Below are 47457 nucleotides of genomic sequence, written 5' to 3'. Positions count from 1 at the left end.
CCTTTTAAAACCTTGAGTATTTTATCGTAATTTGCTTGAAAGTTGTGCATATGAATTATAGTGTCGTAACTACAATTTACTGCCTTTTAGCAGTTTGCGCAACTTTTTCTAAATGCACAACGGGTATAATATAACTAACATTATACTTATAGTTACTATATATGATTCTAGGTTTCCTTTCATAGTTAATCAAACAATGTTTTATTCTTTATTTTGGGTAACATATAATCCATCAATGCCAAAATCATCAATACTGTAGTAAGGATTCTATATTCTGTAGTAATTAAATGATACAACCTTAATATAGCACCAATATACAATACAGATACCCACGCTAGTTTTATGTAGTCTAATCGTTTTTTAATTGGTTTTTTAAGGAAATGCACCAAATAAGATATGACTATACCAATACACCCAACCACTAATAAAGAATTTCCATAGGGCCAGTGCATAATCATAAAAGCTCCACCTATAAACATAAATGCAAATAATCCCATTACTATACGTGAATACTTTGTTTTAAGAAATGTACCATTAGACAATAATAAAAACATGCCAGGCACTTCTATCAGCCAGAGACCTATACGCAACAAAAAATCACTATTTTCTACCATAGTGAATGAAGACAAAAACAATCCGATAAGCGTCATAAGAACTCCCAGAATGATTAGTATGGTTAGGGTTTGGTTGGATGGCATAATTTATTTACTATTTTTTCCAGTTAACAGTTTTAAATCAGGAATGCGATCCGAATGTTTAACTTTCTCATCAAGCTCAATAAGTTGATTTTTAGAAATGGTATACCATATTTTCTTATATGGTTTTCTATTTTTAGATTTTAAAAAATCGTGAATTAGCGTACCAGGACCATTATATATAATTTCTAATTCTCCATCAGATTCTATATGCACTGCAATGTAATGCTCTAAATCTTTACCAAAAGGATAACTAAAGTTATATTTCATACTGGCTTTTATCTGCACTTTTCTACCTGATGACACATGAACTCCATCATAGGTATGATTGTTTTTGCCATGAAGTTCTATACCAAATCTTTCCGAGACCAGGGCCTCTCCAATATCTCCTACCAATCTACCATCTAATGAAAAATCAAGTTTACCATTATATTGATCTTTTAAGGATTTTGTTATTTCTAATAGTTGTTTTATTTCTTTCATTTACTATTACGGTTCATTATTATGCTTCAATACACCTTCTGTTTTCTTTTATAAAATCGATAATCTGTGTTGTACAACCATCTACCATCTTTTTTAGGAGATCTTCCTTTATCATTTTTTTAAGAATGGAATCATTTGATAAATAAATAGTTTGATTCTCAAAACTAAGCTTTCGATGATGAGGCCAGTATATGTTTAATCTATCAAATTCTTTATCTGATTCAGAAAGGTTAGCACCTTGCCCTGCAAATAATCCAACATACAAAACTCCATTTCCATTGCCTTTACCGCTAAAGCTTTCTATACCAAACCATTTTTTAGATACTTTAGAATCATCATGTTCTAACCATATAGCAGCATGTACCTGGGTAATATCTTTTTTGGACTCTAATGTAAATCCTTTTAGATCGGTATCTCCGTCTATAATTTTGGATTGTAGCTCTTCTAGCAGAGCTTTTCTAAACTTTTGTTTTAAATCATTGGTAACTTTATGATATTTGGTTGAAATATAAGAAGCTTCTTCTAAATGCTGCATGACCAATGCATTTAATTCCTTGTCCTCTTCGTTGTTCAAAGTATGGGTGATTTTTTGGATTAGTATTTTGTATTGTTTGATACTCTCTCTTACAATAGGTTGATCATATGCCAGTGCCTGACAATCCTCTAACCAATCTAATATATCATTTTGATAACTTATAGTTATATAATGCTTACCTTTTACCAAATTTCCTTTACTTTTTTCAGAAGGCTCATCTCCAAATTTGGTTAGATATATTACAGTATTTCTATCAGACTTATAATTATAGTAACGAACTATCTGCTTATCCTGATCACCTGCATCAATCTTGTTTTCTATAGAAATAGTTTGGTTTGTACCATCCCTTAATAAAATATCAATCCTACCCCCTATTGTTTGATCTTTATTGATTGGACCTATATAATATTCGACAATAGCTGTAGCACTTTTGGTATCAAAATTCGCTTGGTGATTTAACCTTTTTAAAAAACTATCCAGAAATACGGTTTCCATCATATGTGAACCTGCAGGATTTAATAATTCTGCAATAAAAGCAGAATGCGTACGCACTTCATTTGTTTGTAACCCCAGAATATCAAACACATTAAAGGTTTCTCCTTTTGCTTTGGCCAACTGATCTTGATATGCTATCAGACCTTTAACTCTCTTTAGTAAATTGCTGTAGTTAGGTATATTGTTTGCTATCATATAAAGGGAATAATCATTGTGTTTTAGATTTATTCATCTAATTTCATTTTTAATTCTTCTATGATATCTTTTTTCATCTTACTTAGCGGTCTCTTATGAAAATTAGATTCATTATAATGAACTCCAAACGCTAATCTATAAAGCTCTTCAATTGAAGTTTTTTGACCAGTTTTATTAAGCATTTTCTTTAATTTTAAAAGATAACTTATAGAATATAGTTTTTTAATTCTAACTAAATCATGGATTTCATCCCTATGAGTTTTGTATATTTCTTCTAATTTAAATGCCTTAATTGTATTATCCTCCTTAGAATCTTTAATTCTTTTGATAGAAAAATTATATCTGCCATATTTTTTTATCCAGTAGCTGAATTTATAGTCTATATTATCGTCGACATAAGGATGCAAAAAATCATCAAGATTCATTATTGTTGTTCCTTTAACACTACTATTGCATACATGACAAGAAGGAATTAGGTTGTAAAAAGATAACGCAAGAATTGGATAATTTTCTTTTGGAAACCAATGATCAAATTCGGGTCTTATGGTTTTATTTGGATTCTTAACTGTTTTGGTATATAACCTATTACAATAAGTGCACGTTTGAACGCATAAGGCTTGAGCTAAATCATAAGCAGAATAAGTACTTCTCTTCCTGTCAAAACCTCCTTTATACTTAAATATTTTACCTACTATGATTGTTAAATTATTATATTTATTGACAATCTCTTTTTGTCCTTGAGTTCTATCTTTATTTTTGATTTGTTTTAATAGCACATACCTATTCCAATCTTCTATAGAGTAATCAGGTAAAGCTTCAAATAAATCCATATGATGTTTTTCTAAATTAATAGGTAGATCAGTCAATATTTTGTTTATTCTTAAATCATCTAAAAAACCTTTCAGTTCACATGTTGATAGTTTATTAACCCTTTTTTTAATCAAGGTAAAAGATTTTTCTTGATGAACTTTTTTAGCTTTTAAAATATGTGGAGAATATGGATCTAAATAAATCATGAGTTCTTTTTCAATAAATTTCGTAGGTAAGAAGTTTCCTTTTTAATCATTTCTTCAATAAAATCATCATCCACTTCAATTTCACTAATCATTTCAACTAGTTTATTTCGTAAAACAGGTTCTTCGATTAGTGAAATAATCTGCTTTATATTTTCAAGTTCTTGTTCCTTATAATTTCTTTTGTTGTCTTTATGCCAATTAATCCAGTTAATTATCTTATTAATTTTGTTTTTAGCAAAATTACCGATAGGATGTTCCGCCAAAAAAAAAGAATCCTCCAATAAGTCAGTTATATTAGCTCCAAAAGACAGTGACGGTCTTTTTGGATCGGTAAATGACAATATTGTTCTTTCCTCATTATCTGATTTATGTAAATATGTTATATTATAATTGGGTATATCACTCAAGCTTAAAGGATCATGTGTGCTTATAATTACTTGCACTTTTGCCTCTAGTTCTTTAAAAAAAGATTTACAAAATTGAATAATAGATGATATGTAAGTAATTTTCCATTTAGGGTGATAGCCCAGATCTGCTTCATCTAAAAACAAAAGATAATATTCTGCTTTTGGAATAACTGGGGTATTTAAAATTTTACGATCAAAAAAATCAAATATTCTACTAAATAAATTTAGCATTGCTGTTTCACCTGAACTTAAAGACCTATTTGAAAACTCAAAATTCACAAACTGCTGTAAACGACTAAGATCGATGTATAATCCAGAATCTTTTTCTTGTCTATAATACTTAGGAAGTGCATTCAATAAATCCTGATTTAGTCTTAATAATCGATTTAATGAACCTTCTTGAAAATATAATGATTTTGTATCCCAACCTATTACAGAAAGATCCATTGACAATTCAGGCCCATCTATATAATTGAATAAAAATGATAACAAGTTGAGAATTTCCTGATCTGGTAGATTCTTTCCTGTACCTTTAGAATAATAGTAATTTTTTAACCAATATTGAAGCTTTTGATAAGCATCTAAATCTGAAGTTTCTGATAAAACATTTAGCTTATTATCATTTTTAAAAAAACCTTCTTCTAAATATGTATTATTAACCTCCATTAAATTAATCAACAAACAAAAAGCTCCTTCTAAGATTAGATTTTTCATTTGTCTTTTATTCAGTTCATATCTATCTTCTTCTGAGTTAACATATCTATCAAAATCTTGATATTCTTTTTTTATTAGATTGTATAATTCATTCAAAAAAGGTCTAAAGTTCTCAGGAGTATTGTTAAATTCTATTTCAAATATGTTGCTAACTGTTGTCGAATTTATTATAGTTCTAATCTTATGATTAGTAAAGTTTACCCTAAAGAATTTATCGCTTAGTAGCCCATATCTTTCGCGAATACCGTCTGCATATTTAGACTTTTGAAATTTTATAAATCGCTCTTGATTTTTTCTTTTTAGTTGATCTGAAACATCAATATCATTACCACCCACCAGCATATTTCCCATATAAGCTAAATCTTCTGCTAAATATCTATCCGCACTTATATCAATACCAAATGCCGGTTTTTTATTATCCAAATAAGGTGAATAATAAATTGTATCTGTATTTATGGTATACTTGTCTATAGAATTTATTCCATTCAAATAAATGGGAAGATTAAAACTGTAATTTTTCAAATAGACTTTTGCTTCCTTATCTTCCCAAATTGTAAAACCAGAGCCTTTACCTTGCAGGGTAGCTATTAAGTCGTATATCAATGTAGTTTTCCCACAACCGTTGGTTCCAACAATAGCTGAGATATTGGTGATGAATCCTTCATCATCAAAAAAATCTTCAATAAAATTTTTAGTTTCTTCTGATTTAATCTTGGTCTTACCGTCTTTAACTATTATATCATATCTGTAGAATCCACCAAAATTAATTGTTTTACCACCTTTTTCAAGATCTTGGTCTTCCATAAAAACCGCCGCTAATCTCATATGTTATAGTTTACTAACTACCCCACCATCCCTTCTATAAAGGTCTGTATGTAGTTTTTCATTTTGTTAATGATGCGTTCACCGATTTCTCGGGCTTTAAGAACGCTGGGCCTGTTATCCAGGCATTTGAACACTTCTTCACGTATCGGTTCTTTACCGCTATAAACATATGCATTGATCAATGCCTGGAACTGCAATTGATCCAGATTTTCTTCTTCGCATAATTTGCCTAGAGCAAGTACTTTTTCTTGATTCCAGAATTTCTGAAATTCGTCTTCGATACGATCGATATGATCTATTAGGGGTAATTGTTGTGATATGAACTTTTCTATAAGTTCGCGTTTACTGCGTAGTGTGACCTCTGCTGTAAGGAGGTCCATAATATTTTTCTTTTGCTTGGCTGCGGCCTGAGCATTTTTCTCTTCTTTTATTTTTGCAATTAGCTTTAAAATATAGGCTACATTAATAATATCCCGATGCACTAATTCTAGTTCAAAATCTACATCCTCTAGTATGGATGTTTTTTGCATTTCGTGATCTCCTCGTACCTGATCTCTTAAATCCAAATATTTGCCCAAATAATTGTAAAATGTTTGCTTTGTCATCGCCAGATCTTCCCAACTGAATTCGACAAAAGATTCTAATACATTCTTAAGACGCATTAGTTTACGAAAAGCCTGCACAAATGATAATTGGTCATCCTCGTTAACCAAATTATCTACCATTTTGTAGGTAGGTGCAATCTTTAATAACTCAATGACAGCTTCATTAAAATCATTAACAATTTTATCATAATCTGGTAGTATGATTTCTTCTTTGGCTTCTTTATTAGAAAACAATAAAATAGCTTCATCGGTAGCTTCTTTAAGATTTCTAAAGCATACAATATTTCCTTGAGACTTTTTCTCGTTTAAGATACGATTGGTGCGAGAGTATGCCTGTATCAATCCGTGATACCGTAGATTCTTATCCACATAGAGGGTGTTCACCTTTTTAGCATCAAAACCGGTAAGCATCATATTTACTATAATGACAATATCCAATCGATCTTTATCCTTAAAGTTTTCCTTTTCGCGTTCTTTGAGACGTTTGCTAATATCCTTAAAGTAATTCTCGAACTGTTTACCATCCTTTGTAGAAAAACTAGTCCTATACATCTGGTTATAATCTGCAATGAACTCATCTAATTTTTCTCTGCTATGGCTAGTTTTATATACAAGTGCGGGTTCTGCAGCCTGAGATAATTGTTCATCTGGTAATGCTCCTATAGCTTCTAAATCCGTTTCATTAGCACCATAACTGTAAATAGTAGCGATACGTAAATTATGTAATCCTTCCTCCTTTTTCTTTTTAAATAGCTCGTAATAGGTAATCAAGGTATCAATACTACTTACTGCAAGCATAGCAGAAAACTCCCTGTTAGTCGTTTTGGTGTTATGATATTGTATAATATAATCTACTATCTTCTCTATTCGTTTAGGGGAGTCCAGCACTTCTCGTGTATCGATATCTTCTACATCGATATCGATCAGCGTATTTCCTTTTTGTTTATAGCGACCGATATATTCAATACCAAATCGCAGTACATTCTGATCTCGTATGGCATCGGTGATTACATATTTATGCAAACATTTGTCAAAAAGATCTTTGGTCGTTCTTTTTCCCAGATCATTTTTTTGTGCATTGTCTACAAATATGGGAGTCCCTGTAAACCCAAAAAGCTGACTGTTGCCAAAGAAATCAGTAATGGTTTGATGCGTAGTCCCAAACTGGCTGCGGTGGCACTCATCAAAGATGAAAACAATGCGCTTATTTCTTAGGTTCGTCATTTTTGATGTGTACCTATTGGAAGAAATTGCGTTGTTTAATTTTTGGATCGTGGTTAAAATCAGTGGACTATTAGGATCTACAAATTGATCGACCAAAGACTGCGTATTATTGGTGACATCTACACTATCTTTTTTAAAGCTGTTAAACTCCTTCATCGTTTGGTAATCCAGATCTTTACGATCTACTACAAACACCACTTTGTGTACCTCTGGAAGATCCATAATGATCTGACTTGCTTTAAAAGAAGTCAACGTTTTACCAGAACCAGTCGTATGCCATATATAGCCATTATCTGTTGATGTTTGTACCTGATGGATCATTGCTTCGGTCGCATAAAACTGATATGGGCGCAAAGCCATCAATATCTTATAGGTTTCATTATGCACTATGTATTGCCCAATCATTTTGCCCAGATGTGCAGTATCCAAAAACGAATGTGCAAAATCTACTAATTCTGTTATGTTTTTATTGTTTACATCTGCCCAGAAAAAAGTTTGCTTATAGGTTAAAGCTGCTAATGGATTATTGGCATAATACTTTGTATTCCCTCCATTACTTATCACAAATAGCTGCACGTATTGAAACAATCCCTTATTCACCCAAAAACTCTGTCGTTTATAACGACATATCTGTTTGAAGGCTTCTTTAAGCTCTATGCCTCTCTTTTTGAGTTCTATCTGTATAACAGGAAACCCATTGATCAGAATCGTTACATCATAGCGGTTTTTATAGGTGCCTTCTTGAGCGATTTGGTTGGATACCTGGTATCGATTTTTGGAGTTATCCTCTACAAAGAAAAAACGAATATACAGAGATTCTCCATCATCCCGAGTTAGTTGAAAACGACTTCGTAGGGTTTTTGACTTTTCAAAAATGGTCCCTTTTGCTAAGTGATTAAGGATGGTATCAAACTCTTTATCAGAGAAGGTGGTATTATTTACCTTTTCTAGTTGTTTTTTTAGATTAGACAACAAGCTATCCTCATCTTTGATCAACACCTGCTCATACCCTTGCCTTGCAAGCTGTTTGATGAGGTTGTTTTCTAAGATCGCTTCTGATTGGGTAGTCATATTGTTGGTTATAGGCTTTACGATGTATTAGTTATACAAACATTTGTTGTAGGAGTCCTTTTTTAAATTGTTGCGTACTTTCTATTTGTTCTACAGTCTTATCTATTTTATTATCGATAGCAGATAGAAAATCCGCTATTTTTTGTTGTTCTTCCTTACAAGGTAATTCAAATGAAATTTTTGATAAATTCTTTTTAGAAATACCAAGAACTGAAATCCCTTGAGCTATTCTCATAATTTGTTTTCTTATATAATCCGTTTGGAATAAATAACATTTAAACCCAACTATTGTGGAATTTTCAAAATCTCTACCTAAGAATGTATGTAATCCGGCTACAATTTTTTGATTATTCGTATTTATAATTTCAATAGCTTTCCCTATATCATTATAATCCTCTGAGGCATCAGCTATAACGACATCTCCTAATATGCATAGTTTCTCATCAGATATTTTACTTAAAGAAATATTAGAATTTATAAAAGGAACCTCTTCACTACTTAAATGAAAATTTGACTTGAATTTGGTATGTATATCTCCATAATGAATATTATAAACCTCTCCTTCTTCATAATTAAGATCATTGCGAGAAAACGAATTTGTAGAAATAAACGTCAATACATCACCTAATTGTTTCTCCTCCCAATCCTGATAATCACTCCTATCATCTTCCCTCCCTTCGACTTCGCTCAGGGCAGGTTTAAATCGTATCTTCTGGGAGAAAATCTGCTGCATCGCTCCTTTTTTGTATTGCTCTAGCAGTTCTTTTTTACGTTGTAATTGTTGGATCTTGGTGTCTACTGTACTTAAAAATGATGCTATTTTTTGTTGTTCAGGGAGGGATGGGATATTTAGCTTAAAATTTAAAAGATCTTTTACTGTTATGTTTGATTGGTTAGCATTTCCTCTAGCAATGCCTTTAATAAAATACTGATATCTTTTTGAATTAATAATCCCCTGAAGAAAGCCGTTATCAAAAGAGTCTATGTTTTCAAACTTCAACATATTCTGATTTAATAACCCCTGATTATTTTCATAAATGAAAATACCCCTCCCCACTGCCGATTCAATCATCTCTGGTTTTGATCCAACAGTGGTTATTATGATATTATTTTTATGTAAAAGATATTTTCCATGACTTTTAGAAAATACAGTATCAACAAAAACTTTATCTATATCCTTCTTAATAGAGTTAACTCCTAAATCTGATACTCTAACTATTCTGACTCCTTCACTTTTATAATCATCAGATTTAAAAGCAAAACCTTTTGTATAGTTTGTAACATTACCAAGTAAATTTGAAATCCACCCCTCATTAAATTCAGGAAACCTTAATTTAGGAACCAACTTTGTTTCTTTTTTTTGTATCACAGCTACTTCCATATATTAAAAAGGAGTTTCGATTCCTAATTCTTTGCAATAGCCGGCAATTTCTTTGTCGGTGGCTTCGAGAGCCTCTGCCACCTGGCGTAGTTCTTGGGATACAAGAGTTAGATCTATAGCTTCTTCTTCTTCAAAAGTATCTACATAGCGTGGGATGTTTAGGTTGTAATCGTTTTCTTGTATTTCATTACGAGTAGCGATATAGCTGTATTTGTCCACTTCGGCTTCTCCTTCTGCACCGTTGTTATACTGCTTATACGTATTTATAATTTTATCAATATCTTCTTCTCGTAAGATGTTTTGTGTTTTTACTTTTTCAAAATGTTGGCTGCTATCTATAAATAGTACCTTGTCACTTTGTTTTCGTTTCTTTTTTAATACCAAAATACAGGTGGGGATCGAGGTACCATAAAATATATTGGCTGGTAATCCTATTACTGCATCCAGATAATTACGATCTTCAATCAAATACTTTCGTATATGGCCTTCCGCTGCTCCTCTAAATAATACTCCGTGTGGCAATACACAGGCCATGGTGCCATTATCATCTAACTGGTGGATCATATGCTGTACAAAGGCAAAATCTGCCTTGGTTTTTGGCGCTAGTTTACCATAGGACGAAAAACGATCATCACTCATAAATAATGGGCTGGCACTCCACTTGGCAGAAAAGGGTGGATTTGCTACAATCGCTTCAAACTTTTGATCAATATGTTTTGGAGAAGGATTGGTTAAGGTATCTTCATTATAGATATCAAATCGTTTATAATGTACATTGTGCATGATCATATTCATACGGCACAAGTTATAGGTGGTAGGATTACTCTCTTGCCCATAAAACCCTCCTACTTCTTTTACTTCTTTTGCTACTCGTAACAATAAAGACCCTGATCCACAAGTAGGGTCATACACACTTTTTATTTTTGTTTTATCTGCTACTACGAGCTTTGCTAGTATTTTAGATACTTGTTGTGGCGTATAGAATTCCCCAGCTGTTTTACCAGCACCAGAGGCAAACTTACCGATCAGATATTCATAAGCATCTCCTAACAAATCATTCTGAGTATCTTCTAGTTCAAAACTAATTTCTTCAAGATGCGTCAGTACTTTTACAATGAGTTCATTTTTAGCTTCTTCAGATTTCCCTAGTTTACTACTGGTAAGATCCAGATCTTCAAACAGATTACCAAAGTCTTCTTCGCTTTCGCTACCCATGGTACTTTGTTCGATATTTCTGAGTACTTTTTGTAGATCTCCCAGAATAAAAGCTCCTTTGCCTTCAGTATTTCCGCGTCTGGCTAGTTCACTAAATAATTCTGAGGGTTTTAAAAAATACCCAAGTGCATCAATAGCTTCATCTTTGATAGCTTCGAGATAAGATTCTGCTTCTTTATGATCTTCAATAGATCCATATTCCAGTCCATCAGGTTGTAAAATCTCATTGGCATACAATTCCATTTTACGACTTAGGTATTTATAGAAGATAAATCCTAATATATAATCTCTAAAATCATCAGCATCCATCTTTCCTCTAAGCTCATTCGCTATTTTCCAGAGTTGCTGTTCTAGATGTTGTTTCTTTTGGTCTTCTGACATAATTCTTACTGTAGTATAATCTAATTTGGGGTGGGGTGAGTAAACGTTGTGGTGAAGATAGTAATATTTCCCTTACTGTAAAACCAAAAACCCACAAACCAAAACTGTTTGTGGGTCTTCTTTTGGTAATACTATAATTGATGACTCTCTCTTGATCGAGTATACAAAGAGCTCTCTCTTTTATTACAATTTTTTACTAATATTTATTGGCAACCCAACTTTAAAACCGAACCGCAAATCTTTATCATCTCCGTTAGGTGATTTGTTAAGATCTTGCCTATCCATAAACAATTGTAACGTTAAAATATTCTTTTCTTCGTCTTTTGATTTTAAGTTCAATAATAAACCTAATCTACCAGGATAACTCTCAAGGTCGCTAACTCCTGACTCTTCAGAAAACATCATATTATCATATCCAACATTTACAAAAGCCCCTAAATTCTTCCAAGCTAAATAGAATTCAGCACTATAACTTTGTTTAAAACCATATGTATAACTACTATCCCCTACATATCCCTTTTTGCTACTAGCTATAGTAACAGGATTACCGTCAATAATATCTCCCGTAGGAGTATTCAAAGTGATTGTCTGTTGTGTAAATTCATCTATATTAGAACTTCTCGAAAACGAAGTTAATCCTCTGGCTACAAAATAACTTTGATTTTTCCATTGTTTAACAACATTAAATGATCCAGATATACCATAAAGATCTCCTGTAATATCATTGAAAAAGTCATCAAAACTTCCACCATCAGAAGGCTCATATAATGTGGTACTTTCCCTTTGATAAAATGCTGAAACTCCAAAAAATGGTATTAATTTAGAATTCCATGACTTATTAGTGATTTCAATCTCTTTTTTCTGTGCTATGCTAATAACACTATCCAATTTTGTGGTTGCTTTTTCATAATCTTGAATTAATTTAAGCACATTTATTCCATCGGTTAAAGTTTGATCTATTTCTATTGTATCTTTTTTAGGATTTTTTACTACTAAATTTCTATCACTACCCCTCTCTTTTACAGTATAAACTGACATATCAGTACTTTCCCTATGTATAGAATATTTTGGATCATCTACATCAATTTCATATACTTTTATTAGTTTTTCTTTCATTTTATCATAACTCAATGAAGTATCGACGGGCAAATTATGTGCTAGCATTTCTTCACGTAAATCCTTATATCTATAGAAATATTTAGTTAGAGAATCTTGTAAAAAAAGATTCTTCTTAATAAAAGCCCTTTGAATAGCAACATCTTTTGAACCATTATACTTCCTACTTGATTTTCCTATTCCTGAATAGAAATTGACCGTGAATTTAGATTTTTTGCTTCCATCATTTTCGTCAAAAAAATAAACTCCATTATCCACAGAAAAATCTCCATCTACCGTAAAAAAACCGAAATTAAAACTCTTTAAATACCCACTAGCCTTGATTAATGACTTTTCCTCTTTAAGCTCAAATAACAGACCTTGTTGTGGTGTGTTATCTCCCAGAACCAAAAAGTTAAGATCCTGAAATACAAGTTTATTAAAAGCTCCTGGAGATACAAGGTTATTACTTTTATCATTAATTTGAGAATTCACTAATGAGGAATACAACAGCATTAAAAAGATACTCAACGTAATTTTCTTCATGATTTATTATTTAGAGTTATTTATAAAGTGTGAAAAATAAACAACTGCATTGTGCAAAACCATACCCAGTGGCAAGTATTTTTTTAATTAAGTAGCGAATTAATTTTTATGTATTTGATATGAAACAGGTAGTAATATCCCCTTTTCAATTGACCATAAAAACACCCCCAATAGTTGTATCCAACTATTGGGGGTGTTTGATTAATATATTTCCAGGGGCTCTGAATTCGACCCTTCGAGTAACCTCACCCTTCGACTTCGCTCAGGGTGCAATTGTTTACGAGGGCTGAGCGTAGTCGAAGCCCGTCTACTTCACCCTTCGGCTTCGCTCAGGGTGCAATTGTTTACGAGGACTGAGCGGAGTCGAAGTCCGATTCTGCAGTGCTATTGCCGCCAAATGAATCCGTTTCATTATCGGGATTCTGGTTTTCATCCTCTTTCTCGCTTTCTTCTGCAGTACTACTTCCATTAGAAGAGAAACGTTCTTTTAATCTGCTATGTAAAGCTTCTGCTCCTGGTACTCCACTATTAGCAGCAACACCAAACATCTTATACGCTAGTAATGAAGTACTATACGCTTCTGATCCGGCAAGTATTCTGGTATCATTTACTTTTTCTGATAACTCTGCTAACTCTAAAGCCAGTACCTTAAGATCATTATATAATGAATAATCTTTTTCTATTTCTCCTAGTTTAATAAAATTTGGCAAGATATCTCCGTTCTGTCGCATACTGTCTAGTGCATCTTCTACAAATACCTTATTACTTCTATTAATCTTTGGTAGGTTTCTACGTTCATCTTTGGTCAAACCTGTTAAAAAAGGCAATAGCGTACTGATTTCGTCTATTTACTTTTTACTTCTGTAATCACTTGTGGATCTACGGTAACCGATAATCGGTTGTTTACTACATTACTCATACTTTTTTGTTTTAAATTCAACACTTGTTTGAGCTTACATAAAATCAATTTCAATACCGATTCTTCATCTTTTTAACATTTTTACTATTAATCTTGTGTTAATTTTAAATTATAATTACCTAATAACTAAGCATTTGTTTTTACTTAATTTATTTTTGATATGATAAAATACTATAATGACAGGCTGTCGTATTACTTAAAAACACTTTTTTATTGTGATGATAACGCTTACTCATCAAAGGATTACGTTTTATATTTTGCATTTTACGTATACTCAGTGAATGGGTACTGACAGTTAGTATAATAGCATTTTATGCTTACTGGCGTTGTGGCAGGGGGTTCTAAGTTTTTATATAGAATATGTATTACAAATCAACACTTTAACATTAGTAAATACATCAATTTAGTTATAGTGAGGCATTATTTTCTTTTCTTGTATGCGTATTTGCACGTATCCAATATAACGTTCGGGATCCTTTCTAAACGCATATTTACCGGTATCACGTATTTCATCTATAGCTTCTTTAAGATGTGTAAATGCTCGATCTCGTAAATCTTTGGCTTTAACATCATCTAAAGTATCGTCATTAGCTTTAAAAAGTAATTCTGCCAGATGATCAGACTTCTGCTCTGCAATATTAAATTTTCTAAGATCATATCTCTTCTTTTCCAATTCTGGTGCATTTGACTTACCCAACACACTAATATCCATTAGATCCTGGATGATATCATCATCACCTTCTGCCTGTGTAATCTTATCTAGTCGGCCCAATACCTCAGCATCTTTTCTAAACTTAAAATATAAATCAGCTAATACCTCATTTTTAAATTCATATGCCTTAGAAGATTCTGTTCTCCATCTTTTTAGAATTTCTTTCTTGGTATAACGTTCTTTCATCCAAACTGCTTGTGCATATCGACATGCACCTATACGAACGGGCAAGTCTTCAAAATATGTATCCCAATCTAGTCCTTTACTCTCCAAAATAATTTTATCTTCATATGCCCACACAAATAAGTTTTCTGCCTCTTGTAAGGCAATATCAACCGGAATAGTTGGTGCTTTTACTTCTTCTAAAGATAATGCTTCTAAAGTCGTTAACTTTATACTATAATTTTCTCTTGACATTTGCTAATTATTTTAAGAATTAATACGCTCATAATAGTATGACTACTGCTACTATATATAGAGTGTCTTAAAAAAGCATTTTGTTACCTTCTGGATGTTTTATTAATAGTAAAAAAATACTTACTCTTTAAAAAAGTTGATTATCTACTACAAAACACCATGTCATCTTACACACTAAAAATCAATATTTTAGTGTAGTAATCAGAATATATTATCTACTCATTAACTTATTATTATAAATAGGTGAAATTTCCCCATAAAACGAATTAGTTTCTTTACATATTCTTAAAACATAAACCTAAGATTATCAGACAGATAATTAGTTATTTAGTAGCAGTATTAACCAATAAATAATATAAAATGAAATTACACTCAAAAATCTTATCCGGTTTATTCGTATTCTTAGTATTGCTTACCTCTTGTGAAACTGATACAGAGGAACCAGAAGTTGTAAAAACTAACCCGTATTTGGAATTAGTGGGTACTGTAGAATATCGTCAGGCTACAAAAGAGGAATTAAGTAAATTAGTTCCTACGCAAGCTAAGGCTAATTGCACACTTCATGGGGATGAAGGATGTAGTGACAATGCTGCATCTGAGTTCGAGCGTTATGTAAAAGAATGTACTTCATACCCTCGTATATGGCCGCCAACAGGAGCTGTTTCTACACATTACAAAAGCATGATCTATTATGTTGATGGTGATAGTGACATTAATCTAGACCATTATCAAGATGATTTACAAGCGCATGTAGATCAATTAACCAGTTCTGCCGGAGCAGCCTTTATTAGTGCAGATATCATATTTTGGACATGCAATGATAGAGAGAATAATTCTTGTGTAATAGAATATACTGTATATAGATAAGAACTCTCATTATAAATAGATATAAAAAAAAGAGGCTGTCTAAAAAGTATAAAAACTCAAAATTGTCAGTATGAACCTGTCGAAGACATATTGAAAATCAAAATATTAAAAACTTCGACAAGCTCAGTTTGACAAAAAGAATTGACTTTTTAGACAGCCTCTTTTTAATTTTATTATTATACTCCATTTTCAGAAGGTACGTTTCCAACGTCTTAGAATCTGGTCAATATCTGATCGTATATCTGTTCGGATTTCCTTTTTACGTTTTCCTTGACCAAACTGGTCATCATAATTAGTTTCGGTATGTCGTATATGTGCTTCTACTGCCAGGTCAATCATTTTAACATCAAATTCCTTAGCATTTGCAGTACGTCCTACCCTACCGCTATATTTTTGACATGCGTGTTTTGCTATTTCAAATTCTCGTTTCACAGGACAATTAGGGTACCGTCTTCTAATAGCAATGGCAAACTTGATAATATACTCTCGATCTTGTTGTTCTCTAACAATAGCAGCTTTTCTGTTTTTTTCTGCACGAATATTCTGATCATTCTGGCATTCTATTTTTGCTTTCTCTATAGCAATTTCTTCTACCAGTTGCCCTTGCCGTTCATAACGTTTACGACGTTGATTCCATGCCCATACTACTGCGCATAAAGTAGAATGTTTTTTAGATCTACGAGTCATTGCGGCATCTCCGGGTGGTAACAATACATATCCGCCAAACGGAGAACAACTAAAACAAGTTCCTTTATGTTTTTCACTTTCTGCAACAAATGATTTGCCAACAGGAATGCGTTTACCGCATTGAATACATCTAAGTTTTTCCTTCTTGGTTAGAAATATATTTTGAGAAGTTGTGGCCAAATAACAATCATTTATAAGGAAGCGAAAATACATTTTTAGTATTGAATTTATCCTAAAATATTACGTATCTTTATAAGATCATACTTCATTTATTATTTGAGATTATGATAAGAAAATACTAAATTAGTAGTATTCCCCCCACTAAAAAATGAAACTGTCTGAAAGTTAATGTTTCTGTTATCTCGAGCAAAGTCGAGAAAAATTATTCTTGATTATCGACTCTGCTCAATTTAACCGTTTGTTATACATGTACTTTCTAGACACTCATGATTTAGTGGGGATTTTTTTTACTCTAAACTGATATGTTGATAACCATACACACTAATACTCTTACTTATGAAACCTGCCAAAACTATACTAATGATGGTTCTTACCATCTCGATATTCATTTTATATTCTTCTTGTAAAAAAGACAACTACACTCCTATTAACGACAGAGACGTTCTTCCTGATTTATCTGCTGTAATGAAGTTTTTAAAAAAGGAAAATTATCCCGAAAACTCCTCCTGGCATTTATTTCCTGGTACAGAAATATCGCATGATTCTAATACCCTAAAAAGGTTAGGTTTACCAGTGCATGGACGTTGGGTAAGAACCTATGTAAATAATATAGCACATGAATTTTTAACACAGGCAGTTGATTCTACGATCACTCAACCTTTGGAGTTTCCTCCCGGATCATTCATTGTAAAACAAAATTATCGTTCTGATACCATTAGCAATCGAATTATTAGTTCTGATCATAGTACGTTAGCTGCCATTACCGTATTATACAAGCCAGATCCAAAGTATAACTATTGTGCAACAGCAAATTTAGCTTCTTACAACGGTGTTGATTGTTATGGAGGGGATTGGTTTTATGGTTTCTTCTTTCAAAAAGATATAGAGGATGGTAAAATTAGTGATAAATCAAAGGATATACAGGCTCATGTAAGTGCGTTCTGTGTGAATTGTCATGCTCCGGGGTTTAATACTGATTATGTAAGGTCACTAGATGATATTCGTAATCCTTTTGCAGAGTTTAGTACTACTCCGTATTGTGATCGTTTTAGACCTCAGCCTCCAAAAGAAGCAGCCTTACTTACTGCAGAAGAACCAAAAGATATGGGACAGTTCTCTAATGAAATTGAGCAGTATATTATGGATACTCAAATCACATCTACCTTACCCAAGGATGTTCCTGCAGACCCCACAAAAGTATTTAAATTCTTGGGGCCAGAAATAGCACAATTAATGTTTGATAGTTATGCCTGGAAATCCTTTATTGCTTTAAACTGGCCTAATAAAGGTGTCAACCCTGATACCAAAAAACCACAACGAGGCGAACCCGATACTCAACTCCCTTTTACAGCAAATAAAAATGATGCAATGGTTTGGGAAACTTATAAGCCTACATTCGAAGTATTTCAACCTGGAGATATTACATGGAATCCAACCAACCAACCTTGGAATCAGATTCCCCCTGCTCCCAAAGGAAAAGATTGTGAGAATGAAGATCATGATTTTGTGATTACAATGCAATCCAAAACCAGGGATGTCCTTAATGAAACCGGACAAGCTTTTGCGGGTTCTTTTGGATACTTGGTAGATCAAGATAGCAGCCGAGTACGTTACGAGGTCCTATTTAATCGTACAGAATTCGAATATATCATCGGTAATGGTCGTGCAGCAAGCCTTAATCTCACACCCAGTGGGCCAAAAGGAGATGTTAACAAAGTAAATTTTCCTGACACTCGGGATGATACTATCTATAATGAAGGATCGATAGAAATCAAATCTGCTTGGAAAGAATTATGTCTAACAGCTGATTGTAATCATAGAGATGCAGAAAATCTTGAAGCTGCAAAAAAGAAATTCCTGGTTCGAAATGCATTGATCTATGAAGCCGAAGGTGATTCTGTATACTGTAGAAGAGCTCCTATGGCCTTGGTAGGTTTACATATCGCACGTAAGACATATTTTGCCCCACAATGGATCTGGATCACCTTTGAGCATAAAGATAATGTTCCTGATGTTGGACAACAAAACCCCACAGGGACTTTTTATAATCCTAAGTTAAAAGAATCTGATAACTGCTATCAACTCCCATTCTTGAGTAGAGATAGTATTGTAAAAGGTTGCCCTAATGTAGATCTTAATCGCCTGGCAAAAGAATTTACAAACCAACCTAATCAACTTACTCGTATTGTACCTATTGATAATGCAGCACAGAAAATGAACCTGGCATTTCAGGAAGAACTTAAAAAAATTGATTCTCCTTTTGCCAACTATATATTAGTGGACACCCAATGGGCTCTAAATGGCAGGCAACAAAATGGCCAAGTTAGCAAGCTTAATTGTAAGGATAATGGTGTCGAAAATGATTGTTTTACAATGGTACCTCGTTTTTTACGTAATAGTGTTATTGAATCATTTATGTCGACGTACTGCACCGTAAACGGAAAAACAGAACAACACAGTAACCGAAGCTGTATGAGTTGTCATGGTAGTGCTGGTGCTGATCTTAGTTATATCTGGTTGGATGCCGTTTCACAACGCGTAGAGTTAAGTGAGTAAAAGTTTGTGAAATAACTTAAATGCTATTATGTGTTGAAGGTATTAATCCATAGGTAATATTTCTATTAGGGATATCAATGTTCTATACTCAACAGTTGTGTGTAATTACCACTCAAACCAAAAAGTATACAACATTCGAAAATCCGTATAAGGAAACAAGTACTCTTCTATCCGACCTTTGTCTTATAGTTTTTAACACTAATTACTTAGACAAAAATGGAAACAAATCAATTTGGGAACAAAGGTTGGACACCTGATAGAATCGAAAATTTGAAAGGCAAAATATATATCCTAACAGGGACTACAAGCGGAACAGGATTTGCAGCAGCGAAAATATTGCTATCAAAGGGAGCAAAAGTGGTAATGCTTAATCGAAACCCAAAGAAAGCAGAAGACACCATTAAAACTTTAAAACAAGAAGTTGGTAGCCACATAGACGTTTTAGCTTTAAAAATGGATTTAGCTGTACAAGCTTCCGTAAAAAAAGCAGCTGAACAGGTTCTTAAAACAGTTCCTCAAATCGATGCGCTAATTTGCAATGCTGCAATAGCCCAAGTACCAAAACAGAAGCTTACTGTAGATGGTTGGGAAAGTCAGATGGGAACGAACCACTTCGGAAATTTCACGTTTCAAGCTTTATTATTTCCTCTGATAGAAAAATCTAAAGGGAGAATAGTAACCGTTGGTAGTATGGGTTATAATTTAGGGATCAAAACCATACAATTTGACGATTTGAATTGGGATAAAAACTACAGTCCAAATGGCATATATAGCCAAAGTAAATTAGCACAAATCATGTGTGTTTATGAATTGCAAGACCGCTTAAAACAAGCAGGAAAATCTGATGTGAAGGCTTATGCTTGTCATCCAGGCGCTTCCAAAACTTCATTAATTAAAACCAGTGGTAGTTTAATGACTCGATTTGTTTGGCAACTAATGAAATTATCACCGTTAGTACAATCGGCTGAAAAAGGTGCTTATCCACAATTAATGTGTGCTACAGAATCAAACCTTGACCAAAGTGGATTTTATGGACCAACAAAAAGAATGAATACTGTAGGTCCTGTAGGAGAGCATAAATTAGAGCCACACGCCAAAGATAAAGTAGTTGCTAAAAAACTATGGGAACTTTCAGAAAAGGAAACAGGTATAAAATGGAATATCTAAATTTGTAGTATGCAACATTTTAAAACATTATCATCGTATTTAGATTATTTAGAACTACCTCGACCAGAGCATCCTATGTTGAGCGTGTTCAACTCAAAAGGCGATGGCTACTTACCTTGTCCAAGAGAGAGTTCGCCACCAATTACCAATGATTGCTATACCATTAGTTTTAAAAAATATGTAGAGGGAGATTTAAACTACGGACGAACAAAATATGATTTCACTAATGGAGCTTTGATTTTCATTGCACCAAGACAAGTCTTGCAATGGGATAATAGTGTAGTTTTTGAGCGAAAAGGATTTTCAATAAACTTTCACGAAGATTTTTTGAAAGGAACGGAATTAGCTCTACAAATAAAAAAATACGGTTTCTTTTCATATTCTGTAAATGAAGCATTACACCTTTCACCAAAAGAAGAAAAGCAAATAGAATCGATAGTAGAAAATATTGAAATTGAATATCAAAATAATCAAGATGTCTTTAGTAGAGAAATTATTATTTCTCAATTAAGCACATTATTCAAATATGCCAACCGATTCTATGAAAGACAGTTTTTTAACCGAAAAGAAATAACGAACGATTTATTAGAACAATTCAATCAGTATTTAACTGAACATTTTGAATCTGGGCAATTGCAAGAAAAAGGCATTCCAAGTATAGAACAAATCGCAGATAAAATGTCAGTTTCACAACGTTACTTAAGCGATACTTTGAAAAAAGAAACGGGTAAAACTACCACCGAACATTTACACTTACGTTTAATTGATGAAGCAAAGAATGTTTTATTGAAACCGAATAAAAATATTTCGGAAGTAGCTTATGAGTTAGGATTTGAATATCCTCAATATTTTTCAAGATTATTCAAAAAGAAGGAAGGTATAAGCCCAAAGGAATTCAGAGAAAAATATAAAATGAATTAAAACTATGGATGTATTAAAAATAGCAATAAATTGGGCAAAAGCCGAATTATTTTCAACCCCATTTTTCATTCTCTTCGGACTCGCGTTTATGGCAGCTAGTTTAGGTTTTTGGCAGTTAGGAAAAACGGAAATGGCTAAAGCGTACATAATTCCTAGCTTGGTGGCAGGTATTCTACTTTTAACAATTGGACTTGGATTATTTTTCACCAACAAGTCAAGGGTTACACAATTTGAGACTGCTTACAATAAGGATGCTTCAGCATTCATAGAATCAGAAATCACTCGTGCTGAAGCCACTCTGAAAGAATATAATACAATCGTTTTTAAAGTTATTCCGATTATAATCATTGTGTCAGCCTTGTTAATTATTTTTATTAATACACCAACTTGGCGTGCAATTAGTATAACAACGATTGCTATGCTAATAGTTATCTTATTAGTAGATGGAACTGCTTATGGAAGAATTGATAATTATCATAAAGAGTTGAAATTAGTTCATTTAGAAAATGAAATTAAAAAATAACTACACACAACAATGTGTATAAGTAATAGCGGTTTGAGTGCTAACTCGAACCGTTTTTCATTAAATTAAAGTATATTGATATCCGAAATGCAGTCGCTTAAATCCGCTACTGCTCATACACGAGACGGTATAACACACAGTTATTCCCCTGTAAGAAATAGGGTTTTTGACCCCGAAATATTACATAACTCCTTCATTATCTTTACTCCATCCTTAAACAAACATAGTTTGGTATAAGGGTTAGGTTGTTTTAAAATCGTCAGTTCGAGTGTTTTTGTAATAAAATTGAGGAAATTATACTTGGGCAAACTCAGCAGAACTATTGAGAAGCTGTTTTTAGTCCAGAATATCAAAACTATCCTCTACATAGATATAATATTTAAAATGTTTTATCACTCGAACTGGTACGATTTTATAGTCCAAACCCTATATCTACAGAACTACGTTGCATATTCTTGATAAACATTCATTTTTAATTGAATTTACTTGTCATTACCCGTATTTATTGGGGATAGTGAACTTATATAATTGTTGCTTTTTGGAGCAACCTTCATTTTATTAACACTTAATTAACACAATACTTAAACAAATGTTAATTAATTCATAAAAAATAAATGTAATTTTTACGGTTTTCCGTACACACATATACCTTTCAACATACTACAAACAAAGGCATTAAAATATAAAAATACGGTTCTATACACCTATATAATAGAGTTTTACCATCAAGACCATGAGAATTTACCATAATTCAAAGATGAAGTTATTTCCTAAATTTACATCAGAAGATCGCTACAAAATTTTATTAGTAAACATAAGTTTATAACACCAACCATCATGAACCCTGTAGTTAAAACCCCAATGATTTTCTATATGATAAGTTTGGATTGTTCTACTTCTAACGAAAAGAAGCAAAATCAAATGTATCATATCGAAAATAATATTGTCCTTAAGACCAATCACCATCTAAAATCCATAAAAGAAAACCACCAGTTATCTGCACTATAATATTTGTAGATGCTATATCTATGAGTATAATGATACATTATGATATCTATTATACTATAGACCAAGAGCTTAATGAATGCTATATCAAAATTTGCACACTTATATAAATGAAATTACGAATTAATGAAAACCAATACTTAACACATTATCACTGTTCACACAACATAGTAGAAGTATTTTACGGGGGGCTGTAAATACAATGTTAATTTGTCTTCTACTTGTTACCGGGAATCTTGTTAGAGTAGATTTAGGTTCCCGGTTTAAAAGAGAATCATTAACCAGCTTTTTTTAAATATGATTACGCATCAAAACACATGTAGAAATTGCATGTAAAACATGTATCTTTTCACACTTTTCTATGGTATGTTTTACCAGGATTCTCTTTGAGAATCCTGGTTTTTTTATTTACACTCTTCTTCATTTTATTTATACATTGAGTTGTTTCTATTGCTTCACTCCTATGGTAACTGTGTTTCCAGAAATCCAATGTTTGTAGTCATCGGCATAATATTGATAAGTACAACTTGCAGGAGCTATATAAACCCCAGGGATATCAGCTTTTAGATCTAGATGAATTGTCTTAGATTCTGAGCCCGTAAACTCTCTCCAATAAAAAATCAGGTAGTTTTCAAAAATTTCATAATACGCTACTTCTTTACGCTCTACTAATTCTTTAAGTTGCCATGGCTGTGGTGTCGTTCCAGATGGTATCCCTACTATTGCCATTGGCATTGCTATTCCGCGTGTAGATCGATTATTTACTTCTATTGTCATTCTTACATTATCTCCAACTTCATATCGCGTATTCATCAGTGTAGTTTTTAGTTGCAATTTACATTCATCAGAACTATCTGGTACAGGGCTATCCCATTGTATATTCATTTCATAAGGAAAAGTTATATCTTTATTGTTAAACCGAACCGTCATTTCTTGCTTTCCTTCTTTGATATAACTTTCTAAACCATCAATAACGACTTGTCCTTTTTCATTAATTTTTAATTTCTTGGAAATTGTATTTCCATTGAGATTTAAATGTACAGATTCATGATTAGCAATTATTTTATTTCTTTGTGTTCTTGTATATCCAATCAATGCTTTGAGTGCCATCGATGTTGCCTGTGTAGATCCAAACCTTCCTCCATTTCTTTTACTAATAATATATTCAATCCCTTTTGTAATCAATATATCATCTCTGTTTTCTGCCTTTAGCATTGCTAAAACAACAAAAGCTGCTGTTTCTACATATTTTGAGTCTCCATAGGAACGTGTAATTGTATTTTCTACAGGTAAAGCTTTAAAATTGTATTCCTCAATATTTTTGGTAATTGCATTTAATAGCATATTACCATTATTATTTTTTCCGAAATTAAAACTAGCAGCAGCTAATAATGCCATACGATATGTATCATTACTTTTTAATGCTTTTGCATAAGTAGTTTGATATTCCTTTTCTATATCCACTTGTATACCTGCTTCACTAATCGCATAAACAATATAGGCATCAGCAACCTCTTTTGGTGAACTGGCAAAACTATCATACCCTTTTTTACTTTTTCTAAATCCTCCATTACCATCTCTTCTGCTCATAAGCCAATCTACGGTTCGATCAATCATTTTCTGATTCACCTTGGGATAGATCTCTTTCATTTCTGTAAACTCTAATACTCCATAAGCAGTTAAAGTTTCATGCGGTGGTGTATGACCAAACCATTCGAACCCTCCTTCTTTGGTTTCAAAACTAATCAGTCTTTTGTATCCTTCTTTAATGTACTTCATTGCCTTAGCAGTGATCTCAGGATTACTTCTACCTGATTCTTTTAGGTATTTTAATACCATAATATTTGGATACGTACTAGATGAAGTCTGTTCAAAGCATCCATGGGGTTGACGAATAAGAGATTCTATCCCATTCATCACATCTCCTACAATATCAGTGTAAATGGTGAAATCAGCTGTAAGGCTATTGGGTACTATTGAATTTACATCAAAAGAATATGCCTTGTTTTGCGATCCCGACACAGAAACTTCCGTTGGAAAATATGGACTTATTACAGTGACTTCTTTATTTACAGTATCACTATACATTTCTGATTTTACAGAACATACTATTCTGTTATTTGCTCTTACTGAAAGAGGAACTACTTGAACATATACTTGTCTTACTTCATTAGGTTCAAGTTTAATTTCTGAATCAAAAGATGATATTTGTTGTATCCCTTTTGGAAGATGAAGATCGACCTCTGCCTCTAGTACATCTGAAGATTCATTTTTAATAGTCAAAGGCAACCTTACAGTATCCTGAAGTGCCATATAATTAGGAATCTTAAAATCAATAGTTAATTGTTTCTTAGTGCTGTATTGCTTTTCTTTTCTTCCCACTAATCCATTATACCCTATTCCTTCTGCAATGATATTAAATGATGTAATCGCGTCAGAATTATAAAAAGACAGGTTTGCTTCTCCTTTATCATTCGTTTGCACAACTGGGTTCCAATAAATCGTTTTTCTAAAATCTGTACGTTCTTCTGGTAACATCTTACTATCATATACAGGGACATAGAACACTCGGGGAGTATAATTTGTTAATGACCTACCTTTATACAAATAATGGTAAGCATAATTATTAAATTTTGCATTATTCAATTTTTTCTTTCCCCAGTTATGGAAGTATTTTTTATGTTTGGATGAAATTACAATTACTCCATTAGCTCCTCGACTTCCATACAGTGATGTTGCTGCTATATCTTTTAATATGGTAATTGATTCTATAACATCTGCATCCAGATTACCTACTTCATCATTTGCAACCGGGATTCCGTCAATAACAAACAACGGTTGATTATTACCTGATATACTACTCGTGCCCCTTATCATTATTTTTGAGCTACTTCCATAAATACCATCAGCATTCACTATATTTACTCCTGCAACTCTTCCTTGTAATGCGTCTACAAAGCTTCCTGCCGCCTGCCTTTCTAGTTCTTCGTTTTTTACAGTACTAATAGATCCAGAAATCATTCCTTTTTGTTGTATTCCATTACCCACAATTACAATTTCGTCCAATTGTGACTTATCTTCAGAAAGTTCAATTGGTGCAGGTTTAGCTTTTTTTCTAATAATCTTTTGTACAGGAGATTTCATTCCTCTAAAAGACTTTACTCTACTATTATCTTTGATATCCTCTAATCTATTTCTTGCTTGCGCATCATAGCCTTCTTCTGTAGTCGCTTCTATAATACGTAATGACTTATGATCATCGGTGTAAGCAATCATAATATGTGTATTTGCTTTTCCTAGCTTACAAGAGAATTTTCCATTCTTATTAGTATCAAATACTAATACTTTATTTCCTTGTTGATCAAACAACAACACATGTGCTTTTACAGGATTTCCTTTTGTATCAACAACAGTACCACTGTGAATCGATTCTTTTTCTGGAAGGTATAATGCCGGGTCCTCTGTCGAAGTATTTGGTTTTATATAATCTCTCCAACCATGTGTTAGCATTACATAATCCAAAGCTTTAATAGCTTTAGGTTCTTCTGGATCAAAATAAAATACAGGTTTATGTATTTTTCCTTTTAACTCTGAAGACATCAGTAAATAAGATAGTATATGATCTTGTTTATCATCTGCAAAAGAAAGTAACTTATGATCTGCTACAGCAATGGATAAATTTGCAGGAATAGGATTTCCTTTATCATCAGTAGTTTTAAGCTGCACCTCTACCTTTTCTCTGGTTTCATAATGTTCTTTATTAGTAGTAATTTCAACCTTTAGTTTTTTATGTGAATTAATAAATACTAATCGTTCTGCTATTGGTATCTTCTGAGCATCATAAAAGGTAAATCTTGTAATTCCCACAGGTAAATCTGCCGTAGGAATCATTATTTTTTGCTGATCTGATTTTATATTTTGTTTCCATAACACTTTATTCGCATTAGCAACCTCAAGATGCATGGATTTTTTTAATGTAGAAAAAACTGTTAATGTGGTTTGTATACTATCCGTGATTGCAGAAAATCGTAAGCCATTTTCATATACTTTGGGTAATTGTATTTTCTTTTCAGAAATAAAAGGTGCTGTAATTTGTGCATAATATGAAGTTTCATGAATAGCATTCATCATAAAACTTCCCATACCATCGTGATAGCTGCTAAAATTGGTTACAATCGCACCTGTATCATCTATAATATTACCAGATACATCAACGGGTTTACCAAACTCGTTTAAGGCCTTTAATGCTATTTGATTTCTGGTTCCAGCAATGATTTTTCCACTTTCAGGAAAAAATTGAAGATCAATTGTGTCAAGAACCACAGGAATACTGCGTGATATAGATTCTGTTGAGCCGTTATAAGAAATTAATACATTAAGAACAATGTCTATCGTAGATAAATCCTTAGGTAAATTAAAAGTTGGTTTTGTTTTACCATTTATATCTGTTTCGACAGTATCTGATAAAATTTTCTTCCCCTTTACTGCAACTTCATATTGAATTTCTTTATGAGATAGCGGATTGTTCTTAAGGTCTTTGACTTCAAAATTAGCAATTACTTTAGAACCTTTTCCGTATCCTTCTTTTTCAAATTTGAGTTGAAGTAGTAATTCGGGTTGAATTACCTTTTGAATCGTAACTTTTTTAGTAAAAAAAGAGGTTTCGCCAGCATTACGCATCCAATTAGTATACATTTTTAAGGTGTATATTCCACCTACCCAATCTTGTTTTGTATCAAAATTACCATAGGCATATCCTTCATGTATTCTGATCTTTAATTGCTTTACCACGGTCCCTTTAGGTGAGATAAGTTCGGCATACATAGCATCACTTATTGTTGTAATTTTATGTTCACTATCTACAACATAAGATTTAAACCAGATCGTTTCTCCAGGAAAATAAAATGGACGATCAACATGAGTATAAATATCCTCAATAAGCTCTTGATTATCTGAATGGTTAACAAATGAAATTGAAGCTATGCTTAATATTAAAATCAAGATGCTTTTTTTTATGTTTTGTTTATATGTACGCATAATGCTATAATTTTATTTTGATTTGTATTCCTATTTCACTCACAATTGGGGTATTAAAAAACTGAAGACCTTGTCCTGATGTATGATCAAACAAACTACTATACGGTGATGCCCCTCTAAATCGTGAATAGGTGAATAAGTTATTTCCATAAACCCCTATATCAAACTCACGTATAAAATCTCGATCATCAGTTTTTTTTATAGAGTAGGAAAGGTTAATTGATTTTAGATTGAGGTAACTACCGTCTACAATTCCCTCTTCTCCGACACCTTCAAACCCATACCGTACAAACCGATTCTCTGCAATAGTATTGGATGGATTAGCAAAGTCCACAGTTATTGTATTAGGTTGCCCTAGCTGATTTACTCCTTCAAACAAAAAACCTGTAATCTCTCTTTCTTCTGCAGATTGCTGAGAGGTTCCTAAATAATTCAAGGCACTCTGAGTACCATTCCACACATCTCCTCCTTTTTGAAAATCTATTAAGAAATTGAGCTTAAATCTTTTCCAGTTAAATTGATTAGAAAAACCGATTGCAAAATCTGGTGTAGGATCACCAATAACTTGTAAGTCTTGAGCTATTAAAGGGAATCCATTATCATCTATAATAACATTATCCTGCGCATCACGTTGATAGGCGGTACCGACCAATACGCCTGCAGGTTGTCCTTTAATCAGGTTTTTTGATATGGTTGTAAAACCTGCAATAGGAATACGCTCCTGATTTCCTTGTATTTTTAATACTTTATTTCTGTATAATGAAAAAACAAGTCCGGGAGCATAAGAAAAGTCATTATATGTATTTACAAATACTTCTAAATTTGCTTCGAAACCATAGGTTCTAATATCTGCAATATTCTGAAGTTGAAATCCTTCTCCCTCTAACACAGGAAATACACTTTCATCAATCCTATTGTTATAGTATGTTAGTCCAAAATTTATAGGCTTATTAAAAGCATCGGTCCTAATCTGAGTAGTTATAGAATAGCTTATTTTTTCTTCTAGCTGTAAAGCATCACTTACAAACAAGTCATTATTTGCTATTAAACCTTGACTTTGAAGCGGGGTTATATTTAAACTATTGTGACTTTGATTATTATAATACAGAGGAGTATCTTTTACACTAAAATCTGCGCTTGTGGAAATTTTAAACTCTCCAACCCCATTCATATCAAATAGATCAGCGAGATCTGTCTCTAACGCTATACTTGGTAAAAACCATTTGTTATTTTGAATAGATGATACATAGGAAGTATTACTCAACTTTATGGTTGTATCCCAATCTGATATGGTATAACTTATTATATTAAATAATTGAAGTGTATTTCTAGTAAGTTTCTGAGTTGTAATATTGCTATCTGTTGGGTTTTGGAAAGAAAAAGGATCAAAACCACTGCGCTCTGATAAGTTATATCTTAATCCTTTATAAGAATAACTTGCTTTCGAAGTAAAATCAATATCTGATTCATCAAGATATTGATTAAGTTTAAAGGTAGTTTCTGCATTAAAAGTATTCGTATCAAAAGCCTTATCACTACTAAATCCATCATTATACCCAACTGTACCTGGAATCAATCCAAAACTTTGTTTATTTGAGACATAACTATGATTTATATTGGTATATAACGAAGTATCTTCTCCTAATTTAAAACCATTTTGAATACTTGCAGAAAACATGCTATTAACAGACCTATTCCTATTATTTTTTAATAACCATAAGGGATTATTAAAATGCTCCGGACTAAAACTACGCTGTGTATCTGTGATAAGTCTACTCCCTTGTTGATTTTCAAAACTGACTGGGGTAGCCCATGTATTAAGTAATAAAGTATTTAAAAATCCATTAAGGTTAGGTTGATTATCAATTCTTTTGGCATACTTAATAAAAGTATCCCATGTTACTTTTTTATCAGAATTTTTAGGATTGTTATGTCTTAATTCTATCTCCTGAAAACGACTTCGTTCTGTATTGAAGATATCTTTGTTTCTTTTATCCCGATAAGTTACTCCATAAAAATTCTTATCGGTAGTGATATTAAAAAAAACACTATTACTGGTTTTTGTAATCGTTTTAAATATACTGTTATCATAGTCATTAGCTTTTTCACCCCCGGTATCTGATAGAGGTATTAATCTCCCATTCTGATCAAATGGATATGCAATCCCATCAAATTGTAAACTGTTTAGTCTTGGTCCATAAGAAAATACTACTCCGCTTTCTGGTCCAAAAAAAGTAGATTCAGCATTAAAGGGCTGTCCTTGACTAAACGTGCGTTGCAGATTAGGTAAATTGTTTTGTTTTACAAACTGTAAACTGGTAGTCGAATTCCATCCAACTTCGTAAAAAATATCCGGACTAAAATAAGTAAGGTCAACTTTATTATTTTCTTTTTCAATGTCTATCCCTTTAATCCTGTTATATTGAAAATAAGATCCCCTTTGATTAAAAGTATACTTGCTTTCATTAAAGTTAGGGACATTAAAGCGTGTATTAGTCTTTTTTTGTATAGCATCAGAATATGCAGTGCTTTGCATTGGCAATACAGCTTCTTTTTTGGTCATAGCAATAGTTTCTATTTGCCCTAACAGCTCTGCTGTTACTATAACCTCTTTAGAAGAAAACCCTACATAGCTAAATACTAAGACATCTCCCACATTGCAATTGATACTATAATTACCATCAAAATCAGTTTGAACACCTACATTAGTTCCTTTTATCATAATATTAACCCCTGGAAGGGGCAATCCTTCATTATCTGCTAATACTCCAGTTAATGTCCCATCTTGTGAGAACACTGTTGAATAGCAAAGTAACATCAGTACAGTTATAGTGATACACTTAAAAAGTAGTGAGTTTTTCATAGTCGTTAGTTTTTAGTTACACTTAAAAGTACTTTACCAATAAGGTTTTGGAAATCACAAATGAGGGAAGTATACTTTTCGATTAGGCAACTCATGTTTTAGAAAAACCTAGTGTAAAACGTACCTGATTCTGCTTTCTCAATAAATCATTATAGTATTGATCATTGTAAACTTTAATTAAACCTTCACATAATCCTTTTTTAGTTTTGCCTAAATTGTAACCTATTAACTTTTAAATTTTAGGTCATAAAAATTTAAAAATATTCAATATGCTCGATCAGTTATATTTTAAAGTAGCCACAATATCTGACCTTCCTGCAATGCAAAATGTTGGCACACAATTATTTGATCTCCCAATTAAAATAAATCGTGCCAAAGAATTTCTAAACGACCCTAGACATCATTTGATACTCGCATATTATAAGAAAGAAATTATCGCCATGGCATCTGCATTTCACTACATTCATCCGGATAAGAATCCTTCTTTATTTATAAATGAAGTGGGGGTTATAGAAACATATCAAAATATGGGCATAGGAAGAAAAATTACAGCTTATTTATGTGAATATGCAAAACAACTAGATTGCCATGAGGCATGGGTAGCTACAGAACACTCTAATGTCGCCGCTAGAAAAACTTATTATGCTGTAGGAGGTATAGAAGACAAAGACCCTATTGTTGTTTTTAATTTTGATCTTGATAAGAACCAGTCATCATAGACAGGGATGTCTCGTGATAATATATACGTAAGGCTACTTTTTATTTAGTAACTTTATCAACTGTCAAACATACTCATCAAAAAAGTACATACAATTCATAAATCAAAAACTAAAATCACACACAAAATCACACTGTCATGAAAAAAATTCTTTTCCTTTTTTGGGCTCCATGTTTTTTTATTTCCTGTTCTACTCCAACCAAAACTACTCCTCCTCCAGACTATATTAAAATGGTAGAAACTGGTCTTGGACACCCGGTTCATATAGAAGGAGACTCTACATGGACTATAGAAGAACGTATGGAACATTACGGAGTACCAGGTGTTAGTATTGCTGTGATTAAAGACTATAAGATTGAATGGGTAAAAAGTTACGGTATTGTAGATAAAGAGAATGCAAAACCTGTAACATCGCAAACTCTTTTTCAGGCTGGATCAATTAGTAAACCTGTAGCGGCATATGGTGCATTAAGGATGGTCGAACAAAATAAAATTAATTTGGATGAAGATGTAAATATCTATCTACAATCTTGGAAATTACCTGATAGCGAATTTACTAAAGATAAAAAAGTAGCACTCAAACACCTTCTAAATCATTCTGGAGGAGTTACTGTACATGGTTTTTTAGGATATAGTCCTGATCTTCCTGTACCAACAGTTGTTCAAGTACTTAATGGAGCGCCCCCTGCTAATTCTGCTCCAATATTTGTTGATAAGGTCCCGGAAAAAAGTTTTCGATACTCTGGTGGAGGATACACAATAATGCAACAAATGATGATGGATGTAGAAGGTAAATCATTTCCGTCCTTAATGAATGATTTGGTATTGCAACCATTAAATATGAATAATAGCACCTATAATCAGCCTTTAGAAGGAGAACAATTACAAATGGCAGCAACAGGATATTTACCAGATGGTTCAATGACTAATGGTAAACGACATACTTACCCAGAAATGGCTGCTGCAGGATTATGGACCACAGCAGAAGATCTTGCGAAATTTGCAGTCAATATCCAAGAAAGCATAAAAGGAAATAGTAAAATTGTAGTATCTCAAGAAATGGCTACTAAAATGCTTACCCCTTTTGTAGAGAAATTTGTAGGCCTAGGTATTTTCATTACAAAAAAAGGAAATGAAATATACTTTGGTCATGGTGGCTGGGACGAAGGGTTCTCTAGTGAATTAATAGCTCATAAAGACAAAGGATATGGAGTCGTTGTACTCACCAATTCTAATCATCCAGATTTTATTAGTGAATTAATTAGATCAGTGGCCAATACCTATGCATGGGATAACTATGTCCCAACATATAAGAAAATGGAAATAGATACAACAAATCTTTCCAAAATTAGTGGTCGTTATCAGATAGATCAAAACAGAGTAACCGAAGTATATTACTCTAACCAGCATCTGTTTAGAAAAAGTATCGGCGAAAAACCTGTTGAATTATTTAAAATTTCTGACAGTACATTTATAAGTAGAGATAATGAACGACCGATTCAATTTAAGATGGATAAAGAAAGTGGTGAGTTTCAGGCGTTACTTTTAAATCCTGACGATGGCAAAATCGAAGCCACTTTAAAACGATTAAGTGAAGATCAAAAACTTCCATTAGAATTTCTAGCTTCTGGTGACTTTGAAAATGGATTAAAAGAGTATAAAACCTTAATACAGGCCAATCCAAATAATCCTGTTATTGCAGAAAACAATTTAAATGGATTAGGATATCGATTAATGAATACTGACAACCTAAAACTTGCTCAAGATGTGTTTAAAGTCAATACACTACTCTACCCTGATAGTTCTAATGTTTACGATAGTTATGCCGAAGCTTGTATGAATATTGGCGAACTTGATCTGGCTATAGAAAACTATGAAAAATCGTTGGAATTAAACCCTCAAAACACTCATGCCTCCAAAATGATCGAAAAAATGAAGGAGAAAAAGGAAAATGAACTTTAATTCATAACATATATTGTAGTACAAATGAACAAGCATATAATCATCGTATTCGTTATATTTCTAACAAGTTGTGGAATACCTCAGTCTGAGTTTGACCTTGTAAAAAATGAAAATAATGCTCTAAAAAAACGTATAGATTCTATAGAACATCAGCTTAATACATTAGAATATTTGGTTGATAATTCTGAAGTTGTTCTAGCAAATACAAAAGTCAAAGAATTAACATCAACATATAACGGACAGAGCTATAAAATCAAGATTAAATTCCCCAAGGGTTATGAAAATGGATCAGAAAAATATCCTGTACTCTACGTTTTGGATGCAGAAACAAATTTTGGAGGAGTAAGTTATATTGTTCAGAGATTAATAAAAGATAAGCTTATTCCAAAAGTCCTGATTGTTGGTATTGCCTATGGTACAGACTACGATGATTTTTACAAATTAAGAAGTAGAGATTTAACTCCTGTCGAAGATAAAAACTTAAGAATTGGTGGTAAACAATATGTTGACCCAACTGGTGGGGCTCCAGAATTTACTAATTTTTTAGAGTCCGAACTTTTCCCTTTTATCGCAAAAAACTATAGAGTAAAAGAAGAAGAACGAGCTATTTATGGACATTCTTATGGTGGACTTTATGGGTGCTACATAATGCTTAAGAAACCTCATTTATTTAACAAATATCTATTATTAAGCCCATCCCTTTGGTTTAAAGATAATTTATTAATTAAAGAAGCAAAGGAAACAGAACTTAACCTAAAACCGACTAAGCTTTATATGGCTTCAGGAATGCTTGAAACACGAATTCAAAATCTACAAATGGACTTTGTTTTTACTCTTAATTCTAAAAGACAAAAGAATCTTGAATTAAAAGTAGATGTGATGAGAAATGAAACTCATAGAACCGTTTTTGGGCCTGGCTTTACAAATGGATTGCGATATTTATATTCTGAAAAAAAGGAACAATAGTTTAAGTATTAAAAAATGCAAGTCAAAAAATATGTTAGATATCTGTTTGGAATAGCTTTTTTGGTCTTTGTGCTTAATAAATTCTATCTAAGACCATGGGTCTTAGATAATAACTTTTACATGGTTTTTAAAGTCATTGTGCTCTCAATTCCTAATACTATCGAAGCTATATTTGGAACACTTATTATTACAGCGTTATTATTACGATTAAGACATTATTTAAACAAGACACATAGTATTAAAGATGTTTATATCTATTTGATAGCGGTTAGCATAGCATCATTATATGTAATATCCCAAGAACTAAAATGGCATAATCTTGGAGGAAATAATGTATTTGACATTAATGATGTTATAGCTTCTGTAATTGGATTAATTGGCACATACGCCACCATAAATACATTTGGTTTTACAGAACAATTAGAGTAAATCAAACCATTCATTATATGTACATTACCTAATTCTTGTGTCGAATTGCTAAATAAAAAAACATGTCAGTAAAAACTAATCATTTTGCCGAAGCTGCAATGCTTATTCGTAAACCAATTTCAGATGTTTTTGATGCATTCATAGATCCAGAAATTACTTCTAAATTTTGGTTCACAAAAGGCTCGGGAATACTTAAAGAAGGTAAAACAACCGACTGGACCTGGGAAATGTTTAATCATACCGTTTCAGTATTAGCAATTCTCATTATAACTAATGAAAAAATCCGTATCCAATGGGGAGATGATCCCGAAGCTATTGTAGAATGGACATTTAAATCTTTAGGAGCATCTAAAACATTTGTTACTATTACGAATACTGGATTTAAAGGTACTCCAGACGAATTAATAAGTCAAATCAGGGATGCAACAGGAGGGTTTACCTGGGTGTTAGCGGGATTAAAATCGTACCTGGAGCATAACATCGAACTCAATCTCATTGCAGATAGGTATCCTAAAGAGCTAAACTAATGAATAACAGCACTTAACCCATCACGATAACTATCTAACTTATGAATATCATAAAAATAACCTGTTGCACTTTATTTACTCTATTTATGTTTACATCATTGCTAGCTCAGGATTGGGCAAACCTTAAACGATTTCAAAAAGAAAATAGTGAATTAAAGTTGCCTACTACCGGAGAACATCGAGTTGTATTTATGGGGAATTCTATCACTGAATTCTGGTTACAACAAAGGCCACAATTTTTCAATAATAAACCTTATATAAATAGAGGTATTAGTGGGCAAACTACTCCTCAAATGGTATTACGTTTTAGGCAAGATGTTGTTCATTTAAAACCATCAATTGTTGTAATTCTGGCTGGTATAAATGATATTGCTGGCAATACAGGCCCTTCAACACTACAAATGATTATGGATAATATCATTTCAATGACAGAGTTGGCAAAATCCAACAACATCAAGGTCATTGTATGCTCTGTACTTCCCGCAAATAATTTTCCGTGGAAAAAAAAGATAAAACCAGCAGAAAAAGTAATAGAACTTAATACAATGATAAAATCATATGCAGACCAAAATAACATTACTTATGTAGATTATTTTAGTGCTATGGTAAATACATATAATGGTTTACAGAAAGATTTAGGGGATGATGGTGTACATCCAAATGCAAAGGGATATGCTATCATGGAACCAATTTTGGAAACCGCTATTGAAATAACATTGAAAAAAATTGATGACTGATAGGATATCTCTCCCCATATAGACAATACTGAATGAATGAAATTGATAAAAAATATACTTTAGAGCTTACCGAACATTTTTTTAGAAATGAATATGGAAAAATAGTCTCTGTAGTTACTCGATATATTGGAACTAACAATGTTGAAACTGCTGAAGATATCGTGCAGGAGACATTATTAAAGGCTGTAGATCATTGGCAACAGCACGGAATACCAGAAAATCCTCAAGCATGGTTATATACCACTGCAAAAAACCACACACTTAATATTTTAAAAAGAAAAAAGTATAAAGTTCAATACGAATCACTATTACAACAAGAGGGAAATCATATCGCACTAGAAAAACTTGAAATTTCTGAGGATCTTATTAAAGATGAGCAGCTAAAAATGATGTTTGTCTGTTGTCATCCTGATATTTCAGAAAATTCTCAAATTGCATTTATATTAAAAATACTTTGTGGTTTTAGTATTCAAGAGATAGCCAATGCTTTTTTTACTACAACAGAAACCATTAACAAACGGTTAGTTAGAGGTTGAAAACAGCTAAGAACTTCTGAGATTTCCTTTGAAATCCCTAAGAATATTTCAGAAAATATAGATATCGTGCTTAAAACAATTTACCTTCTTTTTAATGAAGGATATAGTCCATCACAACAAAATAAAGTAATACGATATGATCTCTGTTTGGAGGCCATAAGGTTGGCAGAAATTCTTGTATATAATACCCATATTCAGCTCAAATCTGATGTGTATGCCTTATTAGCATTGATGTATCTAAATGCTGCTCGTTTTGAAGCCCGAAGTGATACAGGTACTATTATAGAAATGCATAAACAGGATAGAAAAAAATGGAATACTTCATTAATAAATACAGGAATTCAATATTTAAACCAAACGACTAAAGAAGATACAATCTCTATTTATCTTATTCTGGCAACTATTTCTGCTCATCATTGTATTGCTCCCAATTTTGAAGCTACAAACTGGAGAGAAATACTTTCTCTTTATGATAGTCTTCTAGAATTAGAAAACACACCTCTTGTGCGCCTCAATAGAAGTATCCCTCTGGCAAAGGTTAAAGGAAATACCACAGCAATTAATGAATTATTACAATTAGAGCGTAACTCTGATATCAGTAATCATCATCTTTTTCATGCTACATTAGCAGAATTTTATATACAAGAAAACAAAAATAAAAATGCGATAAAACACTTACAGCAAGCCATTATAGCATGTAACAATCCAAGAGATCTCCAACAACTAGAAAAAAAATAAAAATAATGTCCCTATAATATCTACCCGATTGTTGTAAGGGTATAATCTAAAAAATAGAACAATGAAAGAATTCATGTTATTTATCAGAAGTGAGGAGAGTCCAAAAGCAAACCTTTCTCCAGAACAATTACAACAACATATCGAAAAAGTTGGTGGTTTTATAAAACGACTAACTGAAGAAGGTAAAATGAAATCTGCTCAACCTCTCGAAATGGAAGGTCGTATGTTATCGTATAAAAATGGAAAAATTATTGACGGACCTTACAATGAGACCAAAGAGGTTATTTCTGGTTATTATCATCTTATGGCAGAAAGTCTGGAAGAGGCAATCGAAATCACAAAGGAAGACCCTCGATTCGAAGAAGGTATCTGGCGCATAGAAGTTCGTCCGGTTAAACGAGTAGAAGGAATCAATTAAAACTAAAATAATGTAAAAGGGCATTAAAAGATGCCCTTTTACATTTAATCTTTTTTACAATTCATTCTAAGCAAATTTTAATATGCTCAAAAAGTTTATTGTTTTATACTTTCAATCTTACTGATCATTACTCGGGCATTTTCATTTGTTGGATCTAGTGCTAATGATTTTTTATAATTCTGAAGTGCTAAATCGTATTGCTTATTTTCAAGATACCCTTCTCCTAAACTATCATAAGGGTTAGAAGCAGAAGGAAATACAGAAACCGATAGTTCAAAGATCTTGATCGCGTCTTCAATTTTTCCTCTATTTAATAATGTATATCCCACACTATTAAGTTCAAACTCATTCTCAAAATTATACGTTTCTAATTGGTCTTTTCTTAATTGTTTGTAATACGCTATACCATCATCGACATTATCCAAACATTTTTGAAAAATCGCTCTTCCAATAGATTTTTTACCAAATGGTTTTATATCATCCAGTATTCCCTCTACCACTCCCCTAATGTTGCCGGTTGCACCCGGGCTACTAGAATTTGTGCTCACCGCAATTCCTATTTCAAAATGAGGATATACAAAGAAAAATGTATTGGTTCCGAATGCTCCTCCATGATGACTATAGTAAATCCCTTCACTGTCTTTATCTATTGGCCAAAAATATCCAATCCACTCATCTTCATCGAGCATTAATATTTTACTATGAGACTCTTGTACTACTTTTTTAGTAGAATCTAGTTGAAACTTCATATATGAAATCAAATCAGGCATTGTAGATTTTAAATGTCCGGCAGCTCCCAATAATGTTTCTGGTAAAGGAAGACTTGGCATTAAAACTCCTTTATTATATCCTCTTGCTAGTCGTTTTTTTTCTTCAGCATTAAGTCGCATCTTGGTCTGCGTCATTCCTGAAGGTTTAAAAATAAATTGCTCTAACAACTCTGGATATGTTCTTTCATAAGCAGTTTCTAAAATATGCCCCATTAGATTAGCTCCCAAATTAGAGTATCCATATTTTTCCCCAGGAAGTGTATCCAAGGTAATTTCTTTTAAGTGATTAAATAGCTTTTCTTTTGTATACTCCTTCTCTATTTCATGTACTCTAAAAGCTAAACTATCGTCTCTATTCTCGAATAATTCATCAATTCCTTTATTATTTTTTGGTAAACTCGAAGTATGAGTAATTATATGTTTTATCAAAATAGGATTACCATTATACTTGAGATTATCATAATCCCCTTTCAAATATTTTCTAATATCATCATCCAAACTTAATTTACCATCGAGTACTGCTTGTGCGACCAAAGTACCGGTAAATGTTTTAGTCACCGAACCTATTTCATAAAACGTTTGATCGGTAGGTGGATTTGCTTTTCCTTTTTCTAATTCTCCATAATGTGCTGTATACTCTTTTTCTTTTGCATACACAGCAACAGAAAGGGATGTAATAGAAGAATCTTTTAAGGCTAAGGCCGCATTAGTATCGATTGATACCTGAACCGAATCAACTTCTTTGTTTTGAAGGGGTTCACTTTTTACTGGGTCTTTCTCATTTTTACAACTTATAAAAACAATAATAATGAGTAGGGAAATTATTTTATTTTTCATTTTTGTGAGTTAGCGTGCTTTTAAAGATAGCTTTTTAAAAAAACTGTTACAGTCTTTAACCTAAAATATTTTAACAATATCTACATATATCTGATTCTATGATAATTATCATTTTAATCGTTTGTTCTAAGCTTTATTTTAGTTTTCAATAAAAACGTACCTAATGCTATCTACTCCAATAAGAGATTATTAAAGAAAGAACAACATACTCTATGAATTCTGATCAAACCTATAATCACCTGGTATTAGATACCTGGAGACATTCCAGAGATAAAATTGATAATAGACAAGATATCATGCGAGAGTTAGTTAGGTATGCTACATTAGCAGCAAATAGTCATAACACCCAACCCTGGCGTTTTAAAATTACATCTGATTGTATTACTATCTTACCAGATTTTACCAGAGAGTGTCCTGTTGTAGATCCAAATAATCACCACCTATTTGCAAGTTTAGGCTGTGCTACAGAAAATATGTTATTAGCTGCTGAAGCTTATGGGCTTAAAGGGCATGTATCTATAGATATGAAAAAAAGTAATTCAATATTCATTAATTTCGAACCTTATCCTGTATCCAAATCTATTCTATTTCAAGCAATTATCAACAGACAATGTACTCGAACCCTATACAATAACAAACCTGTACCTATTGAACAATTGAAGACACTTGAGAATATTTCACAAAGTAATAATGTATCTATATTTTTGTCAACCGATCAAAAGGATTTGAAAAACATTTTGGAATATGTAATTGAAGCTAACACTTTTCAAATGAAAGATAAAGCCTTTGTAAAAAAGCTAAAAGAGTGGTTACGCTTTAATACATCTTCGGCAATATCACATCGTGATGGCCTTTTTTCTGCTGCTACAGGTAACCAAACTCTCCCTACATGGATTGGTAATGCTTTTTTTACATATGGATATAATATCAAAAAAGAGAACAACAAATATATAGATCACATAAAGAGTTCCTCGGGAGTAATTGCATTCTCATCTCAAAACAACACCAAAGAAAATTGGATTAATACAGGCAGATCTTATCAACGTTTTGCACTACAAGCAACTGCATTTGGGTTAAAACATGCATTTATCAATCAACCTGTAGAAGTACCAAAAATACAAACACAATTAGGAAATTATTTAAATATTGAAAAAGGACAAATAAGTCTATTGGTTCGTTTTGGTTATGGCCCTAAGCTCCCAAGATCATTAAGGCGTTCTATTGATCATGTTATTATTTAAAATATAGAATATAAAAATTTAAAATTAACATATTATCTATAAGATGTAGTTTATAATCTAGGTAATTAATTTATTACATCTTTTGTTTATTAGCTATATTAATTCAAAGTTGCACAATGGTAAACGTAACAATAAGCAGCAAAAGAAATCCCGAAGTTCAAAACATCATATTGCATGATATCAGAATAACCACTTGGGGAGCAATCCAGGTAAATAACTCAGATTTTTTTCCTTCAAGTTTTCAAATAAAAACAAAAGAAAAAATAATTTATATAGACCCTGTAGAAGTAACTAATGCCGAGAAAGCAGATTATATTTTTATTACTCATTCTCATCCAGATCATTTCTCTTTAAAAACAATAGAACAAATAGCAACTTCAGAAACAATACTTATCTGTTCTAAAAGCGTTTTTAAAAAACTATCTAAAAAAAATTATTTGGTTAAACAAGTTAAACCAGGAAGCGTTATTATTTTAGATACTATAACTAGTGAATCTATAGCCGCATATAATACCAAAAATGTGTTTTTATGGATCAAAGCACATCCAAAATCCAAAAAGAATGTTGGTTTTATATTGACTTTGGAAAATGGTATTCGTATCTATCATGCCGGTGATACTGATTATATCCCCGAAATGAAAAACTTAAAGAACATTAACATCGCAATGATTCCTGTTGGGGGAGATAATTTGACTATGAACATTGAAGAAGCTGCAAAAATGGTCAATACCATTAAGCCCAATTTTGTGATACCAATGCACTACGAACTTGGGAATTCGAATGATGTAACCACTTTCAAAAATCTTGTTGATAAAGAAATTAAGGTGAAAATTTTTGAATAATCAACGAATCATATATAGAATATAGCAAGGCTAACTAATCAAATTTGTTACCTTTTTTTTCTTTAGTATATTGCATATAAACCTATCTATTTTTGTAATAAAAAGAGATTGAAGTAAGTATATACAAATGATTAGAAGTGATAAAGAGTTATTGGATTTCTTTTCCAAATTATCCATACCTATTGCTGAAACCATAATAAAAGAGAGGAAATATTCTTTAGGGGAAAAAATTATTACTCAAGAAAAGCATGTTTCTTCTATTTTTATTATCAAACACGGTATTGTAAAATGCTATGTTAATGAAGATAATGGAAGAGATTTTATTCAGGAATTTTTTAGTAAAGGAGAAATTTTAGGAGAATTAGAAGTATTAAACGACATTATCAGTTTTTGTAATGCAGAAGCAATGACAGAAGTTATTGTTTATCAAATTGATCAAAAGGATTTTTATACATTACTAAAGGATCAACCAGAATTTAATTTATTATTATTAAAAGCATTGTCTAATAAAGTTCGAGATACAGCTATAAGAGCTTCACAGCAGCAATCTCATTCTATTGCATATAATCTAGAAAAATTAATTTCCTTTTCTTCCGAAGAATCCAAAATGCTCTCTAAACAAGATTTAGCAGATTATTTAGGCATCACTTTACGCAGCCTCAATAGAGCCATGAAAGATATAATCATACATTAATATTGGTGTATTACTGACTAGAACTCTAATCTTACTATATTTTGATTTGGATTTATTATGGTTTATTCTACTTTATGGTATATTTGATCTCAAGAAAAATTTTCTATCAAAAAATCACAGAGATAAATAAGTAAGTTGTAAATGGATAACTATGCCATTCTAAGTGTTATTAGTTTTATGATAGTCTTTATATCATCCCTGTTTTCTATTTTCTTATTTACAGTAAAAACAGAAAATAAAACCAGTAACCGCCTTATTGCTGCTTTTCTTATTATCATTGCCATTGATATTAGCTCTTTTTTTTACCATATATTTATTGATATGCCAATGGTGTTAGAAATGTTAAGAATGGATCTTCCATTACTTTCTAGCCCACTAGAGTACCTTTTTGTATTATCAGTAATCTATAGTGACTTTAAAATTAAGCGCATACACTTATTACATGCTATTCCTTTTCTGGTAAGCACTTTGGTTTTTATGCCGCGATTTTATTTATCAAATACTGAAGCTCGAAATTCTTTTTTTGAAACTTATCTTGATAATCCAGAAGTTTTATTTTCAATAATAATAGGTCATATTCAAGTTATAATTTACATTGTTGCCATCTTCATTGTTTTGAAAAAATCCAAAAAAGTGATGCTTGAGAATTTCTCTAATGCTACTACCGCAAAACATAAATGGTTATTTCAATTAAATATCATTTCTATAATTTTATTTGCTTTTAGTACAGGAAAGACCATATTCAAATTTATCAATGATGATTTTGATACTGTAAATATAGTGCGCATCATCATGGCTTTTCTGGTATTATGTTTTATATGTTGGTTGATTTTAAAAGTACTTTATCATCCTGAATTTTTTAGACGAATTGATTCTAAGTTAAAGCCCGTCGAGAATATTATCGCCAAGGAAGAAATACCTATTGAACATAAAGAGGGTGAAGAAGTCAAACAGCAAATACAGAGATTAAGAGCACACATGCTTGACCAAAAACCGTATTTAAATCCTACGTTAACTATTCAAAATTTGGCAGATGATTTACAGCTACCAGTACGAGAAGTTTCTATTTTGATTAATCATCATCTTAATCAACATTTTTTTGATTTTGTAAACGAATATCGCATTCAACATGCCAAAGATATTTTACAAAATCCTACAAAAAAACAATTTACTATTCTGGAAATTTTATACGAAGTAGGTTTTAACTCCAAATCATCTTTTAATACAGCGTTCAAAAAATATGCAAATGTAACTCCAACAGAATATCGTAAAAAAACAAATCATGTATAGAACCAAATAATCTAAGGTTTCAAAGTCTATGAACTATTTATCATCCATAACTTTAATCATTATTTTTATTTCTTTTTTCTTTGCATTCTTTTTATTTACAGTAAAGACTACAAATAAATTAAGTAACGTTTTTATTGGGTGTTTTTTAATAGCTATTGCTACAGAAATAAGTGTGTTTTTCTATGAATTTTATATTGATACTCATCCTGTAATTGACGTATTAAGAGATAATATTAGCTTTTTACAGAGTCCATTTCTTTTTTTATATGTTCTTTCTATGTTATATGCTGATTTTAAATTACAATACAAACATTTATTACATAGTATCCCATTTGTTCTGATAACCATTCTTTTTTTTCCGAACCTCATTGATCATCAAACTATAGTATCATATCTGGGAGGTGAAACATATGAAAAAGGAATTTTTATTACCGCCATTCATATTCAATTTTTAATATATATCATAGCAATATTTATTATATTATATAAAGCCAAAAAGATATTTTTGGAGAATTACTCTCAAGCAAACACCGATATCTACAAATGGTTGTTTCAGCTTAACATATTGATTAGTATTGTTCTTGGTTTTGGGATTTTTAAAAATGTATTTAGAGCTTTTAGTACAGATATACAATCTCTTCATGTTACGAAAATTATTATAACACTACTCTTATTAGGTTTTATATGCTGGATTATATTAAAAGGGCTTTATAATCCCAAAATTTTTAGAGGAATTGATTCTAATCTAAAATCTGTAAATAACCTTATTACTATTAATGAGTCATCTTCGACAATCAATAAAATTATCGATGAGTCTATACAAAAACAGATTAATCTTCTAAAAACATATATGCTCGAAAAACACCCCTACCTAAACCCTACGTTAACCATTCAAAATTTAGCAGAACAAATACATATCCCTTCCAGAGAATTATCTGTATTAATTAATCATCATCTTAACCAGCATTTTTTTGATTTTATAAATGAGTATCGCATACATCATGCTATGAATATTCTAAAAGATCCTTCAAAAAAACAGCTCACCATATTAGAAATTTTATATGAAGTAGGTTTTAATTCTAAATCATCTTTTAATACGGCATTCAAAAAATATGCAAATGTGACTCCAACCGAATATCGCAAGAGAGCAAATCTTATATGAATAAAGAAGAATACATTTTTTAAACCTATGGTTTATTTATCTTCAACTACATTGGCTTAAAACCTGTTTTTAAAACAGTTATACACTATCACATAAAGTTTATAAGACAACCTATAAAACTTAAAGGCTCTTGTAAATTTTTAAATCCTATGATCAGAAAAAAAACTCTATAGATAAATCTATTAATTTAGGATATAGATCACTATCAAAATTTTATACAGAAGACTTGTTTTTTGGTAATATGTGGCTATTTCGGAGTGACTGTGCCACCTATTTCGGTCAAATGGTGCCACTAAGAGAGATCTTGCAATAATAGTTAAATTTTGTTATTAGTCCTTTTTAATTTTTCCTTTTCTTAATGATTCCCCCACAAGATTAATACGATGTGATGAGTTTACAATTCTGTCTAGTATGGCATCGGCAATGGTTCCTTCTCCAATAATATCATACCAAGCAGACACTGGTATTTGCGATACTATGATTGTTGATTTTTTATTATACCTGTCATCGATAATATCCATAATGGCTTCTCTAGCATGATTATCAAAACTCTGTAATCCAAAATCATCAAAGATTAGGATATCGGCTTTTAGGAGTTTTGCAAGTTCTTTAAGATATGTCCCATCTACTTTACTAAGTTTTAGTTTTTTGAGTAATCTAGCGGTATTGGTGTATATGGTTTTGTATTTCATCATACATCCTTGATGTCCTAATGCTTGTGCTAGATAGCTTTTACCTACCCCAGAAGCTCCTGTTATAATGATATTTTCTTTTCTGGATATAAAATCTAAGGTTGCTAGGCGTTCAAACATATTCTTGTCCAGGTTACGGCTTTGTGTATAGTCAATATCTGCCATAGTTGCCCTTTGCTTAAAATTAGCTTGTAGAAGTAATCTTTCGATTTTTCTGTTTTGTCGATCTTCCCATTGGTGATCGGTCAGTAATGCCAGATACTGATCTGCAGTATGTGTTTCTACTCGATTATCTTTTAGTTGATTGTAGTGTAGTTCTGCCATGGCTGAGAGTCGCATTGCTTTTAGTTTTTCGATAGTCTGATTTGCATTCATTGTTATAAAATTTAAGTGATACATTTTTTTATTGATAATTAGATGCTCCCCGGATATTTTGATGTTTTGGGATATGCGATTGTTCTTGCTCTTCCTCTTGCATAAACAAGGTGCTTTGATCTAGTTTATTCTTTAATATATTTTCGATTCTTCGGTATCCTACAACATCAGCTTGTAACGCTCTTTTGCACGCATTATCTAATCGTTCAGCTCCGTATAACTTATGTAATTGTATAACTCCCATAGCTCTTTTATATCCTATTTCTGGGTAATCAACCTTGGCTATAATTTGCTCCACACAAGCTGCTACAGCAGTACCATACTTAGCAGCTTTGTTTTTAAAATACTCAGGATTCCACTCACTATAGTGTTTATGAGTACTACTCAAATGATCTTTGTTGGTGTTATAAGCACCTTTGGAAGGATTACGAGAGTGAGAGGCAATACGCTGATGATTGTAGTATACTTCTACTAAAGAAGATGTATAGTGAATGGTAGTTTCTTTTCCGATATATCGGTAAGGAACGCTATAGTAGGTTTTATCCGGAGAAAAGTAAACATAGCCTATTTTTTGAACTTTGGCCCTTCGGTATTCTTTTAACTCATACTTGCTGTTAGGCAATGGTTTTAAGTATGCTCTCTCTACAGATTGAAAGAGTTCTAAGCGACTGGCTTGTTTTCTTTTAAAAAGCAGACTATTATATTTTTCTAATAACATCCGTATCTCTTTGTTTAATTCTTCCAGTGAGAAAAAAGTCATCTCCCCAAGTGGGTAATAGATACGTTGATACGCTAGGTGTACTGCATTTTCAACCAATGCTTTATCTTGTGGGGAATAGCTTCGGGTAGGGTTAATGACACAATTATAATGCCTGGCAAAATCCTTAAAACTACGATTGATTTGTGCTTCATATTTACTGGATCTAGTAACAGCAGATTTTAGATTATCCGATACAATGGCTTTAGGAACTCCTCCATAAAAATGCAACGCATTTTCACTACATCTGATCAAATCTTCGCGTTTTTGGCTCATGCAAGCTTCTACATAAGTATACTGACTATGAGGTAGAATCGCTACAAAAACTTCCACATCGATAACTTCTCCAGTTGTTTTATCTACTATTTGAAGTTTTTTACCTGCATAATCAATAAACATTTCTTTACCCGCCTGATGCTCCAATTTCATCGAGCCTTTTACTATTTTATATTTTCTTCGATAATGCTCTAAAAACTGAGTATATCCATAAGGATTATCAGCCTGGCTAGCATACTGCTGGTAATGATATAAAAAAGTAAATCCAGGATGATGACGGGCTTTATTGATGTCCTCTAAATAACGCATCAATTCGTCATATCTAGGATTGTTTATCGTAGTACGAGAAGGAAAAAGCGATTCTAATTTACCTATATCAAAAGACAACAGCTCTTTATAGGTATAATCACTGGCTTTGAATAAGCGAATGTAATTGTTTACAGTATTACGAGAAATACTCAGGGTTTCTGCTATCTCCCGATTACTGGAACGGTCTAAATGTAGGGTAATAATTTGTTTTAAATCCATAGGATCAAGTGTGTTTGCCATATCGCTTTTTTGGGCGATAAGGTATTACTTGATCTCTCTTAGTGGCCATTGAGCTATACCGAAATGTGGCACAATTAGAACCGAAATTAACTCGACTCAATTTACATTGGCACAATTCGAACTGTAAAAAGTGGCACAGTTTGAACTGAAATTACTGGCACTATAGCTCCGAAATCAGTGGCACAAATCAAACCGAATTATCCA

Annotated in this window: 37 protein-coding genes; 20 read left to right on the top strand and 17 right to left on the bottom strand. The window is 32.2% G+C overall.

The window, feature by feature from the left end; genetic code table 11:
• Nucleotides 1-185: 185 nt before the first annotated feature.
• From FOF46_RS21370 to FOF46_RS21320, 11 genes are all read right to left on the bottom strand, one after another.
• Nucleotides 186-698, bottom strand: a complete 513-nt coding sequence (locus FOF46_RS21370) for a hypothetical protein (protein WP_143917852.1) — start codon at nucleotides 696-698, stop codon at nucleotides 186-188.
• 3 nt (nucleotides 699-701) lie between these two features.
• Nucleotides 702-1178, bottom strand: a complete 477-nt coding sequence (locus tag FOF46_RS32375; protein ID WP_208746804.1) for a DUF6998 domain-containing protein — start codon at nucleotides 1176-1178, stop codon at nucleotides 702-704.
• 19 nt (nucleotides 1179-1197) lie between these two features.
• Complete coding sequence (locus FOF46_RS21360; RefSeq protein WP_143917851.1) at nucleotides 1198-2403, bottom strand: PDDEXK-like family protein; 1206 nt, start codon at nucleotides 2401-2403, stop codon at nucleotides 1198-1200.
• A 29-nt stretch (nucleotides 2404-2432) separates the two neighbouring features.
• Entirely contained in the window at nucleotides 2433-3419 is a 987-nt protein-coding gene (locus FOF46_RS21355) for an HNH endonuclease family protein (protein WP_143917850.1), read from the bottom strand.
• The gene (locus FOF46_RS21350) at nucleotides 3416-5365 is read right to left on the bottom strand and encodes an AAA family ATPase (RefSeq protein ID WP_143917849.1); all 1950 of its coding nucleotides are present in this window, start codon (nucleotides 5363-5365) and stop codon (nucleotides 3416-3418) included. The genes FOF46_RS21355 and FOF46_RS21350 overlap by 4 nt, the downstream gene beginning before the upstream one ends.
• A gap of 17 nt (nucleotides 5366-5382) precedes the next feature.
• Complete coding sequence (locus FOF46_RS21345; protein WP_143917848.1) at nucleotides 5383-8265, bottom strand: type I restriction endonuclease subunit R; 2883 nt, start codon at nucleotides 8263-8265, stop codon at nucleotides 5383-5385.
• A 31-nt stretch (nucleotides 8266-8296) separates the two neighbouring features.
• Complete coding sequence (locus FOF46_RS21340) at nucleotides 8297-9646, bottom strand: restriction endonuclease subunit S (protein WP_143917847.1); 1350 nt, start codon at nucleotides 9644-9646, stop codon at nucleotides 8297-8299.
• 3 nt (nucleotides 9647-9649) lie between these two features.
• Nucleotides 9650-11242, bottom strand: a complete 1593-nt coding sequence (locus FOF46_RS21335; protein WP_143917846.1) for a type I restriction-modification system subunit M — start codon at nucleotides 11240-11242, stop codon at nucleotides 9650-9652.
• A gap of 183 nt (nucleotides 11243-11425) precedes the next feature.
• Nucleotides 11426-12883 carry a hypothetical protein gene (locus FOF46_RS21330; RefSeq protein ID WP_143917845.1) on the bottom strand — a complete coding sequence of 486 codons (1458 nt, stop codon included), beginning with the start codon at nucleotides 12881-12883 and terminating at the stop codon, nucleotides 11426-11428.
• Between the two features lie 344 nt (nucleotides 12884-13227).
• Entirely contained in the window at nucleotides 13228-13710 is a 483-nt protein-coding gene (locus FOF46_RS21325) for a hypothetical protein (protein ID WP_143917844.1), read from the bottom strand.
• A 495-nt stretch (nucleotides 13711-14205) separates the two neighbouring features.
• Nucleotides 14206-14931 carry a hypothetical protein gene (locus tag FOF46_RS21320; protein ID WP_143917843.1) on the bottom strand — a complete coding sequence of 242 codons (726 nt, stop codon included), beginning with the start codon at nucleotides 14929-14931 and terminating at the stop codon, nucleotides 14206-14208.
• Nucleotides 14932-15291: 360 nt separating this feature from the next.
• Between FOF46_RS21320 and FOF46_RS21315 the strand changes: the two genes are divergently transcribed.
• On the top strand, nucleotides 15292-15798 hold the full coding sequence (locus FOF46_RS21315) for a hypothetical protein (protein WP_109438596.1): 507 nt from the start codon (nucleotides 15292-15294) through the stop codon (nucleotides 15796-15798).
• Nucleotides 15799-15987: 189 nt separating this feature from the next.
• On the opposite strand, the gene FOF46_RS21310 is transcribed toward FOF46_RS21315, so the two are convergent.
• The gene (locus tag FOF46_RS21310; protein WP_160114343.1) at nucleotides 15988-16665 is read right to left on the bottom strand and encodes a DUF2293 domain-containing protein; all 678 of its coding nucleotides are present in this window, start codon (nucleotides 16663-16665) and stop codon (nucleotides 15988-15990) included.
• Between the two features lie 336 nt (nucleotides 16666-17001).
• Between FOF46_RS21310 and FOF46_RS21305 the strand changes: the two genes are divergently transcribed.
• The 5 genes from FOF46_RS21305 (at nucleotide 17002) to FOF46_RS31705 (ending at nucleotide 22840) form a co-directional block, all read left to right on the top strand.
• Complete coding sequence (locus tag FOF46_RS21305) at nucleotides 17002-19221, top strand: hypothetical protein (protein ID WP_143917842.1); 2220 nt, start codon at nucleotides 17002-17004, stop codon at nucleotides 19219-19221.
• Nucleotides 19222-19491: 270 nt separating this feature from the next.
• Complete coding sequence (locus FOF46_RS21300; protein WP_333968576.1) at nucleotides 19492-20388, top strand: SDR family oxidoreductase; 897 nt, start codon at nucleotides 19492-19494, stop codon at nucleotides 20386-20388.
• A 9-nt stretch (nucleotides 20389-20397) separates the two neighbouring features.
• On the top strand, nucleotides 20398-21309 hold the full coding sequence (locus tag FOF46_RS21295) for a helix-turn-helix domain-containing protein (RefSeq protein ID WP_109438592.1): 912 nt from the start codon (nucleotides 20398-20400) through the stop codon (nucleotides 21307-21309).
• Nucleotides 21310-21313: 4 nt separating this feature from the next.
• Nucleotides 21314-21832: a hypothetical protein gene (locus tag FOF46_RS21290; protein ID WP_143917840.1), complete on the top strand. Its 519-nt coding sequence runs from the start codon at nucleotides 21314-21316 to the stop codon at nucleotides 21830-21832.
• 837 nt (nucleotides 21833-22669) lie between these two features.
• Nucleotides 22670-22840 (top strand): hypothetical protein, encoded by a 171-nt coding sequence (locus FOF46_RS31705; protein ID WP_160114064.1) that lies wholly within the window; start codon nucleotides 22670-22672, stop codon nucleotides 22838-22840.
• Nucleotides 22841-23284: 444 nt separating this feature from the next.
• On the opposite strand, the gene FOF46_RS21285 is transcribed toward FOF46_RS31705, so the two are convergent.
• Both FOF46_RS21285 and FOF46_RS21280 read right to left on the bottom strand, forming a co-directional pair.
• Nucleotides 23285-27874, bottom strand: coding sequence for a TonB-dependent receptor plug domain-containing protein (locus FOF46_RS21285; RefSeq protein WP_143917839.1), 4590 nt, complete (start codon nucleotides 27872-27874; stop codon nucleotides 23285-23287).
• 4 nt (nucleotides 27875-27878) lie between these two features.
• Complete coding sequence (locus FOF46_RS21280; RefSeq protein WP_143917838.1) at nucleotides 27879-30737, bottom strand: carboxypeptidase-like regulatory domain-containing protein; 2859 nt, start codon at nucleotides 30735-30737, stop codon at nucleotides 27879-27881.
• 269 nt (nucleotides 30738-31006) lie between these two features.
• Between FOF46_RS21280 and FOF46_RS21275 the strand changes: the two genes are divergently transcribed.
• From FOF46_RS21275 to FOF46_RS21230, 9 genes are all read left to right on the top strand, one after another.
• The gene (locus FOF46_RS21275) at nucleotides 31007-31456 is read left to right on the top strand and encodes a GNAT family N-acetyltransferase (RefSeq protein ID WP_143917837.1); all 450 of its coding nucleotides are present in this window, start codon (nucleotides 31007-31009) and stop codon (nucleotides 31454-31456) included.
• A 137-nt stretch (nucleotides 31457-31593) separates the two neighbouring features.
• The gene (locus FOF46_RS21270) at nucleotides 31594-33417 is read left to right on the top strand and encodes a serine hydrolase (RefSeq protein ID WP_143917836.1); all 1824 of its coding nucleotides are present in this window, start codon (nucleotides 31594-31596) and stop codon (nucleotides 33415-33417) included.
• Nucleotides 33418-33441: 24 nt separating this feature from the next.
• The gene (locus tag FOF46_RS21265; protein WP_143917835.1) at nucleotides 33442-34383 is read left to right on the top strand and encodes an alpha/beta hydrolase; all 942 of its coding nucleotides are present in this window, start codon (nucleotides 33442-33444) and stop codon (nucleotides 34381-34383) included.
• Nucleotides 34384-34398: 15 nt separating this feature from the next.
• Nucleotides 34399-34812, top strand: a complete 414-nt coding sequence (locus tag FOF46_RS21260) for a hypothetical protein (protein ID WP_109434960.1) — start codon at nucleotides 34399-34401, stop codon at nucleotides 34810-34812.
• Nucleotides 34813-34874: 62 nt separating this feature from the next.
• Nucleotides 34875-35339: an SRPBCC family protein gene (locus tag FOF46_RS21250; protein WP_109434959.1), complete on the top strand. Its 465-nt coding sequence runs from the start codon at nucleotides 34875-34877 to the stop codon at nucleotides 35337-35339.
• 86 nt (nucleotides 35340-35425) lie between these two features.
• On the top strand, nucleotides 35426-36076 hold the full coding sequence (locus FOF46_RS21245) for an SGNH/GDSL hydrolase family protein (RefSeq protein WP_143917834.1): 651 nt from the start codon (nucleotides 35426-35428) through the stop codon (nucleotides 36074-36076).
• Nucleotides 36077-36108: 32 nt separating this feature from the next.
• A complete protein-coding gene (locus tag FOF46_RS21240) occupies nucleotides 36109-36612 on the top strand; it encodes a sigma-70 family RNA polymerase sigma factor (protein ID WP_143917833.1) in 504 nt (167 codons plus the stop codon).
• A 66-nt stretch (nucleotides 36613-36678) separates the two neighbouring features.
• The gene (locus tag FOF46_RS21235) at nucleotides 36679-37350 is read left to right on the top strand and encodes a DUF6596 domain-containing protein (protein ID WP_143917832.1); all 672 of its coding nucleotides are present in this window, start codon (nucleotides 36679-36681) and stop codon (nucleotides 37348-37350) included.
• A gap of 61 nt (nucleotides 37351-37411) precedes the next feature.
• Nucleotides 37412-37768, top strand: a complete 357-nt coding sequence (locus FOF46_RS21230) for a YciI family protein (RefSeq protein ID WP_143917831.1) — start codon at nucleotides 37412-37414, stop codon at nucleotides 37766-37768.
• A 95-nt stretch (nucleotides 37769-37863) separates the two neighbouring features.
• Here FOF46_RS21230 and FOF46_RS21225 read toward each other — a convergent pair whose 3' ends face one another.
• Nucleotides 37864-39375, bottom strand: a complete 1512-nt coding sequence (locus tag FOF46_RS21225) for a serine hydrolase (protein ID WP_143917830.1) — start codon at nucleotides 39373-39375, stop codon at nucleotides 37864-37866.
• Nucleotides 39376-39587: 212 nt separating this feature from the next.
• Between FOF46_RS21225 and FOF46_RS21220 the strand changes: the two genes are divergently transcribed.
• From FOF46_RS21220 to FOF46_RS21200, 5 genes are all read left to right on the top strand, one after another.
• Entirely contained in the window at nucleotides 39588-40616 is a 1029-nt protein-coding gene (locus FOF46_RS21220) for an Acg family FMN-binding oxidoreductase (protein ID WP_143917829.1), read from the top strand.
• Between the two features lie 116 nt (nucleotides 40617-40732).
• A complete protein-coding gene (locus FOF46_RS21215) occupies nucleotides 40733-41458 on the top strand; it encodes an MBL fold metallo-hydrolase (RefSeq protein WP_143917828.1) in 726 nt (241 codons plus the stop codon).
• Nucleotides 41459-41585: 127 nt separating this feature from the next.
• Nucleotides 41586-42152: a Crp/Fnr family transcriptional regulator gene (locus tag FOF46_RS21210; RefSeq protein WP_109434952.1), complete on the top strand. Its 567-nt coding sequence runs from the start codon at nucleotides 41586-41588 to the stop codon at nucleotides 42150-42152.
• Between the two features lie 141 nt (nucleotides 42153-42293).
• Nucleotides 42294-43442 (top strand): helix-turn-helix domain-containing protein, encoded by a 1149-nt coding sequence (locus FOF46_RS21205; RefSeq protein WP_143917827.1) that lies wholly within the window; start codon nucleotides 42294-42296, stop codon nucleotides 43440-43442.
• A 28-nt stretch (nucleotides 43443-43470) separates the two neighbouring features.
• The gene (locus FOF46_RS21200) at nucleotides 43471-44604 is read left to right on the top strand and encodes a helix-turn-helix domain-containing protein (RefSeq protein ID WP_109434950.1); all 1134 of its coding nucleotides are present in this window, start codon (nucleotides 43471-43473) and stop codon (nucleotides 44602-44604) included.
• Between the two features lie 329 nt (nucleotides 44605-44933).
• Here FOF46_RS21200 and istB read toward each other — a convergent pair whose 3' ends face one another.
• Nucleotides 44934-45671 (bottom strand): IS21-like element helper ATPase IstB, encoded by a 738-nt coding sequence (gene istB / locus FOF46_RS21195; RefSeq protein ID WP_143917826.1) that lies wholly within the window; start codon nucleotides 45669-45671, stop codon nucleotides 44934-44936.
• A gap of 28 nt (nucleotides 45672-45699) precedes the next feature.
• Nucleotides 45700-47253, bottom strand: coding sequence for an IS21 family transposase (gene istA, locus FOF46_RS21190; protein WP_143917825.1), 1554 nt, complete (start codon nucleotides 47251-47253; stop codon nucleotides 45700-45702).
• Nucleotides 47254-47457: the final 204 nt, after the last annotated feature.

The sequence above is a fragment of the Aquimarina algiphila genome, assembly GCF_007489275.1.
GTDB classification, from domain to species: domain Bacteria; phylum Bacteroidota; class Bacteroidia; order Flavobacteriales; family Flavobacteriaceae; genus Aquimarina; species Aquimarina algiphila.
The sequence above is the reverse complement of the archived record's forward strand: the minus strand, read 5'-3'. Positions and strand labels throughout refer to the sequence as shown.

Coding starts and splice junctions, on each gene's coding strand:
- FOF46_RS21215 (WP_143917828.1), top strand. CDS start 40,733: ATGGTAAACGTAACAATAAGCAGCAAAAGAAATCCCGAAGTTCAAAAC.
- FOF46_RS21275 (WP_143917837.1), top strand. CDS start 31,007: ATGCTCGATCAGTTATATTTTAAAGTAGCCACAATATCTGACCTTCCT.
- FOF46_RS21355 (WP_143917850.1), bottom strand. CDS start 3,419: ATGATTTATTTAGATCCATATTCTCCACATATTTTAAAAGCTAAAAAA.
- FOF46_RS21245 (WP_143917834.1), top strand. CDS start 35,426: ATGTTTACATCATTGCTAGCTCAGGATTGGGCAAACCTTAAACGATTT.
- FOF46_RS21250 (WP_109434959.1), top strand. CDS start 34,875: ATGTCAGTAAAAACTAATCATTTTGCCGAAGCTGCAATGCTTATTCGT.
- FOF46_RS21225 (WP_143917830.1), bottom strand. CDS start 39,375: ATGAAAAATAAAATAATTTCCCTACTCATTATTATTGTTTTTATAAGT.
- istA (WP_143917825.1), bottom strand. CDS start 47,253: ATGGCAAACACACTTGATCCTATGGATTTAAAACAAATTATTACCCTA.
- FOF46_RS32375 (WP_208746804.1), bottom strand. CDS start 1,178: ATGAAAGAAATAAAACAACTATTAGAAATAACAAAATCCTTAAAAGAT.
- FOF46_RS21290 (WP_143917840.1), top strand. CDS start 21,314: ATGGATGTATTAAAAATAGCAATAAATTGGGCAAAAGCCGAATTATTT.
- FOF46_RS21260 (WP_109434960.1), top strand. CDS start 34,399: ATGCAAGTCAAAAAATATGTTAGATATCTGTTTGGAATAGCTTTTTTG.
- FOF46_RS21370 (WP_143917852.1), bottom strand. CDS start 698: ATGCCATCCAACCAAACCCTAACCATACTAATCATTCTGGGAGTTCTT.
- FOF46_RS21200 (WP_109434950.1), top strand. CDS start 43,471: ATGAACTATTTATCATCCATAACTTTAATCATTATTTTTATTTCTTTT.
- FOF46_RS21295 (WP_109438592.1), top strand. CDS start 20,398: ATGCAACATTTTAAAACATTATCATCGTATTTAGATTATTTAGAACTA.
- FOF46_RS21330 (WP_143917845.1), bottom strand. CDS start 12,883: ATGAAGAAAATTACGTTGAGTATCTTTTTAATGCTGTTGTATTCCTCA.
- FOF46_RS21315 (WP_109438596.1), top strand. CDS start 15,292: ATGAAATTACACTCAAAAATCTTATCCGGTTTATTCGTATTCTTAGTA.
- istB (WP_143917826.1), bottom strand. CDS start 45,671: ATGAATGCAAATCAGACTATCGAAAAACTAAAAGCAATGCGACTCTCA.
- FOF46_RS21210 (WP_109434952.1), top strand. CDS start 41,586: ATGATTAGAAGTGATAAAGAGTTATTGGATTTCTTTTCCAAATTATCC.
- FOF46_RS21340 (WP_143917847.1), bottom strand. CDS start 9,646: ATGGAAGTAGCTGTGATACAAAAAAAAGAAACAAAGTTGGTTCCTAAA.
- FOF46_RS21265 (WP_143917835.1), top strand. CDS start 33,442: ATGAACAAGCATATAATCATCGTATTCGTTATATTTCTAACAAGTTGT.
- FOF46_RS21280 (WP_143917838.1), bottom strand. CDS start 30,737: ATGAAAAACTCACTACTTTTTAAGTGTATCACTATAACTGTACTGATG.
- FOF46_RS21360 (WP_143917851.1), bottom strand. CDS start 2,403: ATGATAGCAAACAATATACCTAACTACAGCAATTTACTAAAGAGAGTT.
- FOF46_RS21240 (WP_143917833.1), top strand. CDS start 36,109: ATGAATGAAATTGATAAAAAATATACTTTAGAGCTTACCGAACATTTT.
- FOF46_RS21345 (WP_143917848.1), bottom strand. CDS start 8,265: ATGACTACCCAATCAGAAGCGATCTTAGAAAACAACCTCATCAAACAG.
- FOF46_RS21270 (WP_143917836.1), top strand. CDS start 31,594: ATGAAAAAAATTCTTTTCCTTTTTTGGGCTCCATGTTTTTTTATTTCC.
- FOF46_RS21285 (WP_143917839.1), bottom strand. CDS start 27,874: ATGCGTACATATAAACAAAACATAAAAAAAAGCATCTTGATTTTAATA.
- FOF46_RS21205 (WP_143917827.1), top strand. CDS start 42,294: ATGGATAACTATGCCATTCTAAGTGTTATTAGTTTTATGATAGTCTTT.
- FOF46_RS21320 (WP_143917843.1), bottom strand. CDS start 14,931: ATGTCAAGAGAAAATTATAGTATAAAGTTAACGACTTTAGAAGCATTA.
- FOF46_RS21305 (WP_143917842.1), top strand. CDS start 17,002: ATGAAACCTGCCAAAACTATACTAATGATGGTTCTTACCATCTCGATA.
- FOF46_RS21350 (WP_143917849.1), bottom strand. CDS start 5,365: ATGAGATTAGCGGCGGTTTTTATGGAAGACCAAGATCTTGAAAAAGGT.
- FOF46_RS21230 (WP_143917831.1), top strand. CDS start 37,412: ATGAAAGAATTCATGTTATTTATCAGAAGTGAGGAGAGTCCAAAAGCA.
- FOF46_RS31705 (WP_160114064.1), top strand. CDS start 22,670: ATGAACCCTGTAGTTAAAACCCCAATGATTTTCTATATGATAAGTTTG.
- FOF46_RS21335 (WP_143917846.1), bottom strand. CDS start 11,242: ATGTCAGAAGACCAAAAGAAACAACATCTAGAACAGCAACTCTGGAAA.
- FOF46_RS21220 (WP_143917829.1), top strand. CDS start 39,588: ATGAATTCTGATCAAACCTATAATCACCTGGTATTAGATACCTGGAGA.